Raw genomic sequence first — 57671 nt, forward strand, 5'->3', positions numbered from 1 at the left:
TCAATTAGTAGTTTTGAAGTATATTTGTATGTTACAATCATATCAATTCCAACAACTTCAATTTTGTTTTTTTCTAATTGATTATCATTTATTTTCTTGATATTTTTCCATTTATTATAAGTTTCGATAGTTTTTTCTTGTGGCACTCTATTTCCATAATGCTTTACCAAATCTGTTAATAATATGGTGTCGCCAGATTTTAAATACTGGTTAAAATAATAAGCAATTCCAAAATCGGTTTCAGGTAAGTAATATTTTATCTTTTTATTTTGGATTAATTTTTCAAGTAATATCTTTTCGGCAGTTTCTGTATCTTGACTTCCGTGATAAGCACCAAAACCGATTATTTTAAAATCATTTTGTGGAATTTCAAAATTTGGGTTTAATAAATCGAAACGATTATTTTTTAAATAATCATTTTTTGATTGAGAAAAAGATAATTGTCCAACTACAATAAATATTGCTAATAATTTAAATTTCATTTTATTACGTTCGTTTTTTTTTAACTGTCTCACAACTAGTATATAACATCAACAAGTAACCCTTTTTCAAAGTTTTACCATAAATTAAGCTATATATCCTAGTTCGTAAATAAAGACTTTTTTAAGTATTGTTACAATACCCACTTTTAGTGATATTTGATTTAAAATGTTTTTTAAATGTTCTCCATATACCAAGACGCTTAAAAACAAAAAAAGACATCTCATCAGCATCTTTTTCACCCCTTCCCCCTACTCCTCCAGCTACCATTTTTATCATAATCCCTCCTGAACTCATACACCTTCCCACGTACATAAGTTCCTACTAGGATAATTATAATAAAACCTATTATTTGATACCATTCCTTATCTCAAATATAGAGGGTCTAAGATTTTGTAAGTTTTTGTTGATAACTTATGTTTTAACCTTATTTTTAATGAATTATATTTGTTAAAAACTAATACATGATTGCTAAAAATCTAGATGACGATTATGATAACTTAAGACAGGATTGTTGGAATGATGCGCTACACTCTTTTGGAACAGCATATATTTATTCTAAAAGGAGTCAAAAAATAGGCAAATTTTTAAAAGTTAATAATTTTCTAGGTATCATAGTCCCTGTTATTATAGGAGGTATTGTAACTTCTTATAATATTTCTGCTGATGTTTTAGAAATCATATTGATTCTTGCCGCACCTATTTCAATAATTCAACTTATTTTATCAGTCTTATCTCTAACTAACAAATGGGACGATTCATACTCTTATTATCTAGAGTCAACAAATGATAATTCGCAACTATCAAATGATTATAATAATTTAGGAAGATATCCCCCAGAGGAGAAAAATGATTTCAAAGGCAAAAAAGATATTATCGATGTAAAGTATCAAATTAGAAATACTAATGATTCTAAATATCCATTATTTGATAAAGAAAAGAGAGAAGGAATGAGATATTCTTTAAGAAATTTTCGACGTTCGTGTGCTGGTTGCGATATAAAACCAGTTGACATGAAGTCAACAAACTGTGGCGTATGTGGTGATTTTTAACATTTAATTCAATAATTTTATACTATGACTAACAACAAAAATGTACTTAGAGTACTTAATGGATATCTAGAATTATCCTCTGCTGAAAAAATGGAATTGAGAAAAGAAATTGACGATCTAGTAATTTCTGGAGTTCTAATAAATGATTCTACTAACACACTTAAAAAGAGAGAGATTTCTGTAAAAATGTCTGCTAATTTAGGACCAACAAACAATAATAATTGTAAGTGTTGTGGAAAAGGTTAGTAAAAAAGAAGTCTCGAAACTAAAACAACTTCTTGAGAATTGAATATTTGACACCCACGCTCCGAGGACGAATAAAAAACAGAAAAAGAAGCTATTTTACGAGTTGTGAGATAGCCTCTTTTTAAATGACATTTATTCGGTAAGTAAATCCAAGTGTTACAGCATCTTTTTACCCCTTCCCCCTACTCCTCCAACTATCATTTTTATCATAATCCCTCCTAAACTCATAGATCTTCCCTCTTATATATGCTCCCAGTGGGACAATCACAATCACTATTAGTATCTCATACCACTCCATACCTTAGATATAGAAAGTATAAGATTTTCTTTTTTAGCAAGAAATCAAAAACTCCTTTTTTGACAATTAATAATCCCGAATTGACAAGTGCTACATATTGCTATAAAACAAAAAAAGATGCCTTAGCATCTTTTTTATAGTGGTATTTACTTAAGATCAAACTTTATTTTTGGTCATTCATCTTTAATTATCTATCAACTTAAAAAACTCCGAAAGCTTTATATTTCTAGCCTCGCAAATTTTATTTAAAGTAAATAAGGTTATTGTATAACTTTCATCATTACAAATTCTGCGGGCTGTCTTTTCATCAATATTGTGATTCAATGCAAATTCAGTTTTTGCCTGAGTCTCACCAATCCACTCAGTGGCAACATAGTCGCATATTTTTCTATTTAAATCACCCATATAAACAAAATAAGCCGTTAAAAATTAAATTTAATCGGACAGTTGTCCGAATATGAAAAACATTCCCTATATTTGTTTTAGAATTAATATATTTGCGATTCTTCATATAAAATATTTGAAGCATTCGCTTTGAATCTCGTACTAGAAAATTGGCCTTTTCAAATTACCACGAGATGATAAGTACGATGCTCACGTCCCATGGCGTGGGCTCACTTATTTGTGGTAAGGTATGGCCAATACCTCTAGTGCAGTAAGCTGAGTTCCATGCCATTTTTTATGCCAATTATTTAGGCATTACTCAACTTCATTCTTAGCACCGCTTCTTCATTTTTCATAGTCTCGCAGCAGTTTAACCCGCTAAAACCCGCATGCCTATAAGTAAAATAAAAATACACACCTAAAACAGCCAACGCCTTGCGTTAACAGTGGTTTTTATCATTAAAACCGCATCCACCCCGGTCTGGAAAACCACCTTTTCTAAACTGTTTACCAATATTTATGCCAATTTTAAACTTGAAACAACGATTAACTAATCACTATTAACCATTAACTATGAAGCGCCAGTGATAAAATAAAACCCCATCCATAGAGACTTCAAGACATTCGATTGGAGACTTTAACACTAAAAAAAGAAACACCTGCACCGCCAGCCTCTTTAAACAAAAGGTCTCATTAATTTAATTTGAATTTATTAATGGTGCAGGATGTTTTTCAATAACCAAAAAACCTACAGATCCCGATCGCTATCGGGGCAGAAAACCGATAACACACTAAATAACATGAAATATTACAAACAAATACTAACCGCATTAATTCTCGCACTAATAACTCTTATATACAATTGGATTTATGGTTGAAAAATATAGAGGTAAGAACCAGTATTCAAAACCGCCCTTCTATTTTTTATCCCAGATAATCGAAGAATGGATTTAAGCCTTGGCAGAAGGGAGTGACCCCCGAGTCGAGTGCATAGCACCCGCGGCTAGGGTCGCGATAGGAAAACCGAAACGAAGTGAGGTTCATCGAATAACAATAAGCAATTAGTGAGATAAATACAGACGAACATTTTCAGGATAAAAATAGTCAGGCTAGCGTTTTTTGGTTCTTTTTTGGGCGATAGGGCAAAGTGTTAAGTAACAGTCCGATGGACTGTTTTAGCGAAGGAGCCAAACTGCAGCGCGGGCAAAAGAACAGAATAACAATTAGAACCGAACTCTTTATGGATAAAAATAAATATTTAATTCCTAACCACTAACAAAAGATCAACTATGACAGAATAAAAGACCATACTCAAAGACTTTAAGACATTTGACTTTATGACTTTAAGACTTATAAAAAAAGGCCCTCTAACTCTTCTTGGCGGTTGACTAGAGGACCATTGCTAACAAAACTAACGTTTCCATTAACTAACCCAATATTATGAAAAATAATTCATTTTACAAGGGGAGATTGGCTTTTTGGTACCTGATTATTATCGGGTTCCTAATCTCCTACACCCCTGCTTTATCAAAAACGGCACTGCCGTCCTTGGCCTCTTCCACCCAACAAAACCAAATAAGTGGCAGCATCACTGATGTTAAAGGCCCCTTAGCTGGTGTGACCGTAACTATAAAAGGGCAACTAAAAACAGCTATCTCTGACTTTGATGGGAAATTTACTATCGCTGCATCGCCAAACGACTTGCTCGTTTTTACCTATATGGGCTTCAAAGCCCTAACTATTCCTGTTGCTGGCCGCACACTTATTAATGTTCAAATGCAAGAAGATGCGACTTCACTACAGGAGGTCAAAATTAACGCTGGCTATTATTCCGTCAAAGAAAGTGAACGTACAGGAAACATTGCCCGTATTACCGCCAAAGACATAGAAACACAACCCGTAACCAATGTGCTGGCCACCATGCAAGGACGCATGGCTGGTGTCAATATCACACAAACAACTGGTGTGCCAGGTGGGGGATTTGATATCAAAATTCGCGGCCAAAATAGCCTTCGCGCTGAGGCTAACGCCCCCTTATACCTCATCGATGGCGTTCCCTATGCTGCGGATCCCATCGGAAACAATCAGACAGCCACCAGCTTTCCCACCGTCACTAGCCCCTTAAATAGTATCAATCCCAGCTCTATTGAAAGTATCGAGATCCTAAAAGACGCCGATGCAACGGCGATTTATGGCTCAAGGGGCGCCAATGGCGTAGTATTGATCACCACAAAAAAAGGGAAGGCAGGCAAAACATCCTTTAGCGTACAAGCCTCTTCTGGAGCGGGTACGGTGACCCAGTTCATGAAATTGATGAACACATACCAATATCTGGAAATGCGCAAGCAAGCATTCCTTAATGATGGTCTGACCGATTATAATCCATGGGACTACGACATTAACGGCACTTGGGATCAAAATAGGAATACCGATTGGCAAAAGGAACTTCTAGGCAATACCGCCCAGTTCAACGACATTCAGGGAACACTATCAGGAGGCTCAGAACATACACAATTTCTACTAAGTGCCAACTATCACAACGAATCCTCTGTTTTTAAAGGCCCCTTTGCTTACAAAAAAGGAGGTGCAAACGTCAACATGAACCACCAGTCTGAAAACAAGAAATTTAAAGCTAGCTTTTCCGGTGCTTATACCCTTCAGCATAATGACCAGCCCGCTTTTGATTTTAGCTACGAAGCCCGTTCATTACCCCCAAATGCTCCCGCATTATATAAGCCCGATGGCAGTCTCAATTGGGAAAATGGAACTTGGGAGAATCCCCTAAGAAATCTAAATGCTAAATTTGAATCTAAAACAAAGGACTTAATTGCCAATACGCTGCTATCGTACGAACTTTTGCCTGGATTGCTTTTAAAAAGTAGCATGGGTTATACGGATTTATCAACTATAGAAACACGCATTTCTCCCTCTACTATTTATAACCCGGCTTACAATGTGACTAGCGACAGATCTGCGCTATTCAATAATACCACCGGCCGTTCCTCGTGGATCATTGAACCACAAATCAATTGGGAAAAGGAATCCGCTATAGGAAAAATTAGAGTGCTTGTTGGATCAACTTTTCAACAGCAAACCACCAACATGCTTGTACAAGGCGCCAACGGATTTAGCTCCAATAGTCTGATTTATAATCTAGCCGCCGCCAAATATATAAATGTCCTGGTTAATGAGGAAACCCTATACAAATACCAAGCAATCTTTGGGCGCTTTAATTATGATTGGCAAGGGCGCTATATCGTTAATCTTACCGCCAGAAGGGATGGTTCCAGTCGTTTTGGTCCCGGCAATCAGTTTGCCAACTTTGGGGCTATAGGTGCCGCTTGGATGTTTTCAAAGGAAAAGTTTTTAGAAGACAATTCATGGTGGAGTTTCGGCAAAATAAGAGCTAGTATAGGCACTACAGGGAACGACCAAATTGGAGACTATCAATTTTTCAACACTTATACCACTACAGGCATCAGTTATAATGGCACAATCGGCTTACAACCTTCGCGCCTTTTCAACCCCAACTTTGGCTGGGAAACCAATAACAAATTGGAAGCGGCAGTAGAACTCGGTTTTTTTCAAGACCGTATTTTTGCCACTGCATCTTGGTATCGAAATCGTTCGTCAAACCAATTAGTAGGCATGCCATTAACCGGCACGACAGGATTTACGTTGTTGCAATCCAATTTGGATGCCACAGTAGAGAATACAGGCTTAGAAATGACCCTACGAACTGCTAATTTTAGTAATCATAATTTTAGTTGGACCACAAGCCTAAATCTAACGCTATCCAAAAACAAGCTGTTGCGCTTTCCAGGACTCGAAAGTTCCCCATACAACCAACAGTACCGTATTGGTGAGCCGCTGAACATTGCACTACTTTACAAATACAAAGGTATCAATCCGCAAACTGGAATTTACGAATTTGAAGATACCAATAATGATGGTGTTATTTCATTTCCCGAAGACCGGCAAACGGCAGCCGACCTTAACCCCAAGTTCTTTGGTGGCCTACAAAACCAGCTCCGCTATAAAAACTGGAAACTTGACTTTTTATTTCAGTTTGTAAAACAAAAGAACCGATCCTATCCTATGGGTGCCGCGGGAATGATGTCTAATCAACGAACGACTGCGATCAACAGCTGGCAGCAGCCTGGCGATCAAACGTCCTATCAAATCTATACCGCAGGAAACAATTATGATGCCCTTATGGCAGATTACTATTATTCCGAGAGCGATGCCTCAGTTATTGACGCTTCTTATATTCGTTTAAAAAATATCGCACTGTCTTTTGATGTTCCCTTAAAGCTTCGTGAAACACAATTCAAAATAATAGCACAGGCACAAAATATATTGACGTTCACAAAATTCAATGAAGGAGACCCCGAGTTTACCAGCTATGGCTTCTTACCACCGCTTAAAGTAATTACTGCAGGAGTACAATTAACTTTTTAATCCAATAAACATGAAAGCAATACACACAAAATCAAATAACTATTTATGGCTAAGCTTGCTTCTTATCCTAAATGCTTGCGACTCCTTTGTCGCTGTAGATTTACCCGAATCACAATTGACAAATGTGGCGGTATTTGAAGACAATGCCACAGCAAATGCAGCCCTGACGAGCATATATTCTAAAATTAGGGACAACGGCATACTAACGGGAACGAACTCGGGAATCTCCAATCAATTGGCTAACTATACGGACGATATGGTAGCGTATGGAAATCCTACCAATCCTAGTTTCCCTTTTTATAATGATAATGTTTTACCGTCAAATACGTCGATTTCGGACTATTGGAATGCCTCATACAATCAAATATATAGTGCTAATGCCATACTGGAGGGGGTTGATTTGAGTACTGAACTGTCAGAGGAAAATAAAAAACTATTGCAAGGAGAAGCCTTTTTTATAAGGGCTCTAGTACATTTCAATTTGGTTAACCTCTTTGGTGATGTTCCCTACATAAAAGAAACGGACTATCGAAAAAATGCCACTGCCAGCAGGATGCCTACTCAACAAGTATCCGAAAATATTATCCTCGACCTAGAAAAGGCTATCACACTATTGCCCGAAAATTATAGCAGTACATCAAGAGTTCGTCCTACTAAATATGTGGCTATAGCACTTTTATCAAGAACCTACTTATATACAAAAGCCTACGCTCAAGCAGCAAACGAAGCAACTACAGTTTTAAATCAAACTGCTATTTATTCATTGGAAGAAAACCTGAACGATGTATTCTTACTCCGTTCAAAAGAAACAATCTGGCAACTGCAAGCAGGTATTAGCGGACAAAATACCCAAGAAGCAGCCGTATTTGTTTTCTTATCGGGTCCTCCCTCCTTAGTGGCGCTTTCTGATAATCTAATAGCCTCATTTCTGCCGGCAGACATGCGAAAAACCAATTGGACCAAAGCAATTACTGACGGTACCACCACCTGGTATCATGCTAATAAATACAAAGAAAGAGACTTTACAGGAGTATCAAAAGAGTACTCGATTGTTTTTCGTCTCGCCGAATTATACCTAATAAGAGCCGAAGCTAGAGCGCATCAAGGCGATCTCATTGGAGCCACAGAAGACCTCAACATCATTAGGCAGCGTGCTGGCTTAGCCCCGACCATGGCCATAAGCCAAGCGGAAATCATAACGGCTATCGTTCAAGAGAGAAGATGGGAGTTTTTTACCGAACATGGTCATCGATTCTTCGATCTGAAACGATTGAACCTATTAGATAACACATTGTCTGCTGTCAAACCAGGCTGGAATACAACTGATCAATTGTTCCCGATTCCACAAAGTGAACTAAGTACAAACCCTAATCTTCGCCCACAAAATCCGGGCTATTAATCCAATGAATTATGGGACACGAGCAGCCAAGTCATAGGGTTCAAAACAGCATTAGAAAAAGAATATACTCCCCCTTATTTTTAGTTTTTTTATTTATTTTGCCAGTAGTAGGCTGCCCCTTATGGGGGCAGTCGGGGCAAAAAAAACAGTTAACAGCCGAAGACTATCCTTTATGGGGTCAGCTTTCTATGGATAAAATAGCGCCCAATGAAGAATGGGTCAGCTACAAAATGAGCTATACAGAGGAGCGAGATACTTTATTTGTGCGCAATGCGGTAAACGATAAAAGCTATGCTTTTCCTACTGGGGATAATTCTGTTTTTACGAAAGATATTTTTTTTGTTTGCCAAACTAAAGATACAGTCCAAATTGTGAATTTAGAAACAGGAAAAAAAGAAATTCTCGCTGGAGTGAGCGCCTACTCCTATTCTTTTCAAAATAACTTACTACTCTTGTCGGTTGCAAGCGCTGAAAATAAAAGAAGCTTGATTATCAGAGCTCCCTCAGGAAAGACTCTAGCAGAAATAGCTGATGTGATCCAATATTCGCTAAGTCCCGATGGCAATCAATTAGTTTATACAACTTCTCGTAAAATTGGCAATGCAGTATCAATAATTAATTTGGCTACTTTAAAAATGGCAACTCTAATAACTAAGGCCACCGCAACTAATGATTATGACCATTTCACCTGGCATAAAGATTCCAAAGCAGTCGCATTCTACAGCCAATCGAAAAGGAACCTTATTGACGGTCTGTGGCTCTATACAATTGCCAATACTAAATTATGGCAGCTGGACCCCAGCAATGAATCCAGTTTCCCCACTACTGCAACAATAGTAGATAATCCCCGTTATAAAATGATCATTTCCGATGATCTCGAAAAAGTGTTTTTTAGCATAAAAGAAAAAACACTACCGTCGACCGAAACGAATAATTCCAAGGTAGAAATTTGGAATGCAAATGACAAATGGATTTATCCTGAGGAACAGCAGTATGGGAAATTTGAAGAACAACCCAAGATAGCATTGTGGCAACCCAAAAATGGGCATGTGACGCGAATCACTTCTACTGAATTACCTTCAATCATGCTGTCCGGGAATCAGCAATATGCATTTTTGTCGAATCCCAAAAGCTATGAGCCACAATTCGATTTTCAAGGCCCGAGAGATTATTACATACAGAATTTAAACACCTTTGAAAATAAACTTTTCTTAAGCAAACAATCCAGCTTTTACCAAGATATAATCCCTTCTCCAAATGGCAAATATATAGCGTACTTTAGAGACCATGATTGGTGGGTTTATGATATTAAGCACAATACGCACACCAACCTCACAATAAAAACTGGCGTCTCTTTTTCAGGTAAAGTACATGCCTTAAAATCGGATTCGGCCTTTGGATGTACTGCATGGAGTAAGGAAGACAAAGAAATTATACTGTATGATGAATTTGATATATGGGCGATCAAATCTGATGGTAGTAATTGTACACGATTGACACAAGGTCGGGAATCAAAAATTAGTTTCCGATTAGCTGATAATCCAAAAAAAGGAAAATGGAATTCGTTATTGGATGGCATCCAACTTGATGCTTTGAATTTACAAAATGATCTCCTTTTAAGAGCGGAAGCTGATGATGGAAAAACCGGTTATTTTACATGGACAAAAGGGATGGGAGTACAACCGCTCAGGTATACCGATTCCTTTATAAATGGGCTTAATTATGAAGGTAAAAAACAAAAAATATTTTGCGTCGAACAGCGCTTTGACCTTCCACCAAGAATTTTGGCAATAGGTAATTCATCCGAGGCAGCGAAGGTAGTTTTTCAAAGCAATGCACAACAGCAAAACTACTACTGGGGAAAATCAGAGTTAATTCATTTTCAGAATTCAAAAAAAGAAAACTTAAAAGGAATTTTATACTATCCAGCCCATTACGATCCTCAAAAAAAATACCCCATGATCGTAAGTATTTATGAAATGCAATCCAAAGAACTGCATTGGTACACTAATCCAACCCTCTATAATGAATCGGGTTTTAATCAAACTGTTTTTAGCACGCATGATTACTTTGTATTCTTACCCGACATTGTACATGAAGATGAAAACGTAGGCCCTTCTACTCTAGATTGTGTTACTTCAGCTACGCTAAAAATGATAGAAAGCGGCTTGATAAATCCTAAAAAAATCGCACTGATGGGACACTCTTTTGGGGGCTATGAAACCGCTTTTATTGCTAACCTCAGTCCCTTATTTGCAACTGCTATTGCAAGTGGCGCAATACTAGACCTTACAAGCTTTTATTTAACCGTGGGATGGAACACAACGAAACCTGATATGTGGCGATTTGCCTCAGAAGAATTCCGAATGGGACATAAAACACCGTTCGCAAACCGTTCGGATTTTGATCGTAATGCCCCTCTGGCCTCCATAGAAAAACTAAATATCCCTCTGTTATTATGGAGCGGCAAACAAGATACGCAGGTAGATTGGCGCCAAAGCGTGGAATATTATCTGGCATTAAGAAGATTGGACAAGAAAAACAGCATGCTTTTGTATCCAAAAGAAAATCACGTTCTTAGCAATCCAATCAATCAAAAAGACCTCTCTGAACGTGTATTACAGTGGTTGGACTATTATTTAAAAGACGATAAAACCGCTGCTTGGATTACCAATGGAATAGAAAAATAAAGGACTAAAAAAACTAAAAAACAATGCAGTTCCCGTTGGGGAACTGCATCGCTATCGATCCTTTTTTAATTTTAAGGACGATACAAAATTTGTACACAATTGCCTTGTGCATCTTTACCATAAGCTTGTGGTCCAGAAGTAACTCCCATACGACAAACAAATGGTTTTGGTGTAGTGTCACAGTTCACTGCAACATCACTACAACTTCCTTGTGCATTCAGCGCATACCCTATTTGAGGAGCATTGACTTTAGAGGCGCTTTGCATAGAAGTAGTAACAAAAGCTCCCGAAATTCCCAATACTGCTACAGCAAATGGCATCACGTTTTTTAAAAATTGCGTTTTCATAATAATAAATATTAAATTAAACTTTGATCTACTTTTTTATACAGGTTTTCGATCTTTTTCCTGATACCGGCCAGTATATTTTGAGTGTCATCTTTCTTTAAGTCTGACACTATTTATTTCTTTTTTAAGTATGCTTTTAAGTTCATAAACCATCAGCTTATTGCCCATTATAGCGTATAGATGCGTTGCCGTAACCCAGAACGAATCCATTTTTTTTTCTCCATTATTATAAATGGGAAAGCTCAATAAGTAAGTGTTCTTATTCAAATCATACACATCAATTATTACGGCCTGTTTCCAAAGCAAATCGTTTTCATAACGTCCTTTTATTTTAGAATGAACAAAAAGTAAATTTTGGCAAACAGCTGCATTGGCATTGACAATTAAAGGAGGAGCCATCATTGTTCTTTCCGTCTGATTTTTAAGATAAGCTACTTTAATTTTTGCTTTAGTTGTCGTGTCAATTGTATGACCTCTGTACGCTAATTTTGAATTAATATCGGCTACAATAAACTCATTGCGATAAAAATATAAATACACTATTTTCTTTATTTTTTCACTGTACAGCAGTATACCGTCCGTATCAAAAACACCGTCGATTTGCCGCTGTAAAAGATGCGGATTGTAGCTTACTTTTGGAACCTGATTCGACCGGAATAAACCCAAAACATTGGCGTACTCTTTACCATTGTTAGCTCTAAATACGAGATTAGCAGTATCTATAGCTTCAGCTAGGGTAAAAAAAGGAATTCCTTTTAATTCTTTACTCAACTTCCAGTTGCTTGTACTTCCCATAAAAACAGTAGGCACCGTTCCATCTTTTAAGTAAAAGAAAGAATCTCTAATACCAATGGTAACCCTTTGAAAAAACCTGTTTTTTACTTCAAAAGAGATTTTTTCAAACTGCCTATTATTTAGGCTGGAATCCATAGATAATAATTGCAGGGGATTAGTATAATTCCCTAGATATATCTTCCCCTTTCTGTAGCCCGCAAAATAATACGAATTGAACTTTAAGTCCATCTGATGCCTAAGCAGTATGGGATGCTGGGGATAACGTCTAATAAAGGGATTCTCATGATGCATGATTTCTTCTGAAGTCAAAAATAAAGCAATCATAAAACCGATACTGGACAACACTGAAATACTAATGATTCCAGCAATTGGCGCACCTTTAATCATCCTGTTTTTTGATTGATGTAAACTGGAATAAAAGGCTAAAGCTAAGAGGACTAATAACACAAAGAAAAGATTAAACACAAGGTGTTGATTCCAGCTCATTTTCTCCAGAATACCGCCGCAAGAACAAGGAACAAAAGAGGTATAATGCAAGACAATAAAAATATAACTACTAAACATCACCATTAACATCAATGAGGCCAACAGTCCCACAAAGCGCCAACGATTAACTGCCAAAAACACCGCCACTACTAGTTCTATCAGTGGCACAATATAAGATACCCAACTAGCATAAGCACTTAGTAAGGGGGATTGCCCTAGCTGAACCTGAAAATTCTCAAAATCCAATAGTTTACTAACTGCCGCATAAACAAACAATAATATATACAGCAGACAAATACCGTTGAGAAAAATACTTTTCGTGATCACACTTAGTTTCATATCGGCAAACTTTAAATTTAATCCGATATAAAATTCCAAAAAACAAATAAATAAAGTGAAGCAAATCGGGAGTATAACTTGTCAAAAAAGGAGTTTTTCTACATTATACTTTTTTTGGACTTCCTCATTTTTCATTTCTCTTTTTCTTCCTCATTATTCTTCTTGTCAAAATTTTCTTTTAATATCCATCGGGGTATACCCAAAATGCTTTTTAAAACCTTTCGAAAAATTAGGATAAGTGTTAAAGCCTGTCATAGTAGCAATACTTTTTAAAGGAATCTTGGTCTGCTGTATTAAAAGATGCGCTTTTTTCAACCGCTCAATGATATAAAATTGGTAGATGCTCGTCCGAAAGAGTTGCTTAAATCCGTATTTTAATTTATTTTCATTCGTACCAAAAATATAAGAGAGTTCCTTAACAGAAGGTAATGGACTATCCAAATGTTCTAAAATATAATCATAAAGATTTTGAATCATTAATATATCCGAAGGTCTACTTAAGAAAATGGGTAGATCTTTACTTTCTGGGGTAATCATAGCAGATTTCGAAATAGTTTCTTCTACTACAGTTGTTACGAAACTAATTAAAATTTTTGAGCAGTTCATTAGCCTTGAAATAGTACAATACACAGGAACTAATAATTTATTTTGCGCAATATAAATTAATTGCACTGTAGTATGATAGTCAGGGTCTAACAATATTTCTTCTTCTATACGATTCCAAAAACACAATGAATCTTCGGATAACAAATTCTTAAATAACGTATCATATAAAAAATCAGGAGTTGAGTTTAATAAAACAGAGGCTTCGGAATTATAACTTTTAATGACAAAATGCTCATCTAAGATAAAAGTACTTTGAACTAGATTCCTGTAGGAATGATGAGGATTTATAAAACCCGCGTGAAAAACAGCTTCCTTCATTTCCTCGGCTACCATATTCATAAGCACAACTAATCCTTCCAGTTCATCATCCTCTTCTGTTCTTTGGATTCGATTACTAAAATTACCTCCTGCCATTTCAAGAAGCATTTGAGACATACTACGCATACGCTGCAGATTAATTTCTTGATTCATAATGTGTAAATATTAGTCATAAATAAACATCCACCCACTAAACATACTTTTCCAAAAAAACTAAAGCAGCTACTTCATCAGTAAAAATCTTAGTCGGAACACTTGGCTTACATATTTTTAGATAAAATGAGGTCATACTTAAGGAAACACTCTGATGCCCAACCAGACTTACTGCCTTGGTAAGAATAGAGCCTGATTGCGCCAAATAATCCCTTGCAGCTTTGTCAGAATCTACAATCCCTCTAATATCACAAAAAACAGGATAAGCCATCTCATTTTGTAACTGAATTCGATCAGCAACAATACGTTGGGCTGCCGCTAAATTAATGACAACATTAGGCTTGTATTTAAAAAAAAGAATCTCATTATGAATCCAAAATTGAGCAAATTCATTATCTTGAATAGTACATACTTTTTTCATAAAAAATTAAATAAATCATCACAATTTAGCTAAAATAATATTAAAAATAATACAATTTAAATAAAACACACACAATTTGATATAATTAATCACAAAAGTTATCAAATCGGGAGTATCTGTTGTCATAAAAGGATTTTTTTATAATTCGTTGAATCTCATTAGCTTTTTATTCAGAGTTTTACGTCATAAATCTCAAACTAGTAGGAGATATTTAGCTAGTTATATTTTTCAACAATTAAAAGCAAAATAATATGGCAAAAATCAAACACAACAGCTTCATTGACACCGTCGATGAGGTGATCGCTGGAGCAAAAAAAGAAGGCGTGCTTCACCTTTATGCTGAAGATCAAATTTTGAATGGACGTACCCTACAGATAAAAGGGCAAAAAATGTTTCATTTTGGCACGACAGGGTATTTGGGGCTAGAACAAGACATCCGGCTCAAAGACGCAGCAATAGCAGCTATTCAAAATTATGGTACACAATTCCCTCTATCCAAAACGTACATTTCCAATCCATTATACAATGAGCTGGAATCAAAAATTGAAACGATGTATGGAATACCACCTATAATAACTAAAAACAGTACACTCGGGCATTTAGCAGTAATTCCAACAGTGGTAAGAGATGAAGACGGAGTAATTTTAGACCATCAGGTACATTGGAGTGTTCAAAATGCCTGTCAATTACTAAAGATAAGAGGTATCCCGGTAGAAATGATTAGACATAATAATTTGAATATGCTTGAAGATAAAATTAAATACCTCGCTACCCGATGCAATAAAATATGGTATATGGCTGATGGGGTATATTCCATGTTTGGCGATTTCGCACCAATACCTAATTTGATGGAACTATGTAAAAAATACCCGCAGTTACACCTGTACTTTGATGATGTACATGGCATGAGCTGGAGAGGAAAAAACGGCACTGGGTACGTATTGGATATTTTAAAAAATTTACCAGACAATGTTTTACTGTTCGGTACCTTGAGCAAAACATTTGGTGCCAGTGGAGCGACTTTACTTTGCACAGATAATCGACTGCGTGGAAAAATTAAAAACTTTGGTGGACCACTTACTTTTTCTGCACAACTGGAACCCGCTTCTGTAGCAGCTGCAATCGCTTCAGCTGACATTCATCTTTCGACCGAAATCACGAGCTTACAATGCGATTTATCAGAAAAGATAGAATATTTCAAATCATTATTGGAAAAAACCACCCTTCCAATGATTGATCTGAATAACTCACCAGTATTTTTCTTAGGTACCGCTATGCCGTTGACCGCTTATAAAATGGTACAAAAACTCTTTAATGAAGGTTTTTATGTAAATCCTGCAATATACCCCGCAGTACCAATCAAAAATACGGGAATTCGCATTACCCTTTCCCGCCACAATCAAAAAGAAGAAATAAAAGCACTAGTAGAAGCAATGGAATTCCATTTCCCTCAAGCCTTGGAAGAATCAGGTAATAGCCTTCACAAAGTAAAAAAAGCTTTTGGTATTATGGAAACAATACCTCAAATAGAAGATGAAGAGCCAAAATCTAACTTTATAGTACAATATGAAACATCCATAAAAAAAATAGACAAGCAAAACTGGAATAACCTTTTAGGAAAACAAAGCACATTCGACTGGGAAGGATTATCTTTTTTGGAAAATGCTTTTTCAAATACAAATTCCCCTGAAAATAATTGGGAATTTCATTATTATGTAATAAAAGACAAAAATGAAATTCCCATACTAGTAACTTTTTTTACTTTTGGACTTTGGAAGGACGATATGCTGGCACCTGAATCAATTTCACTTCAACTAGAAGAAAAAAGAAAACAAAATCCATTATACCTGACTTCAAAAGTCTTGGGAATGGGTTCCTTATTCACAGAAGGCAATCACTGTTACATTAATAAAACTCACCCCTTAGCAGAAGAAGCAATAGTACTTTTGCTGCAACAAGTGGAAATAGTATACCATAAATTAGATGCTGACATGCTCGTCTTAAGAGATTTCGAAGAAGACCAACAATTGAATCGTATTTTTCACAATCAAGGCTTCTTAAAAATTAATATGCCCGAAACCTGCATCATACAAAATAGTAAATGGAATAGTACCGAAGAATTTTCGGCGACCCTTTCCTCCCGCTCCAGAAAGCATTTCTTTAAAGAGATAGTACCTTTTGAACAAGCTTTCAATATTGTAATAAAAGATCAATTATCAGATGAAGAATTAGAACAAGCATATTATCTGTATCAGAATGTAAAAAATAACAATCATGCTATAAATACATTTACCTATCCAATAAAAGTATTTAAAAAAATGGAGAGTAATCGGCAATGGGAATTTATATTGTTATATCTCAAAAATAAAGAAAAAAAAGAAATCACAAACCCATTAATCGGAATTCTATTTTGTTATAAAAACACAGAACATACCTATGTTCCAGCTCTAATAGGAATGGACTATTCCTATGCAAAAGAATTCCAACTCTACCGACAACTCCTTTTTCAGGCAATCAAACGAGCTCGGTACTTAAACTTAAGTAAAATCGATTTTGGGGTATCTGCCACTTTCGAGAAAAGAAAACTGGGAGCCACGATAATTCCAAAAGTAGCCTATATTCAAGCCCGAGATAATTTTTCCATGGAATTAATGGGTACAATTCAAAACGAAGATAAAACACATTCAAAAACTAAATAAAATTTGGGTTTTATCAACTTATTGCAAAACCAATAAAAAACAAAAATCAATCCAATTTCACCCTCCTCTTTTTTCACTCCCCTCCTTCGGAGGTACTGGGGAGAGGATAAACCAAAAACCTATGCTAAAAATTACTGTAGAAGAGTTTGATGAAAAACTCAAATTGATAATTAATTCTGACGAAAACCATCTTAAAAAAGCAACTGATGGTATTCATTTATGCAACAAAACCCTAGCCGACATGAAAGAGAGAGTCGACCAAAATGATTTTGAAACGACACCAGACGAGATTGATTTTTTTAAAAACATCAAACCCCTTCCAATGAGTTACCTTATCTATTTTACAGAACTACGTTCTTGCGAACTCCGCAAACCTAAAGCAGGCACGTCCTATCAAATAGAATTTTTCGACAAGGAAATGCGGAAAATCAATAAGTTCTTTTCTCGCAATCTAGACTTTGTGAATTATATGGAGCAAGGATATACCTATATTGATCATCAATTTTTCACAAGAAACCCCGGCAACAGTTTTCCATTCACTCCAATGACGGCTTATTACCAATATCCTGAATTTTCCTCCTCACATGATATGCTTTGGGCGAAAATAAAGGCAATGTACCGTTTCATTCATTATATCCGCGAAGCAATGCAAAAACTCAATGCCGGAAATGCAATGCTATTTGACGAAAAAAAACACAAAGTCCTGCTTTGGACAGCTCCAAAAACGGCACTAACAGAATTAATCTATGCCTTATACTCTAATGGGGCTTTGAACCATGGTGCAGCCGACATAAATACAATAGCGGCTTCTTTTGAAGATTTTTTCAATATCAAAATTGACAATATCTACAAAACCTATTCAGAGATTAAAGAACGTAAAAGTAGTAAAACAAAATTCCTGGAAGAACTAATGATGAACCTGCAACAAAAAATCCACAAAGAAGACGAGTGCTAAAAAATCGGTATCCAATCGGTAGTACGAAAAACACACTAGAGAAGCACAGCCGTAGAATTGATTGTTAAACCTTACGAAATGGGACTTCGAGTATTTCTAACTTTATAAATAGTATTCGTCTCCATGTCATATCGAGCGCAGTCGAGATAGTAATGCCCCAGTACATTGGGGCATTTTTCATTATAAAAAGTGCAACTGGAAATAAAAAACTACAACAGCTAAAAAAAAGAACAGCTAGAAAATACCAATACCCCCCAAAATAGGCTTTAAATAATATTGAAATGTTAAATTTCTTCGGTACTACGAAGCGTATGGGGATAGAAAGCAAATAAAAGCAGTCAATTTTGTATCACTAAAAAACACAATAGATACAAACTCAAATTACTTTCAAATGGCAGCAACAATTATCACAGTCGAAGATCTTAGAGACTTCAAAATTGATTTATTAGAGGAAATCAAAAAAATATTTCAATCGCAAACTACTACGCCTACCAAAAAGTGGCTAAAATCCACAGAAGTACGCAAACTGCTAAACATCTCTCCTGGAACACTCCAAAACCTCCGCATCAACGGAACACTTTCCTATACCAAAATCGGTGGCACTATCTACTACGCCAATCAAGACATTGACAAAGTACTGGAAAACAACAAAGTCAACGCCAATCCCTAACTATTCTAATAGTCGCGGCTATTGTCTTCCCGAGCGCGTCATGTCGAGCGGACGAGGGAACCTTCTCACTATTCACTATTCACCGTCATCTCGAGCGCAGTCGAGAGACACTTCTCACTAATTATGAACTACATCAAACACCTCACCGGATTTTTCAATAAAATCAACTACGAAACTAACCTCAACCCCACCCACATTTCACTCTATTTAGCCCTTTTCCAATGTTGGAACGTAAACCGCTTCAAGAATCCAACAGGCATTTCTCGGGAAGAAATAATGAAAGCCAGCAAGATCAATTCAAAAGCGACCTATCATAAATGCATGAGAGAATTAGAGCTTTTAGGGTTTATGGTATACAATCCAACATTCAATCCCCACTCCTCCTCTACCATCATTATGACAAATTTATCTGAAAAAGAAAAAATAATTTCAAAAATTCCACCGCCAACCCATTCAAAAAATGAACCCGTTCACAATTTGACCGAATCAAAAAGTGAACAAGTCATTGAACAGGTAAATGAACCGCTCTATATATATAATAAAAAACAAACAGTTAAAAACAATTCAAACAATATAAAAATAGAGATAGAAAAAAATTCAATTAATCAACCAGTTCAAAATTTGAATCTTTTAATAATTCCAAAAGAAAAAGAAATAAAAACGGAGAGCGGTCAGCAAAAAGAAAAAAGTTGCGCGAAAAAAGAAAAAGCTGTTGCACTCGATTTATTTTTTGATACCAAACCCCCATCACTTGAAATGACATTGGAATACTTCTCTTTCAAAGAAAGTTCCCTAACGGAAGCCAATAAGTTTTTCAATTACTACTCCAGCATCGGTTGGCTCATTGGTGGTAAAACAAAAATGAAAGATTGGAAAGCTGCAGCAAGAAACTGGATGCTAAACACCGTAAAGTTTGCTGTTAATGCTCCAAAATCAGATTACAATTCCCAGCCAAAACCAATGCACTTACACACGGCAACCCAAAAAAACTATGACGAACCATTGTAAATCCGTCTCTGAAACCTTCGTGATCCGCAAAGGTTTCAAAGTATATAATTTCCAAAAATGTATGGAATACCTCGAAAAACAAGGGAAAACTACCTACGGAAATTCGTTTCAAATCAGCGAAATGGATCACCCTACCATCTACAAATTATTAATTTATATGATAAAGGATGAAAAAACAGCCTTAAAACTAAAGATCGATTTATCAAAAGGCATTCTAGTATCTGGAGCAATTGGTTGCGGCAAAACGTCGCTAATGCATCTAATCCGACCTTTTGCTTATCAAAACTCCGAATACAAAATCAAAACGTGCAGGGAAGTCTCCTTCGAATTTGCAAAAAACGGTTTTGAGGCCATCAACCGCTACACACTAAAGCAAGCCAATCAATCAAAATTAACTGGTTATTGCTTTGACGATTTGGGTGCCGAACAACAAATAAAGCACTTCGGTAACGACTGCAACGTCATGGCCGAAGTACTAATCAGTCGGTACGAGCAGTTTGTCGAAAACAAATCGGTAACTCACATTACCACCAACCTTTCCGCCTCCGAAATCGAAAACAACTACGGCAACCGCCTCCGCTCCAGAATGAGAGCCATGTTTAACCTCATCACCTTCGATAAAGAAACAAAGGATAAACGATAACAATCATTTCTTGAACAAAGTAACGGCGTCACTTCGAGTAATTTTTAAGTTTTTCACTTAAAAATTGTATCGAGAAGCAACTTGAAACTTTAAACCTGAAAAAAACAACAAATGAAAAACTTCTGGAACTGGTTCCTCGACAACCACCACACCATCAAAAACCTTCTAAATCATTCTCCTGAAAACCAAAAAACAATCTGTTATTGGATCAAGCAAAACCTCTACTATTATTGCAGGAAAATAGACTTTATCATTGTCTTTCCTAAAAAAACTACTGACCAATTCGAATTGATAATTACCGCGAAGGGCAATCACAAATTATTCAAACAAGTTATTGACCTGGTGGACAATGCGCCAGTAGTAAAAACATGGAAATTCACGGCCTTTATTGACTCAAAAGAAACCATTGAAAAAAGCATAAACAAACTAGACAGTCCTTTCATCATTAAGGATATCAATCTCAAAGAGAATCAGGCAAAATTCATTACAATTAACCTGAAGAATTACGGTGAAAAACAGACCATTCATATCCATCTCAAAAACCACACTATTCACTGCAGCAACAAAACAATTTATCACGCATTATTGATTGTTTTGGAAAAGATTTCAGTAAATACCATCTTGTTTGAAACCATCCATTTGGTACAATTACCACAAAGCACTGGACAGAAAACAGACTTAATTCATTTACATGAATTTCAAGTATATTTAGATAACTTCAATACAATACAAATTCAAGTATCTACAAAACAACTTTTTATGATTAAAAGACCTCAAATCAACTTGTAAAAACATTTTATCAATATCACTAAAAGTGGGTATAGCAAATTCCTGAAAATTATTGTTCTTTTACACAAACGCAATAACCTAACAAATTCGATATAGTATCCCTCAAATAGAAATTGTGTAAGACTTTTATTATCCTTAAGTTTGGGTATATTAAAAATGTAATTTTTGAACGCTATGGATAAGTATAGAAAAGTAATTGAAGAATTAATTCAATTTAGAAACGAAAGAGATTGGAAACAGTTTCATGATTCTAAAAATTTGGCGCTTGCCATTTCTATTGAAGCTTCAGAGTTGAATGAACTTTTTTTATGGAAAAAAGATACTGAAGTTGAAAACATAAACCCAGAGAAGTTAAAAGAAGAACTTGCCGATGTACTCTCATTTGCTTTTTTATTAGCAGAAAAACACAACTTGGATATTTTTGATATCGTTTCAGAAAAAATTAAAAAAAATGCTTTAAAGTATCCTGTTGAAAAAGCGAAAGGCACTGCGAAAAAATACAATGAACTATGAGTCAAAACCCAGTTTTCTCTATTAAAAAATTTGATTTTGATTCAAGCCTTGTTAGTGAATTTAATAATATACATTACGTTAAAGACTTGTGGCCTGTTGTTTATATTTTAAGTGATGGAAATGTAAATGAAGCTTACGTTGGCGAAACGACAGATGCGTATGCTAGAATGAGCAGTCATTTAAAGAATAACATAAAAAATAAACTTTCAGCAGTCCATTTAATTTCAAGTGAAAGGTTTAATAAATCTGCAACATTAGACATAGAGTCTAATCTCATTAAATACATTTCTGGAGATGGGCAATATAAATTAATTAATGGAAATATTGGATTAGCCAATCACAATTACTACCAAAAGAAAGAAGTTTATTGGGATATCTTTAAATCCATTTGGGATAACTTAAGATCGGTTGGAATAGCTAAACACCCTATTGATTATATTGACAATTCTGATTTATTTAAATATTCACCCTACAAAACTTTAACCTCAGAACAAAAGAGCGGTCTACTGGTTATTATGAAAAATCTTCTGGATAATCGGTATAAAAATATTATCATTGAAGGCGGTGCAGGAACTGGGAAAACAATTTTAGCCATTTTCTTATTTAAGTTACTTAATACTACAAACGAAGATTTTAACTTTGAGGAATTCGGAAATGATGAATTTGAATTCATGGAAATTGTCTTTCAATTGAAAATAAAATATCCAAACCCCAAAATGGCATTAGTTGTTCCAATGTCGTCTTTTAGAACTACTTTAAAAAAAGTTTTTAAAAATATTAAGGGATTAAATGCCAATATGGTAATTGGTCCTGCAGAAATCGTAAAGGACACTTTTGATATTGTTATCGTAGACGAGTCGCACCGATTAAGGAGACGGGTTAATTTAGGTGCTTATTTTAGAGCATTTGATGTTGTTTGCGAAAAATTACAATTAGATAAATATACCTGCAATGAATTAGATTGGATAATGAAACAATCTGAAAGTGCTGTATATTTTTATGATGAAAACCAATCCATAAAACCATCAGATGTAAAGAAAGAAGATTTTGATAAACTAAAAGTGAATGGTTTAACAAAAATAGAACATTTAAAATCTCAGTTTAGGTCGAAAGGAGGCAATGATTATGTCAGCTATATAGATAATCTGTTAAAATGTAAATTAGATAATTCTGACACATTATTTAGTTCTAAAGAATATGAATTTATTCTTTTTGATTCTATAGAAGACATCGTAAATGAAATAAAATCTAGAGATATAGAAAACGGGCTTTCAAGATTAGTAGCTGGGTATTCGTGGCCTTGGATGACTAACAAAAAAGACGCCAAGCAAGATTATGATATTGAAATTGAAAATACACGATTAAAATGGAATAGTACAAATATTGATTGGGTTAATTCTAAAAACTCTAGAGATGAAGTGGGTTGTATTCATACTACCCAAGGTTACGATTTAAATTATACAGGAATAATTTTTGGAAATGAAATTACATATGACAAAGCGAACAATCAAATCAAGATTTTAAAAGAAAATTATTACGATGTAAATGGAAAACAATCCATTGTTGATCCAGAGGAGTTAAAAAATTTCATTTTAAATATATACAAAACGATAATGCTTAGAGGTATTAAAGGGACGTATGTATATGTTTGTGATAAAAACCTAAGGAACTATTTTTCTCAATTTATCCCTAAATTCAAGACTGAAAAACAAAATGTAATTTTAGAAGATAATGAAGTTATTCCTTATGTAAATAGTATTCCATTATATGATTTAAAGGTTGCAGCAGGAAACTTCAGTGAATTACAAACCGTAGATGATTGTGAATGGATTTCATTACCTGCAACTTATAAACCATCACAAGATTTATTTGCTTGTAAAGTTATTGGTGAATCCATGAATAAAATAATTCCAAACGGATCAATTTGTATGTTCAGAAAATATTCAGCAGGCTCCAGAGATGGAAAAATAGTTCTAGTTGAAAGTACAAATATACAAGACCCTGATTTTGGTTCGGGCTATACTGTAAAAGAATATAGAAGCAAAAAAAACATGGGAAATGACACATGGATTCATGAGTCAATTATTTTAAAACCACTTTCAGATAATATAGAGTATCAAAATATTATACTTGAAGAAGAGGATTTGAGTAGTTTGAAAGTAGTTGGGGTTTTCGAATGTGTTTTGTAAAAAAGTAATTGCACTAACAATAAATCAACAGAATGGTTTATGAGTTGTATGGTTGACAGAGGAAGAGATTAAAGTTGTTGAAGGGAATTAATTAAATTTAGAAAATGAAAATTAAATTTTTAAAAGCATATAACGGGGATTCAATTTTAATATCTCTGCAAGATACTGATGGGTCAGATAAAAACATCCTAATTGATGGAGGGATAAAAAAAACATATAAAACAGATAAAGGATCAAAAGGAAAACCTGAATTTGGAGAACTTAAAATAATTATTGATACAATTAGAAACAATAATAAATTTATTGATTTACTTATAATAACTCATATTGATGAAGATCACATTGGCGGCATTATAAAATGGTTTAATGATGATGAAAATGCTTTCAAACTTATTAAAGAAGTTTGGTTTAATTCAGGAAAGGGCATTGCAACATTTTTGAAACAATCTGAAAACAAAGATTTAGAGCATCTAATTAATTCTGATAAAACAACTTTGACTAGTATAGATCAGGGTATTGATTTTAGTGAATACATAACTGAAAAAGGAATATTATTTACTGATATTATATTACAGGCAAATGAACTTAGAAGATTTGGTTATGATTTCAAAATCTTATCTCCAAATAAGACTAAACTTGAATTATTATTAAAAGAATGGAAAATTAAAGAACCAAATTTAAATACAGCCTCAAAGCCAAACGATTATGCCAAAACAATAAAAGAACATTTGGCAAACGATATATTTTTAGAAGATAATGCATATCCAAATGGAAGCTCAATAGCGTTTATACTAAAAAAAGAAGAAGATAATTTTCTTTTTCTTGGGGATTCGCACCCATCAGTGATCGTAGAAGGACTTAATAATTTTAATTATTGCGAAGACAATAAATTAATTGCAAAATTTGTAAAAGTATCACATCACGGAAGCAAAGGAAATACAAGTATTGAACTTTTAAAATGTATTAATTCTAAAAACTTTATGGTTAGTACAAATGGATCTGGAGACCAGCATCCACACAAACAATTATTATCTAGATTGATTAAAGAAAAGGAGGATTGTAATATTTACTTTAATTATAAAGAGAGAATGGAAATGATATTTACGGAACAAGATAAATTGGATTATCCAAACTTTAATCCAATTGCAATTACAAATGAATTTGAATTTTAAAGATGAATCAAGACGATATTAAAAAATATATAGTTTGTATTAATGGTGGAAGTGGAGTTATTTTCCAACCAATGGATATTGAGTATTCCTATATTCTAACTGCAAAACACGTTTTCGAAGATGTAGATTCTGAACCATACAATAATCTCGTCACTATTCATTTTTTCAATGCTATTACAAACACTTACGAAGTGGTAAAACCTCCTTTTGAACTTGAAATTGGAGAAAATTATTTTCCTCATTCAGAAGATGGTGTTGATATTTCAATTATAAAACTTCCTAAAATTGCTAATGTTGAAAAAATAATTATCAAGGAAGATATTTGTATCGATAATAAGGATTATTGTCTATCTGGTTATCCATCCATAAGAAGAAATTCCATAATCCAATCAATTAATTTAGGATGGTTTAGGGCTGATTTGGATGTAACAATATTAACAGAAATAGCAAACAAAAGAAGAGAAGCAGATATTAGTAAAAATCAAAACCACGCTGAACTTGTAGGTTCTTCTGGTGGTGGGATTGTTAAAATCCAAGGTGATTATCTTGTATTAGCAGGTATTCAAAGTAGGGTAGTTTCTAACGAAGAATTTTTAGGGCGTATTGAGTTTACACCTATAGGGTGTTTTAATGAGATTATTGATGAATACAAGGATAAACTGACTCCACTTCTACCTCCTTATTTAGCGAATTTCAGTTTTTTAAAAGATAAAGTATTTAATATAGATGCAGGCGCCGACGATAATGATATTATTTTTACACGAAATTTTTTAAAACATAAGGCAAATCAAATAATTAGTAGTGATATTACTCCTGTTGGAATAAAAGATTTTTTTAAAGAAAGATTGATTTTAAACAATGAAGATTTAACCATCTTGAACGATGAAATAATTTACGCAACTTGGTTAGAATTTTTAGTTATAATGAATATAGCAAAGAGTAAAGTGCACTGCTTTTTAGATTTAGAAGATTTATTCAACAAGGTTAGATTAATTTATAAAAATACAAATTCAAAGTGGCAAGGGAGTGACTTTTTGAAGGAATGTATGAATTGTGATTTAACCGATTTACAAGTTAATGGAACTGTACTAATTAATACAAAAGAGATTCCTGCAAAAGAAAAAATCGAACATTATAAAATAGATAAAGACAGTATCATTCCAAGTATTGGTAATTTAAAAAAAGATTATCAAAATGGCAATTTCGGAGATGTTTTTATTGATGACGCAGCTGGAGAAGCAAAAGAATTTGTTTTTGATAAATATAGATTTATTCATTTTGAATTTTTAAAAAAGTTCCTAATAACAGGGAAAAGCGAAGAATTCAAAGACTTTAACAATAGTAATCAACCAGAATTATTAAGTAAATTAAATAGCATTTATGGAGAATTATTTACCTTATAAAGAAAATATACTTAAAGAATTAACAGAAACTTATAAAAGTTTAATTTTCAAATTCATTATTGAAAAGATAAACATTAATATTAGTGTTCTATTTGTTTACGGTTTAAGTAAAGATTTTGAAGAAAATGATAATTGGGAGAAAATTTCAGAAGAAATAGCTCTTAAATATCAAAGTAAGATTAGTGATGTCATTGATAAATGGAATATTTATATCATTTATGTTTGCCAAGACAAAACTACAAAAGAACTTAAAAACAAAATTGAAAATAATAGATTTTCAAATAGAAAAATTGTTGAAGATGATTTTCAAACGGAGTTAACGGATGAAAAAGCTAATGAGTTAATTATAAAGCATATTACAAATACTGATTTAATAAAAGTTATTGCAGATACAAATGGTTCACTTCAAGAGGTTTATTCACCAATAAATCAAAATTTATGGGAATTAATCCCAAAAGACGATACTATTAATGGAGATACTAGTAAGCAAAAATATTTAATAGAATTATTAAAACAACTAAAAAATGAAAATTAAAAAAGTTCAAATTTCAGGATTTAGAGCATTTAATAAAGTTGAAGATTCAACTTTTAATTTTATGATTTCTACTCATAAAATAGCCGATTTTATTTCTATTTATGCTCCAAATGGTTATGGCAAAACATCTTTTTATGATGCTGTTGAGTGGGGTGTAACACATCAAATCCAGAGATTTGATAAAATGAATGATTTTATCAAAAACAATAAGGATAACAATAATCAAATATTATTAAATAATAACTCAAGTGAAGGTCAAGTAAAAGTTGAAACTACTACGGAAGAATTTGTAAAAAAAATTAATAAGCGAAAAAAATATAACAAAAAAGGAGATTCCATTAATATTTTTTTTAAAGAAGTTATACTAAGTCAGGATTTAATTGACAAATTTATTAAAGAGGAAAAAGCAGAAGATCGATATACCAAGTTTGTTGAGTTTAACCCTGAAATTAAATCTTACAATAACTCATTAAAGAACTTAACAATACTATTTGATAATATTGAATCCAAAACAAAAGAACTAAATGCAGAAATTAAGGAAAAACAAAAAACTCAATTAAAAATTGATTTTGAAGAAGATGGTAAAAAATTTGATGAAATAAATAAAGCACTTCAATTTTTAAAGGGCAAAAAAGAAGAAATAGATTTAATTGAAAAAGAAACATTTACTCAACCAAAGTATGATTTTTTAGATCAGAAAATTAAATCCCGATTAATCAGTTTAGAAATAGAAATCGAGACAGTTAAATTAAGAATTGGAAATATTGACATTGAATATAATGGCATTGCAGATACTAACGATGATAACAATAAAGGGATTTTTAATTATTTTAATAATCGTAATAAAGTTATTGATTTAGAAAAAGCAAAGAATGATATAAATGATATAGTTACTAAAATTAAGAATAAGGAAAATTGTGAATTAAAAGATAGCAAGCTAAAAACTCAAATTAGCGAAGAATTAGAATTAAATAAATTATATTTATTATTCAAAGAAAAATTTAAAACGTATTTAACCATTGAGAATGAAATCAATGAAAGAAATAAGACTTATGATAGTTATGACAGTGAAAAGCTAAAAAGTGAAAAAGTAATAAACGATTTTAATGAAATAAATCAAAAAAATGCTGCCGATCTAGACAGATTACAAAATGAATTAATTGTCAAACAAACTACATTAAAAAACATTCCTTATCAAAGCGAAAAATTGACTAGCTTAAGCAAAAGTAATGAACTGTTAAAACCACAGATTAGTGTTTTGAACGAATCTATTTCAGAAAAAGACAGATTAATAGAGGGGATAAAACTTAAATTAATTCAACATCAATTTTTTAACGATAAAATCGATACTGATATTAAAATTTTGATTGATTTAGAAGAATTCAAAGACAGTAAAGAATTAATAACTTTAACACTCGCACTTGAAAATAAAACTTATCTCGCAAAAGAAGAAATCATAACAATTAATGAAAAAATTGTTTTGCAAAATGAACTGAATAATGAACTAAAAGATTTTGTTTCAAAAGGTTTAGAAATTGTTACTAAAAACAATAGTTCTGATTGTCCATTATGTAACCATACCTATAAATCATTTAATGACCTTTCTAGTAAAATCATTGAAAATAAATTACTAGGCAAAATAGTAAAAGAAAGTCTAGAACGTAAATTGAAGTTAGAAAATGAAACTAAAAAGTATTCAGAAGATATCTCCACAAATAAATCTATTTTAAAAGAATATTTGAAAAAAGCGATTGAGCCTTTTGAGAAAGATAAACTAAAAATTGAAATTGAATTTATTAAACTTAGAGAATTAAAAGAAGAGAAAATTCAGCAGTTGATTAAATCGGAGAATGAAATTAAAGAAGTCAATCATTTTTTTGAAAACACGGTTAATACTAAAGACTTTGAAGAGAAAATAAGCAAAGAAATAACTGTTTCCGAAAAAGAAATCTCTGACATCAATAGTGTCGGCATCAAGAATAAGACTGCTATTAATGATCACCATAATTTAATAAAGAGTGCCAATGAAAATAAAGACATTATTCTAAAAGATATTACTGAACTAAAATCGGCTAAAGAATATAATGATGTAATACATTTTTATACAAATACTCTGAAAACAAATGACATAAACATAATCTTTTTAGAAGAAACGATTAAAAAAAGTAGTGAACATCTTAACAAACTTAAAAATGATGCTGAAGAAAATTTAAAGTTTTTGAGTGAATTAAATTCAAAATTATTGACTAATACTCTAACTAAAGACGAAGCCCTAAAAAAGTTTGAAGAAGTAGAAAACACAATTAATCTAGTCAAAAATATTATTCAAAATTTTGAGCAATATATTAAATCCGAATTCAAAATTGATTTAGTAAGTACAGATAAAACCCAAGTTGATATTGAGTTTGAAAAAATCAGAAATATTGAAAAAGAAAAGCTAAAACTATTATCAAATATCAATGAAAATTATGTAATTATTAATAAACTAAAAGATGATTGTTTAAAAGTTACCGAAGCTGAAAAAATTCAAAAAGAAATAGACGGGTTTTCCAACGAAGTTAATAGATTAATAATTGTAAAAACTAAATTAAAAGCTGAAAAGGATAACTTAATAAAATATTTAAGGAAAACAATTAATGGATTTTTCTATAAAGAATTAATAAATACGATTTACAGCAAAATAGATCCACATCCCGATTATAGTGAAATTGAATTTGAATGTGATTTTGAAGATAAAAATCCACGCCTTCAAATTTATACTATAAAGATTGTTAATGGTAAAAGAGAAAAGTCTATTCCTTCATTGTATTTCAGTACAGCACAAATTAATATTTTAAGTTTAAGTATATTTTTAGCAAGAGCTTTAAAAGCTAAAAATCCAGAATCTGGAAAATCCGTAGATTGTATTTTTATTGATGACCCAATTCAATCTATGGACAGCATAAACATATTATCATTTATCGATTTATTTAGAAGTGTGATTTTATTTTTAGGCAAACAATTAATAGTTTCAACACATGAAGAAAATTTCCACTTGTTATTGCAGAAAAAAATTCCTGTTGAATTATTTGATTCAAAATATATTGAATTTGAGACTTTTGGAAAATTAAAAGGAATATCCTAATATAATATTATGTTAAAATGGCAGAATTCATTACCGACAAACAATTAGATGACAAACTAACGGACATCATCTGGAATGCAAAAAAAGAACTTATTATACTTTCCCCTTATATCATATTAGATGAGTATTGTAAAAAAATATTTAAACAATTAAAGAACAATCCTGAACTTAAAATTGTGATCATTTTTGGTAAAAACGAAAGAGAAACCAGAAAAAGTTTAAATCCAGAAAATTTAGAATTATTCAAAGAATTTAGCCATGTCACTATAATCTATTGCCATAATTTACATGCTAAATATTTTTCCAATGAAAGTGAAGCCTTATTGACTTCTCTAAATCTTCTTGGTAAATCTATGACAGGAAACATTGAATATGGTATCTGTTTTCAAAAGGAAGAATCCAAATCTGAAAAATTGTATGAAGACTCCTTTAACTATACTAAAGAATTGCTCTCAAAAAATCCATGTATTTATGTTAAAAGACCTGTATTTATAGAAACCAGTAAAGACAAAACTAAAAGATATATTGAGTCTAAAGTAATTTATGATGTTACCGAGTTACTCTATAACAACGCTTTTTTCGAGAAAAAATACCATAATGAATTTGAGACCGAATTGTTAGAAGCTGCTGATAAACCTACTAGAGAAAATTATACTCATGATCGTAAATACGTGGGTGTTTTAAACTCGACTAAAACTAATCTAACTGATAACACAATTGTTATTGAAGCAGAAGATGATAAAATCATAAAAGTCAATAAAACTATTTTTCCATTAATAGATAAGGACCTTATAAGAATTCATCAATACTTTCAAGAAAGGTATTCAGGAGTTAAAATAAATAGCACCAATACATATGTTTTTTGCAAAAAACTATTGCCTTATGCTGATGTTATGTTCAGAGAAGGTCTTGAGATTCGATTTAATTTTCAGTCGAAAAACTTGAATCAAATAATAAAAGTTTTAGAGAATATAAAATTTGAAGCTAACCATTACAAATACAAAAGGGAAATGGACTCAAACAATAACGGTCCATATTCTTATGTATTTATACCACAAGAAGTAACAGATATTCAAAAATTGATTTTTGACTATATTTTTATGACAAATACTATTTTAGAGAAAACAAAATCGATAAACTAAAATCAAAATACAACACAATAAATAAAATCATAATGCAATACTTTGCCTTTGTTCCCCCGCTGGTGAGAATGTCTCGCTAGTACTCATAACTAATAAGAGAAGTGCTACTTTCTAAGCTCATAAGTTAAGTATTACTGTTTAATTCAGAATCTAGACTAACGGCAAAACCTTTTGAGTGTTTTTCAAAAAACTGAATAGCATCGAAAAAGCAATTAAAAACCCACTACTATATGAACTTACCGTTTTCCGAAAATCTGCCAGTAAATAGATTAGCTTCAATATTTGCAAGTACGTCGGCTACCTATAAGTTTTATTGGTTTTTGGCTATCCTTGAATTAGTGGAAGAAGGCAATACAGCCATTTATAAAAGAAACCTTTTCTCAAGAATGATAAGTAATTCTTGGTACACAGTAAACTATTTCCATGTCTCTTTTGGTAAACAGGATCTTATTCAAGAATCCGTAAGATCAATTCTGAAAATTGAAAACCTTACAATCGATGAAAATAAAAACAAAATAAATGCTGTTTTAGAAAACACCACTAACAACCAAACCATTAAAATTTTAAATCATTTCGATAAAAATGTCCCACATTGGTTCATCTCTCCTTGGTTTTCAGGCAATCGTAATAGTATTTATTTACAATCACAAAACTTTGATAATGGATGTCTCTACAGTTTAGAAAAAGATTTCATAAATATTAACCCCTTGTGGTCATCCTATTTAAAATCTAATTCAAAAATACTCAAAAACTTTTGCTATTGGAACTTATCTCTATTTCTCCAAAAAAGAAATCCAAGCGTTCCGGATATTCCAAATAAGATAAACAAAACAATCACCAGAAATTCCTTAACCAAACAAACCAACGAATATTGGAAATTGGTATTTAATGAATTAGGCTCCATAGAATGTGTTTTCACCGGAAACAAATTAATTTTTGACGAGAAAAGGTATGCATTAGATCATTTTGTACCACATGCTTTTGTGTCACATGATTTAATATGGAATCTAATACCAATTGACAAAAGCTTTAATTCCTATAAAAGTGATAAGCTGCCATCCGTAGATAAATATTTTGATAAGTTTTTTAACCTTCAAAAAACTGCTTTTGAAATCGTAAAAAACAAAAACACTAAAAACAAATATTTAGAAGAGTACCTTACCATTTTTCCTGATTTAGATAATGTAAATAGCTTTGATTATCAGAGATATAAAGAGAGTATTCTGCCCTTGATTACAATTGCCCATAATAACGGTTTTTCTTTCATGAAGGATCGACTACCCAGCTCACCATAACGTTCTCGCTCATGCCCTGCTTTAAAAAAACACAAAATAGCCGTTTTTATTGACAGCTAATTTTTTGCGGCAAAGATTGAGACACCAGCTCTATCCCTCTGGCGCTCGTTTGTAACGAGTGCCTACTTTCTTTATAAAAACGAGTCGTAGCGTTTGCAACGCGGTTCACTAAATATCTCCCGCTCTCCGTAGTCTCCTGACTTAGGTACGCCTTTTTAAGAATAGCCTATATAAAGATTAATTATTAAATCATTACTATCTCTTTTTACCTCCAAAAACAGATCTTTTACACTTGCCGTTTGCTTTAACAGCTGTTGTTCATCTGTGAATCCAATGTTACACACCTATTGCCATATCTCAGGTATAGCGGAAACTTTGACTCCATAAGGAGGATAAAAACTGTTGCCAGATACTCCTCGAAAACATTTTTTTTGTTTTTATTAAATCGCTTTTACACCATGCCTTCATTTTTGGCTATCAGTATTTAGGTCTTGCCATCATTGACGTCTCCTCACTTTTCAACATGCCACCCAACAATAATGGATCCATCTGTCTTCGTATTTGGTGCACCTGCCTCTGGTTATCCCGAAAGATTCCGACAGCTTTTCCTGCGAAATTTTATGTTGCACCCTAAGGCTCCTAATGTTGTCTGAAAATAAAGACATAACTATTTTGTTATAATTTGTAACAACAAATACAATAAAATTTGTTGTCATCTGTACTAATTTTGTAACGTATAAAACAGAAAAGAAGATGGAAAGAGCAATTGTGCACCTGGATTTGGATACTTTTTTTTGTGTCCTGCGATATTTTGACTGTTTTAGGGAAAGGCGGCAGCGCTTTATTAAAATTTTGCACAAGAATAACAATACAGTTCACGTTACATAACAAATGAAAAAACAGGAATTCGCAATAGTAGATATAGAAACCACAGGCGGGAATGCCAGTGGCAGTAGAATTACAGAAATTGCCATTATAATCCATGACGGAACTAACATAATCGACCGCTGGGAAACCCTCGTCAACCCAGAAAAGGAAATACCGCTTGCCATTTTTTCGCTTACGGGCATTAACAATGAAATGGTACGTAATGCACCTATTTTTGATGCTGTTTCTGAAAAGGTTTTAGAAATGCTTACCGGACGCATTTTCGTTGCACATAATGTCAACTTTGATTATTCGTTTGTTCGCCACCAACTCGAAGCAAGCGGATTCAAATGGACTGCGCCAAAATTGTGTACCGTTCGCGCCGCAAGAAAGATTAAATCGGGATTGGGTTCGTACAGCTTGGGAAGACTTTGCCACTCGCTAGATATCCCTTTGATAAACCAACACCGTGCCGGTGGCGATGCCGCTGCCACAGCCATATTGTTTTCCCGTTTGCTGGAATGGGACGTCGAAGGTGTAATCGCAAAAATGATAAAAAAGACGGCACAAGACCAGCGCTTACCCCCTAACCTACCGCCTGCTGATTTTGAGCAGTTACCTGAAAAAGCAGGTGTATATTATTTTTACGATCAGACAAGGAAAGTCATTTACGTAGGAAAGGCTATCAACGTAAAAAAACGGGTGGCCTCCCATTTCAGTGGACATAATATCACGCCACAAAGACAAAATTTCCTGCGAGAGATACACGGTATCTCCTTTGAAATATGTGCTACCGAATTAATGTCGCTGTTGCTGGAGTGTAGCGAAATCAAAAAGCTCTGGCCCACCTACAACAGGGCACTCAAACGCTTTGACCCTAAATATGGACTTTATGAGTATGAAGCTCGTAATGGATATCGGTATTTAGCAATTGGAAAACTGGGAAAATTTCAGACGGGTATTGAATCTTTCAATAGCTTGTATAAAGGCATCAATGTATTGCGCAGCTTGACCGAACAATTTGGCATTGATAACCGATTCTGTAACTACGGCATGGACGACCGCGGAGAATTCATCCCAGAGCCGGATCGGGACAATTTACCCGCAGTGGAACAGCACAACGAGCAAGTCGAAAACGCCATTGCTTTTTTAGTAAAAAACAGGCCAAGCTTTGCCATCATAGACAAAGGTAGAACTGCTGAAGAACGCAGTTGCATTTGGGTTGAAAACGGTCACTTTTATGGCATGGGATATATTGCCTCGGATATTGGTTTTACGGATCCTTCTGAGATAAAGGATCATGTCACTCCTTACAAAAGCAACCAATACAGTGTGGATTTAATCCTTGCTTACGCTGAAAAATATCCAGGTAAAGTGCATTTTAAACCAAACGAGAAGGGATGATAATTCATGTCATTTAGATCTAAGTATGTACATCAATTGGTGGTGTAAAAAAAAAATTCCTCCCTGATAAGGAACTGATGCTGTTTTCTAATCAACATATTGCATCTTTAATTGTGATTTTTAAAGAGATAGGTCTATGTAAACAATCGAATTAACTAGAAAAAAATTACACGATATAGTATGGTCAACAAACCTATCAAAGTTGACGCAGTAGTATGCATATACAAATACCTGATGACTCGGATATGTCATCGGAACGATAGCGCGGATTTGCAATCCGTGCCCACAAACAAAGGCAAACTAAAACAAAGACTACAACCATCAAAAAGTTGTAGTCTTGTTATTTAAAAACAAGATTTATGTCTACCAAATATAAAGCAATAACTACTGAAGAAGCTTATTTTGTAACCATAACAACTGTGGGTTGGGTAGATGTATTTACACGGCTCAATCAAAAATACAATATCATCAATTCTTTAAAATATTGTCAGGACAACAAAGGCTTAGAAATATATGCTTATTGTATTATGCCTTCTCATATTCACTTGTTGTGCAAAGGCACGAATGGCTTTGTTTTATCGGATGTTACGTGTGATTTCAAAAAACATACGTCAAAGGGAATTATTAAAACGATAATTGACGAACCAGAAAGTAGAAGGGAGTGGATATTGCCCTATTTTCAAAAAACTTGTGCACATCTTAAACGGATACAAAACTATAAAGTTTGGCAAGACGGCTATCATGCCGAAATAGTAGAAACCAATTGGTTCATAAAACAAAAAGTGAATTATATTCACAATAATCCGGTTAGAGATAAAGTAGTTACTTTGCCAGAGGATTATTATTTTAGTTCAGCGAGAAATTATGCAGGTTTCGAAAATGAGTTGGAGATTGTTTTGTTGGATTTGTTTTAGGTAGTCGATTTACTCTGTGGGCACGGATTGCAAATCCGCGCTATCGTTTACGAGAATATTGTGTTATATCCGAGCTATCGGGGACACGTTACACATAGAATAAAAACACTCCCCAATAATTTAGGCTGTAAATCAAAGTAACGAAACGATATAAAAAGATTATGGCTAAAATAAAGTTAGCAGAAAGTTACCCATTCGGAACACTTGAAAGATTGCTAATGATGTAAAAACATAACCGTTCAGAGATGAACGGTTATTTTATGAAATATCACTAAAAGTGGGTATTGTATTAGTTAATTGATTTGTCTTTTTTTGTAAGCATAATAGGATATATTGTATTTGATAATTATGGCATCGAAAAGCCTACGACAAATAAAAAGTCCATTTGATTATTGGTACGATAATAATTATATATATGATATTGTACAAAACGAAACTTCGTATATACACCCAAAAAAGGGTCGATTGGCGCAGTTTTATCTCGCCTATATACAAGTTGTACGCAATATTACCGAAAAATAACAACCAAAATAAATGGCAAATACAGTAAATACTGCTTTTAACGAATTCAATAAAGACATTGTTAACTTAGACTCAGAAAGAACAATTAAAGCAAATTCAAGTAGAGATTGGTTGTTTATACAATTAAACAACTTGGACTCTAAAGATGATTTAGACTTTCCTATTAAATATCAAGAGAAACATATAAAATATGGATCATTTGCAAGAAAAACTAAAATTAGGGAACTTGATGATGTTGACATAATGTTCTGTCTAAATGCAAATGGTGCAACATATTCCAAAAACTATGAAACTTACAAAATACTTACACCAAATGCAGACTACAGATTAAAGTATTTATCTGACAACGACATTCTAAATTCAAGAAAGGTTGTAAACAAACTAAAATCATCACTTGCTCAAATTGCACACTATAAATCAGCCGATTTACATAGTCGTGGAGAAGCTGCAACTCTAAATTTACAATCATACGAATGGGTTTTTGATATAGTTCCTTGCTTTTATACTACAACAAATTTATATCTAATTCCTGACGGTAATGGAAATTGGAAATCAACTGACCCTAGAATTGACCAAAATTTAGTAAGTAATACAAATCAAAACTATGATGGAAAAGCATTACAACTTATAAGAACATTAAAATACTGGAATAAACACCATTCAAGTCATACTTTAACATCATATCTTTTTGAACAAATAGTACTTAATTTCATAAAAAGCAGAAGTACTTTATCACAATATATAGATTTTGATATACGGGATTTTTTTTATTATTTATCTCTAAATATTTACAACTCTGTAAATGATCCAAAAGGAATTCAGGGAGATTTAAACAAACTAACCTACTTAGAAAAAAAAAGCATCTCTGAAAAATCAAGCACAACTTATAGTAAAGCCAAAGAAGCAACTTCTGCTGAAACAGAAGAAAAAAATCAATCAAAAGCAATAAATAAATGGCGCGAAATTTTCGGCGCGAAATTCCCAATTTATGGATAATATCGGTAAACATATTTTAGATACTCAAATTGAAAATTATCAAATTGACGAACTTTTGGCACAAAAAAATATTTATTCTAATGCTAAAATATTACAAGGAATATTAATATTTATAACAATCCCACTACCTATAATTTTGGCGCTGATAATCAAATATTATCCAAATTTAATTGAGGAAAAAAATTGGGTTTTTGTTTTATATTTAATTTCAGCTTCTCTAATTGAAAAAGTATTAGAAAGTTTTATTGATAGATACAAAAAGCTTGCTGCTTCAATTCAAGAAACATTTGACTCCAAAGTTCTAATTATTGAAGAAAACGAAACTTTGAATACTGTTAATATTGATAGTGAAATAATACGAGCCTATTCAAAAAAACCAAGAACAAATAGTGACAAAGTTGCTAAAGTAACAAATTGGTATTCGCTCAATTTAATAACCATACAAACAAATATCGCAAGTATATTGTGTCAAAGAACAAATATTTATTACGATTTCTCAGTTCGTAAACGCTACACTTGGGCTATGAGAATTCTTGTAATTTTCACTTTCGTCATTTTATTAATAATTTCATTAAAAAATGACATCAACTTAAAATCTTTTTTAATTGAAGTTGTAATACCTTCAATTCCAGTTTTTATGTTCGCCTACAAAGAAATCAATTTAAATACAGAGTCAATTGACAATTTGGAACATTTGAAAAATTTAATTGAAAACACTTTAAGTAACTTAACTATTAACAGTAATGTAGAAAAGTCGTTATTGCGAAAAATCCAAGACCGGATTTATTCAAATAGAATTTTGAGCCCTTTAATTCCTGACTTTTTATATTATATTTTACGTCCTAAATTGGAAGACGGAATGAATTATTCAGTAGCCCAAAAAGTGCAAAATTTGACAACCTAAAAAAAATACTGCGTACAACCTCCATTTTGATATAGCTGGAATTTAGTGGAATTAACGTTTCGCATCAAGTTTTCATCAAGCTAAAAACTTAGCGTTTACGAGCTTTGAGCCATCTCGCACGGGCAAAACGTTGTACGCAATAAATCACACCCTATGAAAATACATGTTTCATCCTTTTGCTGGCAGTGTTTTAATGAAACTGATCGTTCCTCTGAATCCTATGAAAAAATTAAAAAAGAAACTGGGAGTCGAGATTTGTTGTTAGAATTTAATGAAGACAACTCATATATAATTGAATGTTCCAAAGGACACAAATCTGAGTCACGATTACAGAATCAAAAATTTGAACTCCTTTTCGATATGGGGACAATGGCTTTAAATGACGGATACTCAAAAGAGTGTGTATCCACTTTAGCAAGTTCTCTTGAGCGATTTATTGAATTTGTGATCAAGTTTGTTTGTACTAAGCACAGTATAGAAGTAGAAAACTATATTAAAATGTGGAAACAGATGAGTAATCAATCGGAGAGACAGCTCGGAGCATTCTATGCATTGCAAACAATCGAATTCGGATATCCAAAATTTAGCTTAGACAATAATAAAGTTACATTTAGAAATAAGGTAGTTCACAAAGGCTATATTCCCTCGAAACAGGAGGCTCTTGAATTTGGCCAATATGTACTTGATTTTATTGTAAAATGTTCAAAAGAACTTAAATTGATAGATGAAAAATCTTTTGATAAAGCACTACATTTTGATTTCTATAAAAATGGTGTAAGGATACCCCTAATTCAACTTCAGTCATCCATGCAAATTCCATCAATCATCTCTGGATTTATGCCGATAGAGGAAACTCCAGATTTCGAAAAGAGTGCAAATGATATTTTAACTAATAGCTTCTATAATCACTTCTACCACAAATGACAATACGTACAACAGCAAATAAACAAAAACGCCCAAAAGTATTATGTTTGTTAGGCGCCTTTGCCCATTTGAAAACCGTTATTCGCAAATTTCACAAATAAGAACGTCAAATCTAAACATTATAAATATGAAAATTAATTCAAAACTTTATGCTTTTACTATCGCTACATTAGTATTTATAAGTTGTGGCGAATCAATAAAGCCTCAAGATGAACCGAATAATAAATTAGCTCTTGAGGAAATTCGCAAAGAACCTAAAGTTAAGGAAGCGATAATTACTGATGCAAATGTTCTTTATATAACCGTCGACGACGACGGAACAAATCGCGATGGTTACGCAAGCTATATTTGCGAAGTATTGCGAGAGAAAAAAGCTAAGACAAATTGGGTAAAAGTTGTCAAGGTCAATTCAATAAATGACCCGAATTCTGATAATGCTTATGGTGTTTTGTTAGGCGAATCTAATTGTGAAAATTAATAAACTATAAATATGTCAAAAAATAAAGAATATCAAACTTTTGAGCTGCAACATAGAACTAAAACGATTTTATAACACTAACACAAATCACTATGTACTACGATCTCGAAATAACATGCCCAAAATGCGATACAAAACATGGATTGAAAAAAATTTCAATTCCAGTTCGTGACAAAGATTCCATTGATTGTCTCAAATGTGGCAACGAGGAAATTTACAAATGGAATGAGGCGAAAATATGGATTGCTGAAATTATCGATAATGAAAAGAGATAACGGTGCTCAAGTTTCTCCTTGTACTATAGCAAAAGTACGAGATTCTTTTTTGGGTGCTAATAATTTTAATCGCAATCAAAAAAAATGCTCAAAGGTTTATTGGGATGAGGTTTGCGATAAATTGGGAACTTTACTAAATAAATCAAGTGAAGAAATCAACAATGCAAAAAAGAATTTTCGCCTGTATAATTAATCTTTGTAAATGCACTACTGAAAACAGTCACTGCAACGGATTTAGACAATTGGCTTAATTTAAAGATAGCTTTGTGTTTGGAAAATTAGCCTCAAAGTAAAAACTTATACAATATAAAATGGAAGTGAAATTTGATTTAGTTAGAGTTGGAGGAGTTCGCAAGAGTGCCAACGCTGAAACAATTCTCAAGGGAAATGTTGACTTATTAAGAACTAATATTCGTTTGTTGCTAAAAGATTTAAATATTAGTAACAAGCATAATTCTACCCGAGTTATTATTCAATTTTATTGGAGTCGTAAATGAATTAAGAAAAGATATTTTAAACAATACGGCAAAGCAAGAAAAACCACTTCATATTGCTCCAAGTCTTATGATTTCTGGGACACCAAATAAACAGTCATTAAAAATAAAAGAAGACTAAGAAAAAAGATATTGCATTAATATAATATTTGACATATTCCATTCAGGATCAAATACATTTTCTAAAAAACATATTGACAAATTAAAAGAAACAGGAAACAATGATACAGAAATTAACTAAAATAAAAGACTTTGGTATTTTAGACAATCATAAACAGGATATCGTAACTAAACCTTTCAATGTCTTCAATCTCGTGTATGGTTGGAACGGTAGTGGTAAAACTACTTTAGCACGTTTATTTCGTTGTTTAGAAACTAATAAAAATCATTCTGAGTTTGCAGAAGCTGATTTTGTTATAGAATCTGAAACCAATGGAAAAGTTGATTCTAAAACATACAATCACGATCTTGAAATAAAGGTTTTTAATCAAGATTTTATAAAAGAAAACCTTGAGTTAATTGATGCTACAACAAAACCAATAGTATTCATTAGCAAAACCAAAATTGAAGAGAAAAAGTTATTAGACAAACACAAAATTGATTTAATAGCAAGTGAATTAGAATTTAAAAAAATAGATAAAAATCTTAGTGTTTTTAATAAAACTAGTGACGATTTCCATAAAGATGCAGCAAAATCAATAAAAGACTTTTTTTTAGGAACTATTTATGCAACCGTAAGTTATAACAAAAGTCATTCATCTGCTATTTGGGGAAGAATTAAATCAGGAACTGAAACTGTTGAATCCTACGTTTTAACTGAGCATGACCTAACCAATCAAAAAAATTACACTTTAAGTGGTAGTGAAAAAGCAGAAATTGATACAACCACTTTGCCAGGGGCAATTAATATTGAAAAAGTTGCAGAAATATATAACGAAGTGAATAGTTTAATTGCAACCAACATTAGCGCAAAAGTAATCGAAAGACTCAAAGATAATCCTGATATTGGTGAATGGGTTGCCACAGGATTAGCATTACATAAAACACACGATAGTGCCAATTGTGAGTTTTGTGGCCAAACATTACCCGAAAATTGCATAGAAAATTTAGAAGCACATTACAACAAAGAATACCAAGAGCTTATTGATAGAATTACTGAACTTGCAGCCAAATTAGAGCAAGGTATTAGAAGCGAAATAGTCAATGAAAGTCATTTATTCTTTCAAAAATTCACAGAGCGTTACAATAGTTCATTAGCCGCAACAAATACAAATCTTCGATTTGTATTTGTAAAAATTCAATACTTGATTAGTGTTTTAGCAATAAAAAAATCAAATCCATTTGTTACGCTGGAGAAAGTAGTTTTTGAAAACGAAGTTTTTGAAAACTTCAACATTCATCTTACAACCGTAGTTGATGTTATTGGAGAACACAACTCCACGAGCAAAGCATATTCAGATTTAGCAGCAAAAGCAAAAAGCAATATCGAAAACCATTTTGTAAGTCAGGCGGCAATAACAAAGGATTTGAAAACTATCGAAAAAGAGATTACAGAAAATGCAACATTAAAAGAAAGTCAAATTAAAGCGTCAAAATTCTTAATTGCAGCAATAAAAATTCTAACCGATGATTTAAGTAATGACACGCTGGCAATAACAGAAATAAACGAAAACCTGCATAAATTTCTGGGTAGAAATGAAATTATTTTACAGCGTCAGGAACAAGGCGGATATCAGTTGCTTAGAAATGGAATTGTAGCAAGAAACCTCAGTGAAGGAGAAAAAACAGCAATTTCATTAATTTATTTCTTTTCTAAAATACGGGAAAATGATACCAAAATAGGAAACCAAATTATTGTTTTAGATGACCCAATTTCCAGTTTTGATAGTAATCATTTATTTAATGCTTCAAGTTTTATCAAGAATTCAACTCACGGGGCAAGGCAGATATTTGTGTTAACCCATAATTTTTGGTTCTTCAAACAAGTTAGAGATTGGATGAAATCAAAAAACAAAAAAGATGGAAATAATGTTATGCAGATTAAAGCTCATTTTTACTCCGCTAAATCCGGTCAAATTACAGATGCTGATAAAACATTATCAGAAACACATTCAGAGTATCAATTTGTCTTTAAATCGATTTTAGAATTTCAAAACGCTGACAATTTAAATCCTTCCGATTACTTTTATATTGCAAATTCAGTCCGAAGACTTCTTGAAGGCTTTTCTAGTTTTAAAACTGCCAGCAATTCGGGTATGGAAGGTGTTTTTGATCTTGGTAGGAAATATAATTTTGACCAAATGCAGAGAGATCGTATTTATTATTTTGTCCAAAAGTATTCTCATCTAGATAGAATAGAATCTTTTGATAATACAATTGAGCCGCTATTAGAAGAAAGTTTACACGTAGTAAATGATGTCCTTACATTGATAGAATTGGTTGATAAAGATCATTACAAGTATATGCTAAAAGCCTGTAATTGTTAGGATAAATGTTTTTCATTAAATAATTTTGGAATAAAGTCATCGATTTGGGACAACACATTAATATAAGAATATTATGGACCACCATACTCCATCCCAACGCTCCAAAAACATGCGTGCCATCAAAAGCACCGGAACCACAAACGAGATCCGTCTGGCAAAAGCGTTATGGCATTTAGGGTATCGCTACCGAAAGAACTATAAAACCGTTTTTGGCAAACCAGATCTTACTTTTAAGAAGTACAAGATTGCCATTTTCGTAGATAGCGAATTCTTTCACGGTAAAGATTGGGAAACCCAAAAAATACCGTACTAAATCCAATCGCGAATTCTGGTACAGAAAAATTAAGCGGGATATAAAGCGGGATAATGAAGTCAACGAATATCTTACCTCATTCGGATGGGAAGTGCTTTGTATCTGGTCTGTAGAAATCCGTAAAAATATTGAAGCTGTTATTTATTTCATTAATAGAAAAACACATCTCTCTTCAGTCTCAGCAGCATCCTAAATAGTATTATTATCATTCATCGATTATGTTCTATAAATACAAATTCCAGTGATGTTCAAATACCAAAGGCAAGCAATATAAGGCCCACGAATATTCGGGAAGACTTCAGCATGACACATCGCGTTCCATACCCTCAGGAACATGAAATTAATTTACCGAGGTATAAAATGATAAAATAGTTACAGAAGATTTTTCTAGCGCAATGCAAAAGAATATAATGTTTAACATTGGACGTCTACAAGAATAAAATTATTCCTATTATCAAAAAAAAACGCAAGAGCTCAAAGCTAGCAATGAAGGATTGCAATTTGAGGTGGTAATATTAAATTCATTTTAACTGCCTTTTGCTTAAATTCATTCATTTTCGAAAGATTTCGCGTAAAAAGACGCTCGAGGCTTTCTTTTAGAAAATAAGAAACCCATTCGGTCTTGCCAAATTCCTCACAAAGAATTTTAACAACTTCGTCTTTTAATTCATACAATTCAACATACTTTGTATAAAGACTATAATGATTGTTCATAAATTCCCAGTATTTGCGCTGACTTGAGTTGTTTTTAACAAAAAGACATTCATACATTACTTCTCCAAATCCATGCGATGATAGGATATAATGATCATCTGCATTTTCTGTATATTTGTAAAGATAGACTAATTTTTCGCTAGCTTCCATTATTTGTTCAGCAGGGATTAAATTATTTCTTAACATTGAGGCATACACTCCCATAACATTGGTCATACTGCCAATTTTTTTATTCCAAAAATTACGAATTTCAGGCTTTGTGTATCCCAAAAGTGCAATAATTGAAGGATGCTCATTTATATATGCTTTCAGTAGCTTTTCGTCAGACTTTAGGTGTGAAATCAATGATTCTGTAATTTCAGGATCATTCGTTTTTATTATTTTAGTTATTAATGAGATTTCGTTACTATAATCCCATAAGTCTGAAACATCATCAAACAATTGCCTCCAAAAATCCTGTATTTCAAGTTTTGTTACAGCACTCCTGATCTGTTTAATCAATGGTTTTACATCTTCATTTGCTGCAGTATATGATCTGTCGTAATGCTTCTTAAATTTATTTAGTAATGTAATTTTTCCTCCCTCGATGGTAATTTTTTGAAGATTGGATTCCAAAAAGGTCCAGAAAGTTTCTACATGGGAAATAGTTATAATGTTATCTTTATTATGTACACAATCATTTCTGCGGTCTTTCCAATACCTAATCTGTGTACGCAAATTGTCGTTTATTACAAATACAGGATCCTGAGTTCTTTTTGATGGCTTAGCACCATCAGTTTTTTCCTGCTGTAATGATGCATCAAAAATGCTTTCTTCCCATTTATCCTCATTTTTTAAGTTTGTGATTAGGTTCTTCCAAAGTCCGGCTGGAAAAAGATTTGGTTTTTCCGCACTCATTACTCTTTCTTTCAAAGTTACCAAAAATCCAAGATATCCCATTAGAAGTGATGCGCTATAAGCTTGCGCTTTATAACAGTCAGCAGAAGTTTTAAATAAATTTTTTGCATTTTCTGGGAAATGATTTTCTACAATCCAAGTTTCGAATTTCAGCTTCATATTATTTTTTTGTATTCAAATATACTTAACTTTTTTGAGAGAAAAATTATAAGTTTTCATTCGAAACAGACTAAAAAGACAGCCTAGATAGTGACCGTCATATGCTGAGCGCATAATGACTGAACCACTCTGTTGTGACTTGCTCTTTGCATTTTCAGCACATCTATTTTTCTTATTTTTTAAGCTCTTACGCAATAAAGCGGTCTCTCTTCGGTCGTTCCCTTTGTTCCGCTCGGCTGTTCCAGTCGGTCGTACCTTCCTCCGTTCCGCAGACACGATTCAGCTACAAAAAAAACAGCAGCTTGAAAATAAGCAACTATTTTTTTGCGCTGCCTCGTTCCTCATCTTCACACGTTCACTTCCTACGTTCGGTCGGGCTTATGCATCCACAATACCACTTCATTTCGTTACACTCCGCAGGCTACGTTTCACTGCATTCCAGCCATATTGTGTCTGCAGCCCTCCATTTTTTCAGCGGTTGCTCCTTCGCACAGCCATCGGGCGTGGCTCCGCTTACCTCACTTACGTTATCTTAGAAGCATCCATTTTCAATTATCAATTATTCCTATCAATTATCGATTGGTTCGGTCGCTTTGCCCTAAATCAAGGTACACCGCCACAAAGGCGGTTGCCTTCTATTTTTTACCCGCCGTTTCACGCTCATAGCCGCTACGTTTCGCTTTGTACCTCCGCTCAACTCTCGCGTCTATGGTGGCTGCTCGATTGCCGCAACCCCGCCGCGGCGCTCCTCATCCGCAAAAAAAAGTTCCTTGCCCTCAAAAGGGGCACCACTTTTTTTGCTCCTTGCGGTGCTTGGGGGTGTTAATTGCCGTTTCCACAAGAACTCCCCTGAGAAACTACAACAATTACGACAGTGCATTTTTCTGAAAAGAAAGAGAAAAAAACACAGCAAATTTAGCATCTATTCCTCACTTCCAGTCGGTCATTCTTCCCTCCATTTTCGTTCGTCATTGCTGCTATTATAACGGCTTTCTTTTTTTCTCTTTTTTCTTTTCCGAAATGATAATTCTTCGCATCAAAAGAAAATATAATCAGCGAAAAAAATTAAGGTCGAATCTTTAACACCAAAGCGCTATGCCAAATTTCATCATCAAAACACACCAAAAAAATGCTGTTTACCGAGCAAACCAAATTTATATCCTCAACAAAGGGATGAACAGCGGCAAGCCACAAAAAGTACCATTTACTAATAGCTATGTAATCCTATTTCAAAACGATGAAGATGCAGAAACGGTTTATTGGTTGGCCTATAGTCTTTGGAAAGCCAAATTCTGGCACCAATCATTATTGGGGTCCGTAATCCCATTTTTAAGAATTACTGATTTCAAAAAGGATTTTATATTAAAAGTTAACGAAATGCTACAAGAACACGAGCTGCATAAAAAACAAATACAGGCGTTGCGGTTATTGGAACAAAAAGAGGATCAATTAAACAAGAATATTATCCTTATTAGTGAAATGAGAAGAGTGATATTGTTGAGGTATTCCAGAAAGTAAAAATACAATATTGAATAAAAGTTATATATATTTGATATTATATACAAGTTAGCAGTCAGTTAACTGAAAACCGTTACTTTAAAGAACTATTCATTTAAATCACAAATAAGCTATTAAACAATTAAGAACATAAAATATGAAAAAAAATATAGTTGCATTTTTATTAATTATTTTTTCTAATTTATATGTGTTCGGCCAAAATAATGATATTGTTAAAGCAATAAATAAGAATGCATTTAAACTTAACGATTCAAATCCAAACATCGATATTGATAAAGACGCTAGATTGGATAGTATATTTGAGAAAGTAAGGATATTTGGATTTGGCGAAGCAACACATGGAACAAAAGAATTTTTCAACTTAAAATTTAAGTTTTTTAAATACTTAGTGATAAATCAAGGAGTTCGCAATTTTGCAATTGAGGCAAGTTATGCAAATTGTATTGCAATTAATAATTACATAAAAGGACAAGAAAGTGACCCAAAAGAATTGCTCAAAAATATTGGATTATGGACTTGGAACACTCAGGAAGTTTTAGAATTAATTGAATGGATGAAAAAATACAATATCGATAAAATTCAATCTAAGCAAATAAATTTTTATGGAATAGATATTATGGATTGTTCAAATTCAGCTAAAATAATTACTGAGCATCTAACAGAAAATTCATATAAAAACAAAATCAAATATTTAGATATATTAAGTCATTACACTTTAACAAATAGCTCTAAGCATTTAAATAAGAACATATTAAATAGTCATTTAATCGTTATGGCTGAATTGAAAGAGATTTTAAAAAGTTCTGCAGTTGAAAACAAAGAATTATACATAAGCCTACAAAATTCAATTATTCAATATATAAATTTGTGCATAGATTATAGGCAAGAAATACGAGACAAAGAAATGTCAGAAAACATTAATCAAATATTAGTTACTGATGGTAATGAGAGCAAAATATTTATTTGGGCACATAATTTTCATATCAAAAAAAACAAAATAACCTACACTAATGAATTTTCGATGGGACATTTTTTAAAAGAAAAATATGGAAATGAGTATTATAGTTTAGGATTTGATTTTGCTACTGGAGAATTTAACGCATATAGTATTAAGAATAAAAAGATTGAAATATTTTCAATTACCGAACCAATGAGTAATACGAATAGCGAGTTATTTAATAAAAGTTCTTTCGACTACTTTTTTTTAGATTTTAATTCAATTAATAAAATAAATGTTTTGGGAAAATACATAAATTCTAAAATTAAATACCGGGGAATAGGCTCAACTTACAATCCAAAAATGATTGAAAATGAAAAACTAACAGAGGCTTATGATGGAATAATATTTATAAAAGAAACAAAAGCATCTACGCTCTTATTTAGATAAGTAATTATAAACTAACTGAATTATAAATTAAACTTACAAACATTGTAAATAAACAACCGAACTGCTAACAGCGGTTTTGCAAGAGTGCGAATTTTGTGGTAAGTTCACGTTCACGTTTCGCAAGAAATTTTAACTTAACCAAAAAATCTCGTTTACGCACTTCGCGACCTCGCAAAGCCGCGAAACGTTAAAACAAAAAAAAGCCTGGTCTCACGACTAGGCTTTCATATAAATTCGGGAAAAGGTTACCAATCCAAACCCGAATTATCTCTTTTTTGATTTTGTCAATTCTTTTAAAAGGAGCGAAACAATAAAACTAATAATCGCTCCTACAATTGCTAAGATAACTGTTTTTACAATGTCTTCAGAAACAATGTTGGGGATTACACTAAACAAAGTTCCAGATGCGGTTCCGATTTGTAAGCTGTTATTTGATTCCATCTCGAGGTAAATTTTCATTGTCTTTCCGCATTCGATTTAGGAGATCCTCTTCTGATTTCGCATCATCATCAACCGTCATCTGACTCACTGCCGAAAGTACACCTCCAGCAACTGCTAGATAGCCCGCAACGCTAACGACAACAGCTGGCAAAATCACTGGTGCTGCAATCACACTTCCACTTAAGGCCAGTAAGGCCAAACCAATACTTCGCAACATCCTGAAAAACTTCGGAGTGGGAGCTTTTGTTCTTTCTACTATATTCATAATACTAATTTTTTTGATTGGATCTTTATTTTCACTTCTTCGTTGTGTCCCAAGGCAGCATATACGAGAGTTGTCAGCTTTTCTAAAGCTATTCGAGAGCTACTTCCCTTCCCTATTCCGGTTTGTATCGTTACGGGAGCGATACAGCCCAATAGTTCCTTTTTAGCATCATTAGCACGATGTATTAATATAAAATCGCGTCCTGGAACATTTTGTAAATGGATATGCCATTTGAATTTAGGACTAAACCGCTTCTGCAAAACATATTCTCCTTCGGGAATACAAGAAATGCGCCTTTGGTTTTGTAACCAGGGCAACTCGATGGTATAACAAACTACGGTGCCGTTCCATTCTAAAACTCCTTGTGTTCCCTCGGGAAAATAGGTCCTATTTAACACTAAAACCATCTTAAAGACCGCTTACTAGCACTAATGCCAATGGATTAAATGCACCATTTTTCAAAGGATACATTTTTCCATTTACCTCTTGATAAAACTCCAGACCTAAAGCCAAAAACAACGGACTTACACTGTTTGGAGTCACTGCATTCAATTGATTAATGGCTACTACAGGCGTCGAATCCCATGGCTGGATGGCTGTTTCAGAACTAGAAACCACAAAAATTTCCGCCTCAAAATTAATTTCGGCTCCCGCAGAAATAATTTTATAGTGAGTTGTTCCACCTGGAGCAGCAATCATATTCGCAGGTACAAAAGGATCCACCGCAACTGAAATTTCACCTGCCGCTCGATCAATAGTTCCTACAAAAGGAACAAACAAAGTCGTCCCTAATTTCCCAGTGATATTGAAATCAAACCCTACAAGCAGTTCCGCTTCGCCATCAATTACATTACGTAATCCTCTGTCGTTCACTAAATCCGCTTGAATCACTTTGACCATAGACTGGGTTAATCGGCTCACCATTCTGCTATCAGCAGAATTGATAAGCAAAGTTCTCAAAGCTGTTCTTAGCGTTTTACCGGCTTTACCAGCCCTTCCAAATTCGGCCCCGTTTTCACGGGTTCTTTGGAATGCAGGATCAGTTGCAATTCTTTTCGCATCGATGCCTCCTTTTTCACGAGCTAAATGCCCGTCTTTGGTTTTGTAAAAAGTAATATCTCCGATCGTACCTTTCAATTTAATTATGCCTTTCTGTCTTGCCATAATTCCTAAAATTTTAGATTAATTATTCAATTAAAACTCTTTCAATCATCATCCTGTTGCAACACTTTTCGATTGATTACTAACAAAGATGACGTGAATTTCAATACGAAATTACAAGTGCTGCTCCATATGGCAGCCAGCGGTATAAATGGCAGAAATCGATCTAAATGTCAGTTTGTATCTTCGAATAACCAACCCATAAAGCTATATGCATTTACATATAGATTTACATTTTTGTAATATGTTATATGCTTTTACATATAATTACCTATATTTGCTTATAATCGTTGCAAAAGCATATAATAATGAAGACAATAGCAGATTTTGTAAAAGAGAAAAGGAACGAAGTAAACCTAACTCAGGAAGCCTTTGCGGAACGCGCAGGTGTAGCGCTGACCGTTATTAGAAAAATAGAACAGGGTAAAGAAAACCTGAATATGGAAAAAGTAAACCAAGTCCTCAAAATGTTTGGCCATACTTTAGCTCCCGTAAATGCAAGAGAACTATCCAAAAATGAAGATCAGAACGAATGAGAAAAGCAGCCATATATTATAAAGACTTCTTGGCGGGAATACTAACGGAAACGGATGAAGGGGAATACCACTTTCAATACGATGAAAATTTTATTGAAGAGCATCCAAAAGAAAGCATCAGCTTGACCATGCCGGTACAATCAAAAGCCTACACTGAAAAACGGTTATTTCCTTTTTTTGAAGGTTTGATTCCAGAAGGATGGCTACTGGATATAGCTTCCAAAAACTGGAAAATTAATCCAAACGATCGCATGGGGTTACTCCTCGCCTGTTGTCAAAATTGTATCGGAGCAGTAAGTGTTCAACCAATACCAAATGAAGATGTCTAAGAAATGCCTCTACTGTTATAAACCATTAGCCGACGATGCCGTTGGTGATTTTCATGAGCAGTGTAGTTTGGAGTTCTTCGGCAGCAAACAACAACCGGTATTCGAGCATTCGCTAAAGCAAATGGTGGACTTGGCCAAAAACGTAGTGGAACGAAGTGTGGCAGTTCCTGGAGTGCAACCCAAATTGTCCTTGTCTATTGTAAATGACACGATCCAAGACGGCAACAAAGGCCGCCTTACAGTTGTCGGTGCTTTGGGTGGAAACTATATTTTCAAACCACCATCCGCACAGTTTCCAGAAATGCCCGAAAATGAGCATGTCACCATGCGGATAGCAGAAGCTTTCGGCATAAATACCGTAATGTCGAGTCTGATCCGTCTGCAGTCGGGTGAACTGTCCTACATTACCAAACGTATCGACAGAACCGAAACTGGAGAAAAAATTCACATGCTGGACATGTTCCAAATAACCGAAGCTTTCGAAAAGTACAAAAGCTCCATGGAAAAAATAGGAAAAGCCTTAGACGAATTTTCAGATAACACCTTGCTCGACAAAGTGTACTTTTTAGAACTGGCCATTTTCAGTTTCTTAACTGGAAATAATGACATGCATCTCAAAAACTTTTCGATGATCCACTCAGCTGATACCTGGACATTGGCACCCGCCTACGATTTATTAAATGTGATAATAGTGAATCCAGACGACACCGAGGAACTGGCTCTAACATTGGAAGGAAAAAAGAAAAAACTAAAATGGGAACATTTCAAAAGACTGGGTATTACCCTTGGCTTGAATGAAAAACAAATAAAGGGAATGGCAAAACGGTTCCAAAAAAACAAACCTATCGCCATCCAATGGATTAATAATTCATTCCTATCGGGTCCATTCAAAGAAAAATACAAAACACTATTAGAAGACAGATACCAGAGATTATTTGAAACAGACTAAGTAATCTCTTTTTTTCATAAATTTATGCTAGTTAAAGTCTTATAAATAGCACTTTAGAGTACATCAAAGCCTGATCAAAGTAATAGATAAAGTATGAGAACAGAAACCAAGAGATTATGCATCTACCCGAAAGACATACAGCGCATAACTGGCAAGAGTTACCGTCAAAGCGTTAGAATGTTGCAAAAAATGAGGATTAAGTTAAATAAACTAGAGGATGAGTTTGTGTCCATTGAAGAATTTTGCCAGTTTACGAGCCTTAAAATTGAACAGGTTGAACCTTTAATAATTGGATAGAAATTATGATTTAGGTGTTCAAAATTTAATCTTTAACAGTTCAATAAAAATAGCTAACTAGTTCATATTTTGACAAATTACAACCCCTTTTTAGAAGTATTTTTTGTAAATTTACAGGCATCAACACAGCTGAAAAACTGTAAAAATTTGAAGGGGCACATGTAGGGGCACTTGAATAATAAAAAATATATAAAACACTATATATCAACAGAGTAGTAAAGATAAGTCAAACCCTCTTTCTCCGCCACATAAGGTTTCAAAAGAAACTTTAAAAGTCAAAAGCCTTTAAATACTAGTATTTAAAGGCTTTTGACTTTTTTATAATGTGTCAAAAAACACATATAGAATCAAAGAACAGTGACCCTATTGGTGACCCTATTTTATTTTCAGCCATTTTCGAGAAAATAGGGTCACTAAATTGGAAGAATTCCCCGGGAATTCCCCGCTATCACTAGCTACTCTCAAAGTTTTTAAATCAATTTGATTATTAATTTAAAAACAAGAAGTTATGTTAAAAGTAATTTTTTATCTCAAAGCTGGAAAAGCTAACAAGAAGGGAGAATCTCCAATTTTTGCTCGTATCTCTTACAACCAACAGTCAATCACCATGACTACTGGCAAATCAATTCTAAAAGAACGGTGGCAGTTTACCAAAAACCTCAGAACGGTGCTTAAACTTGAAAAGGAAAAGGTATTAAAGCATAGCCTAGATCTTTTCCAATTGAATATTGAAAAGAAATTTAATGAGCTAGCCAAGGTGAGTTCTGATATTTCATTGGTACAGCTTAAAAATGAGTTTAACGGTAAAATCACTAGTCCAACAAAGGGTGTGAGCATCGTAGAAATAATAGATAAGCACAACGCTTACTTTGAAAAAAAAGTTACAGTCGGAGAGAGATCTAAAGCCTCATTCCAAAAGTATAGACGTTCTAGGGAATTACTCGTCAACTTTATAAAACAGCAGTACGGCGTAGAAGACCTTTCTTCAAATGAGATTTCCAGCTCTTTTGTTTACAATCTCGAATCATATCTAAAGTACGAAAGTAATTTTAAAGGAAAAGTAGGCATCAAAAATAACTCGATGGTAAAGTATATGAGAATGTATAAAACTGCCTGTAATTACAGTATAAGAATGGGATTGATGGAGAAGAATCCATTTAACCTTTACGATGGAAAACTGAGCATCAAAGACGCCATTTTTTTAACACAAAACGAATTAGATGGCATAGAGAATAAGAAATTTTCAGTGGAACGCTTGGAGCGTGTTAAGGATGTTTTCCTTTTTAGTTGCTACACTGGTTACGCCCCCATTGATGCCTGTAACCTTACGGAAAGTAATATATTCCAAGATAGTAGTGATGCACTTTGGATTATGACAAATAGGGCTAAAACAGCAATTAGAGCTAACGTTCCTATCTTACCTCCCGCCCTGAAGATCATTAATAAATACAAACATCTACAAATTGGATTGATACCTCAGATATCCAATCAAAAAATGAATGCCTATCTCAAGGAGATTGCTGATTTGTGTGGCATAACTAAAAATTTGACTTGGTATGTGGCCAGGCATACTTTCGCAACTACGGTAACCTTAGGTAACGGAGTGAGGATAGAAAATGTTTCATCAATGATGGGCCATACAAATATTAAACAGACACAGCACTATGCTAAAGTATTAGATGTAAACGTAATGGAAGATATGACTAAATTAAAGGTGAAATATATGTAATCTAACTTCACTTTACTAAATAAAATGTTCCATTTAAAATAACATGTATGTTCAATAAAAAAAAGGATTCCCACAGGAATCCTTTTTTTTGACACTATCATAAAAATTATTTTTTTTATTTTTTACACCTGATAATTAACTAATTATTCTATCTAACTCTTTATATTTTTGATATTAGTAATTAATTCATTCTCCATTTTTGTTGAGTAACTTCTCTATTTTACTTGCCTCGTACAAAAATATATCACCGAGTTTTGTATATGGAAGTACACCTGTTTGGCGGTATTTGATAATTGTGTTATTAGATAACCCGAATATTTTCTTTAAATCTTCATTCCTATAGTATCGTAACCTTGGCTTTCCATATTGACCATTAATCTTAGAATCAATTTTTTCCAGTCGGGCTTGCAGCGGCTCAAGCATATTTTTAATTGCTGACAAATATGCGAATATATTAGCTTTTCCTTCTTTAGACATGATCTATGAGTTTTTTATTAATTAAAACAGAGAATGAAGAATAATGGTTTTTTCAAACATCTTTAGAGTAAATTATTATTTAAATGCAATCTTTTCTCTTCGTTTTTGGAGTACTTCAATAATTTGATCTAGAAATTTCAATTGTTTATCCCCATATGTAAACCCCTTAGCTTCTGAAAATTGTTTACTTATTGTGCCGATACTAACTTGATTGCCTAAATCTCCAAAATAGGTAAAATTATCTTCAATAAATTCCTGCATTTTACTTCTATTCTGCTTTGAGTTTTTATCGTCAAAAAATAAAACATTCTCATCCATTAGGATATAAAAGAGTTGTGCTAGTTCATTTTTATTATAATGAGAAGCACATTTATACTTTGTTACTTTCATTATAACAGCCTCTCTATTTGTACTATTGAATAGCCTTGATCCTAGTAATGACTCGAATTGTTCTATCTTGGTGAATAGCACTCGTACCGAAACCGAAAGCTCGTTAACTGTTACTTTTTTCATCTTGCTTTTATATTGAAATTCTTAACTATAAACTAGGTGCCGAACAGGAAAAATAAATCTTGCTCGCCTGATTTCTTTTAAAAGAGGGTTCGTACTTAATATAGCCATAATCGTTTAGCTCTCTCACACATTTATGATAAGTACTTGATGCAGATATTTTTGCTATTCGCATAATTTCATAACTAAAAACCTGTATAGGACTAGTAAAACACCTATCCTCACTATATTTCAATAAAGCGGCATACACACCGATATGCGTAATACTGATACGGTAATCCTTTTCAATAGCTGAAAAGAAATCGGATAAGGGTTTTAGACTTTCCATTAGTTATCGCATTGAATTAGACTGCTTTTTTATTCTTTTTTTTTTCCTTAGGTACGTCAGGCTCTTCACTATCAATACTTGTCCCTTGTTTTTTACTGTCCTTTTTAAGGGAAACCTTCTCCCCTTCTTTCTGTTTCTCGCCTTTCGACTCTCGATTATCAATACGCTTTATATTTGTATCGTACACATTGATCGTCTTGAACTGGGGATTGACTTCTACAAATTGCCTGACCTCGCTGCCATTCTTCAAAAATGTAGCAGATTGAAGATTTCCTTTTTTCAGAGAATCCATTAGATCTTCTTTATATTTTGGAGTTTTTAATTCTTTTATAGGTAACTTACCTAGGATAGCTTCAAGATCATAACCCTAATTTTGATGATATTGGTTTCTCTTGAAGTTACCATTGGTATCTGTTTGCTTAAAATCCATCTGGCCCCTGCCTATCTCAATGATGCCATGGAACAACTCGAGGGCCAAATTGCTTCGGCCAAGATTGCCATGGCGAGACTTTCGTCTCCTCAATTGTACTATGTATTATCTGGAAATGACTTTACATTAGACATCAATAATCCAGCCGAACCCAAGATTGTCTGTATGGGAAATAACCCCCAGAAAATCCAGATTTATGGAGCTCTCTTATCTTTGTACGTCTCCCGTTTGGTAAAACTAGTTAATCAAAAAGGCAAACTAAAAAGTAGTCTCATCTTCGATGAATTCCCAACTATCTATCTCAACAATATCGATAGCTTGATCGCCACAGCCAGAAGCAATAAAGTATCCACCTGTTTAGGCATTCAGGACTTTAGCCAGCTCCGTAAAGATTACGGCCGAGAACAGGCTGACGTAATTCTAAACATAACTGGAAATATTGTTAGTGGTCAGGTAACTGGCGACACAGCCAAGCAACTTTCAGAACGGTTTGGTAAAATAATGCAGGACAGAGAATCACTATCTATAAATAGCGGAGACAGCTCCATCAGTCGTTCGAAACAATTGGAATCAGCCGTTCCTCCTTCTAAGATATCGTCACTGAGTTCCGGTGAATTTGTAAGTATGGTTGCCGATGATCCTGATTGCAAAATTGAATTGAAAACGTTTCATAGTGAAATAATTAATGATCATGAAGCGCTAAAAAAAGAAGAAGCCAATTATAAAAATATTGATGTAATCAGAAAGATTGATACTACAATAGTACAGCGAAATTATTTGCAAGTAAAACTTGATATTCAAGAAATCATGCAATCAGAAATTGAGCAACTGTTACAGGATCCAAGCCGGGCTTATTTGGTGTTGAAGAAGTGAAAAACTGTATTCTTTTTTCATGTAGCACAATAGGCCTATTCAATCTAAACAGAGTAATACACTTAAAAACTCAATTACGCTTCTGTCCGAAAGAAACCTCATGACGATTTAGTGGAAAGAAAAGCTACCATGAGGCCTTCCTTAATTCTTTACCGATCAAAACAAAAGTGAGGCTTGTGCATGCAATTTCTCTATTTACACTTGAAATTTACTATCATTAATAGGTTCGAAAAACGAAACCAAAAAATATAGCTGCAAACGAAAACCATACATCTCAAAGAGAATCGAACGACAATGGAAATTCAACTATAACTTCAATATTACCCTGTTGTTCTTAAATCGTCTAGACTAAGCCTTAAGCAAGCCCTTTCCTCCAAACAAGGCTCTTTTATTTAAAGACCTTATATTCTTTAATACTATCACTCGACTAATACTACAACAAATGTCGGTAATGGGCTTCGGTTCACTAGCAAAAAATCACCTCGTAAATACTCGCGTGCCCCTCCCTTTATTGGGTTGCTTTTTGCACTCGTTCCCCCATGACCGTAACGGTTCTATTATTAATCTTAAATTATAGGAATTATGCTAAAAATCCAAATCGGGCGACTGTGTCAGAAATTCAACTGCACTACAAATCAAAGGTAAAAGCACCCCAAAGGTCTCAAATCACTTCTTCTGAATCTGCCTACCAGATAGTCTTAAAAATTTGGAATCTAAATACCATCGAATTCTTCGAAGAATTCAAGATACTACTATTGAATAACAGTAATAAAGTACTAGGAGCTTATGAAATATCATCCGGAGGCATCACTGGAACATTCGTCGATCTACGATTGATATTCACTGCAACCCTAAAAGCCAATACCATCGGGATTATTATGATTCACAACCACCCCTCAGGCAAACTGATTGCCTCCGAAGCCGATAAACAACTTACGGCTAAGGTTAAAGCTGCCAGTAAAACTCTTGATATCCAATTATTAGATCATCTAATTATTACTCCAGAGGATTATTATTCATTTACTGATGGAGGGGCTTTATAGCCCCTCTTTTTACAAAAAATAAAAAAACTGCTTTTAGCAGATACTGCGGGAGTAAATCGTTTGATTCTATATTCGAATCCTAGAAGCATTTTCTTAACCCAATTTAGAAATCAAAATGAATTTTGTTGCCCTAAATTTACGATGATTTTAAATAGAATAATTTTAACCAGTTATATTGGCAACTACGTAAACGTTTCACTTTTTACCATATAGATCTTCTGTTCATTTTAGAATTCGCAAGGCCCATTTAATAAAACATATCAAAACTCGCAATAAAATTAGAATAACAGCACCAAAATTCTATAACTGGCACCAAAAGTTCGATGAGATTAGAGAAGGGAGTATCCCTAGAAAAGAAAATTTGAATTTTAATCTCGTGTAGCAATAAATTCAGTATCTATTTATTGGACATGCTAACTTACCCTTCACAGAAAGCTAA

General features: G+C 33.4%; 51 protein-coding genes and 1 pseudogene. 37 read left to right on the top strand and 15 right to left on the bottom strand.

Annotated features, from left to right (window positions below; genetic code table 11):
- Positions 1-482, bottom strand: a pseudogene (locus tag QO182_RS12555) (hypothetical protein); the annotation flags it as partial.
- A 462-nt stretch (positions 483-944) separates the two neighbouring features.
- On the opposite strand from QO182_RS12555, the gene QO182_RS12560 reads away from it, so the two are divergent.
- Together QO182_RS12560 and QO182_RS12565 are read left to right on the top strand one after the other, a co-directional pair.
- Positions 945-1532, top strand: a complete 588-nt coding sequence (locus QO182_RS12560; protein ID WP_371561958.1) for a mobilome CxxCx(11)CxxC protein — start codon at positions 945-947, stop codon at positions 1530-1532.
- A 24-nt stretch (positions 1533-1556) separates the two neighbouring features.
- Positions 1557-1778: a hypothetical protein gene (locus QO182_RS12565; protein ID WP_371561960.1), complete on the top strand. Its 222-nt coding sequence runs from the start codon at positions 1557-1559 to the stop codon at positions 1776-1778.
- A 481-nt stretch (positions 1779-2259) separates the two neighbouring features.
- On the opposite strand, the gene QO182_RS12570 is transcribed toward QO182_RS12565, so the two are convergent.
- Positions 2260-2481 (bottom strand): helix-turn-helix domain-containing protein, encoded by a 222-nt coding sequence (locus QO182_RS12570; protein WP_371561961.1) that lies wholly within the window; start codon positions 2479-2481, stop codon positions 2260-2262.
- A gap of 1419 nt (positions 2482-3900) precedes the next feature.
- Here QO182_RS12570 and QO182_RS12575 point away from each other — a divergent pair.
- Genes QO182_RS12575 through QO182_RS12585 form a run of 3 tightly spaced genes read left to right on the top strand, consistent with a single transcriptional unit; the run spans position 3901 to position 11010 of the window.
- Positions 3901-6921, top strand: a complete 3021-nt coding sequence (locus QO182_RS12575; RefSeq protein WP_371561963.1) for a SusC/RagA family TonB-linked outer membrane protein — start codon at positions 3901-3903, stop codon at positions 6919-6921.
- Positions 6922-6931: 10 nt separating this feature from the next.
- On the top strand, positions 6932-8320 hold the full coding sequence (locus tag QO182_RS12580; RefSeq protein ID WP_371561965.1) for a RagB/SusD family nutrient uptake outer membrane protein: 1389 nt from the start codon (positions 6932-6934) through the stop codon (positions 8318-8320).
- 11 nt (positions 8321-8331) lie between these two features.
- Entirely contained in the window at positions 8332-11010 is a 2679-nt protein-coding gene (locus tag QO182_RS12585) for a prolyl oligopeptidase family serine peptidase (protein ID WP_371561967.1), read from the top strand.
- A gap of 71 nt (positions 11011-11081) precedes the next feature.
- Here the strand turns inward: QO182_RS12585 and QO182_RS12590 are convergent, their stop codons facing one another.
- From QO182_RS12590 to QO182_RS12605, 4 genes are all read right to left on the bottom strand, one after another.
- Positions 11082-11357, bottom strand: coding sequence for a hypothetical protein (locus tag QO182_RS12590; protein ID WP_371561969.1), 276 nt, complete (start codon positions 11355-11357; stop codon positions 11082-11084).
- Positions 11358-11444: 87 nt separating this feature from the next.
- A complete protein-coding gene (locus QO182_RS12595) occupies positions 11445-12977 on the bottom strand; it encodes a MauE/DoxX family redox-associated membrane protein (RefSeq protein ID WP_371561971.1) in 1533 nt (510 codons plus the stop codon).
- 165 nt (positions 12978-13142) lie between these two features.
- Complete coding sequence (locus tag QO182_RS12600; protein ID WP_371561973.1) at positions 13143-14054, bottom strand: helix-turn-helix domain-containing protein; 912 nt, start codon at positions 14052-14054, stop codon at positions 13143-13145.
- Between the two features lie 37 nt (positions 14055-14091).
- Positions 14092-14475: a hypothetical protein gene (locus tag QO182_RS12605; protein WP_371561975.1), complete on the bottom strand. Its 384-nt coding sequence runs from the start codon at positions 14473-14475 to the stop codon at positions 14092-14094.
- 251 nt (positions 14476-14726) lie between these two features.
- Here QO182_RS12605 and QO182_RS12610 point away from each other — a divergent pair, with 251 nt between their 5' ends.
- The 24 genes from QO182_RS12610 to QO182_RS12725 all read left to right on the top strand — a co-directional run bounded on the left by QO182_RS12610 (position 14727) and on the right by QO182_RS12725 (position 43189).
- Complete coding sequence (locus QO182_RS12610; RefSeq protein WP_371561977.1) at positions 14727-17174, top strand: aminotransferase class I/II-fold pyridoxal phosphate-dependent enzyme; 2448 nt, start codon at positions 14727-14729, stop codon at positions 17172-17174.
- Between the two features lie 121 nt (positions 17175-17295).
- On the top strand, positions 17296-18129 hold the full coding sequence (locus tag QO182_RS12615; RefSeq protein ID WP_371561979.1) for an RteC domain-containing protein: 834 nt from the start codon (positions 17296-17298) through the stop codon (positions 18127-18129).
- A 391-nt stretch (positions 18130-18520) separates the two neighbouring features.
- Entirely contained in the window at positions 18521-18799 is a 279-nt protein-coding gene (locus tag QO182_RS12620; protein WP_371561981.1) for a helix-turn-helix domain-containing protein, read from the top strand.
- Between the two features lie 123 nt (positions 18800-18922).
- The gene (locus tag QO182_RS12625; protein ID WP_371561983.1) at positions 18923-19807 is read left to right on the top strand and encodes a transcriptional regulator; all 885 of its coding nucleotides are present in this window, start codon (positions 18923-18925) and stop codon (positions 19805-19807) included.
- Positions 19791-20450 (top strand): ATPase, encoded by a 660-nt coding sequence (locus QO182_RS12630; protein WP_371561985.1) that lies wholly within the window; start codon positions 19791-19793, stop codon positions 20448-20450. The genes QO182_RS12625 and QO182_RS12630 overlap by 17 nt, the downstream gene beginning before the upstream one ends.
- A 111-nt stretch (positions 20451-20561) precedes the next feature.
- A complete protein-coding gene (locus tag QO182_RS12635; RefSeq protein WP_371561987.1) occupies positions 20562-21239 on the top strand; it encodes a hypothetical protein in 678 nt (225 codons plus the stop codon).
- 174 nt (positions 21240-21413) lie between these two features.
- Positions 21414-21752, top strand: coding sequence for a nucleotide pyrophosphohydrolase (locus QO182_RS12640; RefSeq protein ID WP_371561988.1), 339 nt, complete (start codon positions 21414-21416; stop codon positions 21750-21752).
- The gene (locus QO182_RS12645; RefSeq protein ID WP_371561990.1) at positions 21749-23941 is read left to right on the top strand and encodes a DNA/RNA helicase domain-containing protein; all 2193 of its coding nucleotides are present in this window, start codon (positions 21749-21751) and stop codon (positions 23939-23941) included. The genes QO182_RS12640 and QO182_RS12645 overlap by 4 nt, the downstream gene beginning before the upstream one ends.
- Before the next feature lie 104 nt (positions 23942-24045).
- Positions 24046-25113: a ComEC/Rec2 family competence protein gene (locus tag QO182_RS12650; RefSeq protein ID WP_371561992.1), complete on the top strand. Its 1068-nt coding sequence runs from the start codon at positions 24046-24048 to the stop codon at positions 25111-25113.
- 2 nt (positions 25114-25115) lie between these two features.
- Entirely contained in the window at positions 25116-26516 is a 1401-nt protein-coding gene (locus QO182_RS12655; RefSeq protein ID WP_371561994.1) for an ABC-three component system protein, read from the top strand.
- Positions 26494-27051 carry an ABC-three component system middle component 1 gene (locus tag QO182_RS12660; RefSeq protein ID WP_371561996.1) on the top strand — a complete coding sequence of 186 codons (558 nt, stop codon included), beginning with the start codon at positions 26494-26496 and terminating at the stop codon, positions 27049-27051. Before QO182_RS12655 ends, QO182_RS12660 begins: the two co-directional genes overlap by 23 nt.
- Complete coding sequence (locus QO182_RS12665; protein ID WP_371561998.1) at positions 27041-30175, top strand: AAA family ATPase; 3135 nt, start codon at positions 27041-27043, stop codon at positions 30173-30175. Before QO182_RS12660 ends, QO182_RS12665 begins: the two co-directional genes overlap by 11 nt.
- Positions 30176-30192: 17 nt before the next feature.
- Positions 30193-31317, top strand: coding sequence for a phospholipase D family protein (locus tag QO182_RS12670; RefSeq protein WP_371562000.1), 1125 nt, complete (start codon positions 30193-30195; stop codon positions 31315-31317).
- Between the two features lie 230 nt (positions 31318-31547).
- Positions 31548-32612, top strand: a complete 1065-nt coding sequence (locus QO182_RS12675; RefSeq protein WP_371562002.1) for an HNH endonuclease domain-containing protein — start codon at positions 31548-31550, stop codon at positions 32610-32612.
- A gap of 891 nt (positions 32613-33503) precedes the next feature.
- A complete protein-coding gene (locus tag QO182_RS12680; protein WP_371562004.1) occupies positions 33504-34883 on the top strand; it encodes an exonuclease domain-containing protein in 1380 nt (459 codons plus the stop codon).
- A 359-nt stretch (positions 34884-35242) separates the two neighbouring features.
- Positions 35243-35797: a transposase gene (locus tag QO182_RS12685; RefSeq protein ID WP_371562006.1), complete on the top strand. Its 555-nt coding sequence runs from the start codon at positions 35243-35245 to the stop codon at positions 35795-35797.
- A 534-nt stretch (positions 35798-36331) separates the two neighbouring features.
- Complete coding sequence (locus tag QO182_RS12690) at positions 36332-37315, top strand: hypothetical protein (protein ID WP_371562007.1); 984 nt, start codon at positions 36332-36334, stop codon at positions 37313-37315.
- Positions 37308-38219 carry an S-4TM family putative pore-forming effector gene (locus QO182_RS12695; RefSeq protein ID WP_371562009.1) on the top strand — a complete coding sequence of 304 codons (912 nt, stop codon included), beginning with the start codon at positions 37308-37310 and terminating at the stop codon, positions 38217-38219. The genes QO182_RS12690 and QO182_RS12695 overlap by 8 nt, the downstream gene beginning before the upstream one ends.
- A gap of 153 nt (positions 38220-38372) precedes the next feature.
- Positions 38373-39143: a hypothetical protein gene (locus QO182_RS12700; protein WP_371562010.1), complete on the top strand. Its 771-nt coding sequence runs from the start codon at positions 38373-38375 to the stop codon at positions 39141-39143.
- 127 nt (positions 39144-39270) lie between these two features.
- Entirely contained in the window at positions 39271-39621 is a 351-nt protein-coding gene (locus QO182_RS12705) for a hypothetical protein (RefSeq protein ID WP_371562012.1), read from the top strand.
- 143 nt (positions 39622-39764) lie between these two features.
- Positions 39765-39896, top strand: coding sequence for a hypothetical protein (locus tag QO182_RS12710; RefSeq protein ID WP_371562013.1), 132 nt, complete (start codon positions 39765-39767; stop codon positions 39894-39896).
- Positions 39883-40089 carry a hypothetical protein gene (locus QO182_RS12715; protein WP_371562014.1) on the top strand — a complete coding sequence of 69 codons (207 nt, stop codon included), beginning with the start codon at positions 39883-39885 and terminating at the stop codon, positions 40087-40089. The genes QO182_RS12710 and QO182_RS12715 overlap by 14 nt, the downstream gene beginning before the upstream one ends.
- 522 nt (positions 40090-40611) lie before the next feature.
- Entirely contained in the window at positions 40612-42876 is a 2265-nt protein-coding gene (locus QO182_RS12720) for an AAA family ATPase (protein ID WP_371562015.1), read from the top strand.
- A gap of 73 nt (positions 42877-42949) precedes the next feature.
- On the top strand, positions 42950-43189 hold the full coding sequence (locus QO182_RS12725) for a hypothetical protein (RefSeq protein ID WP_371562017.1): 240 nt from the start codon (positions 42950-42952) through the stop codon (positions 43187-43189).
- Positions 43190-43669: 480 nt separating this feature from the next.
- On the opposite strand, the gene QO182_RS12730 is transcribed toward QO182_RS12725, so the two are convergent.
- Entirely contained in the window at positions 43670-44959 is a 1290-nt protein-coding gene (locus tag QO182_RS12730; RefSeq protein WP_371562018.1) for a hypothetical protein, read from the bottom strand.
- A 1095-nt stretch (positions 44960-46054) separates the two neighbouring features.
- On the opposite strand from QO182_RS12730, the gene QO182_RS12735 reads away from it, so the two are divergent.
- Positions 46055-46477 (top strand): hypothetical protein, encoded by a 423-nt coding sequence (locus tag QO182_RS12735; RefSeq protein WP_371562020.1) that lies wholly within the window; start codon positions 46055-46057, stop codon positions 46475-46477.
- A 136-nt stretch (positions 46478-46613) separates the two neighbouring features.
- Positions 46614-47864 carry an erythromycin esterase family protein gene (locus tag QO182_RS12740; protein ID WP_371562022.1) on the top strand — a complete coding sequence of 417 codons (1251 nt, stop codon included), beginning with the start codon at positions 46614-46616 and terminating at the stop codon, positions 47862-47864.
- 264 nt (positions 47865-48128) lie between these two features.
- On the opposite strand, the gene QO182_RS12745 is transcribed toward QO182_RS12740, so the two are convergent.
- Genes QO182_RS12745 through QO182_RS12760 form a run of 4 tightly spaced genes read right to left on the bottom strand, consistent with a single transcriptional unit; the run spans position 48129 to position 49734 of the window.
- Complete coding sequence (locus QO182_RS12745; protein WP_371562024.1) at positions 48129-48305, bottom strand: hypothetical protein; 177 nt, start codon at positions 48303-48305, stop codon at positions 48129-48131.
- Positions 48292-48570 (bottom strand): hypothetical protein, encoded by a 279-nt coding sequence (locus tag QO182_RS12750; protein ID WP_371561893.1) that lies wholly within the window; start codon positions 48568-48570, stop codon positions 48292-48294. The genes QO182_RS12745 and QO182_RS12750 overlap by 14 nt, the downstream gene beginning before the upstream one ends.
- Complete coding sequence (locus tag QO182_RS12755) at positions 48567-48977, bottom strand: DUF5675 family protein (protein WP_371562026.1); 411 nt, start codon at positions 48975-48977, stop codon at positions 48567-48569. Before QO182_RS12755 ends, QO182_RS12750 begins: the two co-directional genes overlap by 4 nt.
- A 1-nt stretch (position 48978) precedes the next feature.
- Complete coding sequence (locus QO182_RS12760; RefSeq protein ID WP_371562028.1) at positions 48979-49734, bottom strand: hypothetical protein; 756 nt, start codon at positions 49732-49734, stop codon at positions 48979-48981.
- Positions 49735-50039: 305 nt separating this feature from the next.
- Here QO182_RS12760 and QO182_RS12765 point away from each other — a divergent pair, with 305 nt between their 5' ends.
- From QO182_RS12765 to QO182_RS12780, 4 genes are all read left to right on the top strand, one after another.
- A complete protein-coding gene (locus QO182_RS12765) occupies positions 50040-50267 on the top strand; it encodes a helix-turn-helix domain-containing protein (protein WP_371562030.1) in 228 nt (75 codons plus the stop codon).
- Complete coding sequence (locus QO182_RS12770; protein ID WP_371562032.1) at positions 50264-50596, top strand: HipA N-terminal domain-containing protein; 333 nt, start codon at positions 50264-50266, stop codon at positions 50594-50596. The genes QO182_RS12765 and QO182_RS12770 overlap by 4 nt, the downstream gene beginning before the upstream one ends.
- Positions 50589-51545 carry a HipA domain-containing protein gene (locus tag QO182_RS12775; protein ID WP_371562071.1) on the top strand — a complete coding sequence of 319 codons (957 nt, stop codon included), beginning with the start codon at positions 50589-50591 and terminating at the stop codon, positions 51543-51545. The genes QO182_RS12770 and QO182_RS12775 overlap by 8 nt, the downstream gene beginning before the upstream one ends.
- Before the next feature lie 805 nt (positions 51546-52350).
- Positions 52351-53571, top strand: a complete 1221-nt coding sequence (locus QO182_RS12780) for a phage integrase SAM-like domain-containing protein (protein ID WP_371562034.1) — start codon at positions 52351-52353, stop codon at positions 53569-53571.
- Positions 53572-53757: 186 nt separating this feature from the next.
- Here the strand turns inward: QO182_RS12780 and QO182_RS12785 are convergent, their stop codons facing one another.
- The 4 genes from QO182_RS12785 to QO182_RS12800 form a co-directional block, all read right to left on the bottom strand.
- Entirely contained in the window at positions 53758-54048 is a 291-nt protein-coding gene (locus QO182_RS12785) for a helix-turn-helix domain-containing protein (RefSeq protein ID WP_371562036.1), read from the bottom strand.
- Positions 54049-54123: 75 nt separating this feature from the next.
- Complete coding sequence (locus QO182_RS12790) at positions 54124-54561, bottom strand: hypothetical protein (protein WP_371562038.1); 438 nt, start codon at positions 54559-54561, stop codon at positions 54124-54126.
- Positions 54562-54586: 25 nt separating this feature from the next.
- On the bottom strand, positions 54587-54886 hold the full coding sequence (locus QO182_RS12795) for a hypothetical protein (RefSeq protein ID WP_371562040.1): 300 nt from the start codon (positions 54884-54886) through the stop codon (positions 54587-54589).
- A gap of 16 nt (positions 54887-54902) precedes the next feature.
- Entirely contained in the window at positions 54903-55178 is a 276-nt protein-coding gene (locus QO182_RS12800; RefSeq protein ID WP_371562042.1) for a hypothetical protein, read from the bottom strand.
- Between the two features lie 165 nt (positions 55179-55343).
- On the opposite strand from QO182_RS12800, the gene QO182_RS12805 reads away from it, so the two are divergent.
- The gene (locus QO182_RS12805; protein ID WP_371562043.1) at positions 55344-56189 is read left to right on the top strand and encodes a TraM recognition domain-containing protein; all 846 of its coding nucleotides are present in this window, start codon (positions 55344-55346) and stop codon (positions 56187-56189) included.
- A 539-nt stretch (positions 56190-56728) separates the two neighbouring features.
- The gene (locus QO182_RS12810; protein ID WP_371562045.1) at positions 56729-57232 is read left to right on the top strand and encodes a JAB domain-containing protein; all 504 of its coding nucleotides are present in this window, start codon (positions 56729-56731) and stop codon (positions 57230-57232) included.
- Positions 57233-57671 lie beyond the last annotated feature (439 nt).

Source organism: Flavobacterium sp. Arc2, from assembly GCF_041431385.1.
In the GTDB taxonomy this organism is placed as follows: domain Bacteria; phylum Bacteroidota; class Bacteroidia; order Flavobacteriales; family Flavobacteriaceae; genus Flavobacterium.

Excerpts from the sequence above, each read along its gene's own strand:
- QO182_RS12560 (WP_371561958.1), top strand. The coding sequence starts at position 945 with ATGATTGCTAAAAATCTAGATGACGATTATGATAACTTAAGACAGGAT.
- QO182_RS12565 (WP_371561960.1), top strand. The coding sequence starts at position 1,557 with ATGACTAACAACAAAAATGTACTTAGAGTACTTAATGGATATCTAGAA.
- QO182_RS12570 (WP_371561961.1), bottom strand. The coding sequence starts at position 2,481 with ATGGGTGATTTAAATAGAAAAATATGCGACTATGTTGCCACTGAGTGG.
- QO182_RS12575 (WP_371561963.1), top strand. The coding sequence starts at position 3,901 with ATGAAAAATAATTCATTTTACAAGGGGAGATTGGCTTTTTGGTACCTG.
- QO182_RS12580 (WP_371561965.1), top strand. The coding sequence starts at position 6,932 with ATGAAAGCAATACACACAAAATCAAATAACTATTTATGGCTAAGCTTG.
- QO182_RS12585 (WP_371561967.1), top strand. The coding sequence starts at position 8,332 with ATGGGACACGAGCAGCCAAGTCATAGGGTTCAAAACAGCATTAGAAAA.
- QO182_RS12590 (WP_371561969.1), bottom strand. The coding sequence starts at position 11,357 with ATGAAAACGCAATTTTTAAAAAACGTGATGCCATTTGCTGTAGCAGTA.
- QO182_RS12595 (WP_371561971.1), bottom strand. The coding sequence starts at position 12,977 with ATGAAACTAAGTGTGATCACGAAAAGTATTTTTCTCAACGGTATTTGT.
- QO182_RS12600 (WP_371561973.1), bottom strand. The coding sequence starts at position 14,054 with ATGAATCAAGAAATTAATCTGCAGCGTATGCGTAGTATGTCTCAAATG.
- QO182_RS12605 (WP_371561975.1), bottom strand. The coding sequence starts at position 14,475 with ATGAAAAAAGTATGTACTATTCAAGATAATGAATTTGCTCAATTTTGG.
- QO182_RS12610 (WP_371561977.1), top strand. The coding sequence starts at position 14,727 with ATGGCAAAAATCAAACACAACAGCTTCATTGACACCGTCGATGAGGTG.
- QO182_RS12615 (WP_371561979.1), top strand. The coding sequence starts at position 17,296 with ATGCTAAAAATTACTGTAGAAGAGTTTGATGAAAAACTCAAATTGATA.
- QO182_RS12620 (WP_371561981.1), top strand. The coding sequence starts at position 18,521 with ATGGCAGCAACAATTATCACAGTCGAAGATCTTAGAGACTTCAAAATT.
- QO182_RS12625 (WP_371561983.1), top strand. The coding sequence starts at position 18,923 with ATGAACTACATCAAACACCTCACCGGATTTTTCAATAAAATCAACTAC.
- QO182_RS12630 (WP_371561985.1), top strand. The coding sequence starts at position 19,791 with ATGACGAACCATTGTAAATCCGTCTCTGAAACCTTCGTGATCCGCAAA.
- QO182_RS12635 (WP_371561987.1), top strand. The coding sequence starts at position 20,562 with ATGAAAAACTTCTGGAACTGGTTCCTCGACAACCACCACACCATCAAA.
- QO182_RS12640 (WP_371561988.1), top strand. The coding sequence starts at position 21,414 with ATGGATAAGTATAGAAAAGTAATTGAAGAATTAATTCAATTTAGAAAC.
- QO182_RS12645 (WP_371561990.1), top strand. The coding sequence starts at position 21,749 with ATGAGTCAAAACCCAGTTTTCTCTATTAAAAAATTTGATTTTGATTCA.
- QO182_RS12650 (WP_371561992.1), top strand. The coding sequence starts at position 24,046 with ATGAAAATTAAATTTTTAAAAGCATATAACGGGGATTCAATTTTAATA.
- QO182_RS12655 (WP_371561994.1), top strand. The coding sequence starts at position 25,116 with ATGAATCAAGACGATATTAAAAAATATATAGTTTGTATTAATGGTGGA.
- QO182_RS12660 (WP_371561996.1), top strand. The coding sequence starts at position 26,494 with ATGGAGAATTATTTACCTTATAAAGAAAATATACTTAAAGAATTAACA.
- QO182_RS12665 (WP_371561998.1), top strand. The coding sequence starts at position 27,041 with ATGAAAATTAAAAAAGTTCAAATTTCAGGATTTAGAGCATTTAATAAA.
- QO182_RS12670 (WP_371562000.1), top strand. The coding sequence starts at position 30,193 with ATGGCAGAATTCATTACCGACAAACAATTAGATGACAAACTAACGGAC.
- QO182_RS12675 (WP_371562002.1), top strand. The coding sequence starts at position 31,548 with ATGAACTTACCGTTTTCCGAAAATCTGCCAGTAAATAGATTAGCTTCA.
- QO182_RS12680 (WP_371562004.1), top strand. The coding sequence starts at position 33,504 with ATGAAAAAACAGGAATTCGCAATAGTAGATATAGAAACCACAGGCGGG.
- QO182_RS12685 (WP_371562006.1), top strand. The coding sequence starts at position 35,243 with ATGTCTACCAAATATAAAGCAATAACTACTGAAGAAGCTTATTTTGTA.
- QO182_RS12690 (WP_371562007.1), top strand. The coding sequence starts at position 36,332 with ATGGCAAATACAGTAAATACTGCTTTTAACGAATTCAATAAAGACATT.
- QO182_RS12695 (WP_371562009.1), top strand. The coding sequence starts at position 37,308 with ATGGATAATATCGGTAAACATATTTTAGATACTCAAATTGAAAATTAT.
- QO182_RS12700 (WP_371562010.1), top strand. The coding sequence starts at position 38,373 with ATGAAAATACATGTTTCATCCTTTTGCTGGCAGTGTTTTAATGAAACT.
- QO182_RS12705 (WP_371562012.1), top strand. The coding sequence starts at position 39,271 with ATGAAAATTAATTCAAAACTTTATGCTTTTACTATCGCTACATTAGTA.
- QO182_RS12715 (WP_371562014.1), top strand. The coding sequence starts at position 39,883 with ATGAAAAGAGATAACGGTGCTCAAGTTTCTCCTTGTACTATAGCAAAA.
- QO182_RS12720 (WP_371562015.1), top strand. The coding sequence starts at position 40,612 with ATGATACAGAAATTAACTAAAATAAAAGACTTTGGTATTTTAGACAAT.
- QO182_RS12725 (WP_371562017.1), top strand. The coding sequence starts at position 42,950 with ATGGACCACCATACTCCATCCCAACGCTCCAAAAACATGCGTGCCATC.
- QO182_RS12730 (WP_371562018.1), bottom strand. The coding sequence starts at position 44,959 with ATGAAGCTGAAATTCGAAACTTGGATTGTAGAAAATCATTTCCCAGAA.
- QO182_RS12735 (WP_371562020.1), top strand. The coding sequence starts at position 46,055 with ATGCCAAATTTCATCATCAAAACACACCAAAAAAATGCTGTTTACCGA.
- QO182_RS12740 (WP_371562022.1), top strand. The coding sequence starts at position 46,614 with ATGAAAAAAAATATAGTTGCATTTTTATTAATTATTTTTTCTAATTTA.
- QO182_RS12745 (WP_371562024.1), bottom strand. The coding sequence starts at position 48,305 with ATGGAATCAAATAACAGCTTACAAATCGGAACCGCATCTGGAACTTTG.
- QO182_RS12750 (WP_371561893.1), bottom strand. The coding sequence starts at position 48,570 with ATGAATATAGTAGAAAGAACAAAAGCTCCCACTCCGAAGTTTTTCAGG.
- QO182_RS12755 (WP_371562026.1), bottom strand. The coding sequence starts at position 48,977 with ATGGTTTTAGTGTTAAATAGGACCTATTTTCCCGAGGGAACACAAGGA.
- QO182_RS12760 (WP_371562028.1), bottom strand. The coding sequence starts at position 49,734 with ATGGCAAGACAGAAAGGCATAATTAAATTGAAAGGTACGATCGGAGAT.
- QO182_RS12765 (WP_371562030.1), top strand. The coding sequence starts at position 50,040 with ATGAAGACAATAGCAGATTTTGTAAAAGAGAAAAGGAACGAAGTAAAC.
- QO182_RS12770 (WP_371562032.1), top strand. The coding sequence starts at position 50,264 with ATGAGAAAAGCAGCCATATATTATAAAGACTTCTTGGCGGGAATACTA.
- QO182_RS12775 (WP_371562071.1), top strand. The coding sequence starts at position 50,589 with ATGTCTAAGAAATGCCTCTACTGTTATAAACCATTAGCCGACGATGCC.
- QO182_RS12780 (WP_371562034.1), top strand. The coding sequence starts at position 52,351 with ATGTTAAAAGTAATTTTTTATCTCAAAGCTGGAAAAGCTAACAAGAAG.
- QO182_RS12785 (WP_371562036.1), bottom strand. The coding sequence starts at position 54,048 with ATGTCTAAAGAAGGAAAAGCTAATATATTCGCATATTTGTCAGCAATT.
- QO182_RS12790 (WP_371562038.1), bottom strand. The coding sequence starts at position 54,561 with ATGAAAAAAGTAACAGTTAACGAGCTTTCGGTTTCGGTACGAGTGCTA.
- QO182_RS12795 (WP_371562040.1), bottom strand. The coding sequence starts at position 54,886 with ATGGAAAGTCTAAAACCCTTATCCGATTTCTTTTCAGCTATTGAAAAG.
- QO182_RS12800 (WP_371562042.1), bottom strand. The coding sequence starts at position 55,178 with ATGGATTCTCTGAAAAAAGGAAATCTTCAATCTGCTACATTTTTGAAG.
- QO182_RS12805 (WP_371562043.1), top strand. The coding sequence starts at position 55,344 with ATGGAACAACTCGAGGGCCAAATTGCTTCGGCCAAGATTGCCATGGCG.
- QO182_RS12810 (WP_371562045.1), top strand. The coding sequence starts at position 56,729 with ATGACCGTAACGGTTCTATTATTAATCTTAAATTATAGGAATTATGCT.